Below are 50,533 nucleotides of genomic sequence, written 5' to 3'. Positions count from 1 at the left end.
TGTTATTGGATGATTTTGAAAAATCCCAATAAATAAGGCTTTCAGGAATGTTGGAGTTTGATACATTGAGAGTTTTGGTTGTAATACTGAAGTTTTCTGCACAAGGATAGTTTTGTCCAAATGCATTATAAAAAAACATCATAAGTAATACTACGGAGAGTAATTTTTTAATCATGAGCTACTATTTGAGGTTTGTTAAATACAAATTGTATTTTCACCAAATCAAATAGGTGTTGTGCGGTAGGTTTTGGGGTTATTAGTCATGTAATCATCGTTTAAATGTTAAAAAACTGATAATTCATTATAATATTGTGAAATATACTAAAAAAAGTAAACTACAAAACTATAAAGCATAAATATTTATTAAAATTTATATAATGTTCGAGATTTCTGGAAATTTAAATGTTCGTATTGATAATCAGCTTTTTGTAAAACCGGACTATTTGGTGGATCCATTTATATCAGGGAACAAGTATCGAAAGTTAAAATACAATATTATTGAAGCTAAAAAGCAAGATGTGCAAACACTTTTAACTTTTGGAGGTGCTTATTCAAACCATATTGCAGCCGTTGCTGCGGCCGGAAATCGCTTTAATTTTCAAACTATAGGTGTAATTCGAGGGGAAGAATTATCTAAAGAAATTCAGAAGAATCCAACCTTAAAGTTTGCAAAATCGCAAGGCATGCAATTTTATTTTGTTTCACGGGACACATATCGGGAAAAAGAAACAGAAACATTTATTGAGAATTTAAGGAATAAATTTGGCGAATTTTATTTCATACCTGAAGGTGGTACAAATGAATTAGCTATAAAAGGTTGTGAAGAAATATTAACGGAACAGGATACGGAATTCGATTTCATTACGTCTGCAGTGGGAACGGGTGGTACTATTTCTGGATTAATAAATTCAGCAAAAGCACATCAAAAAATTCTTGGTTTTCCTGCCCTTAAAGGTGATTTTTTACGGAAAGATATTAGTAAATTTGCAAAGCGGGAAAATTGGGATTTAATTTCGGATTACCATTTTGGAGGTTATGCTAAAATAAATTTGGAATTAATTAGTTTTATTAATGATTTTAAGCAACAATTTAATATACCATTAGACCCCATTTATACAGGAAAAATGGCTTTTGGAGTATGCGATTTGATAAAAAAAGGATATTTTCCTAAAGATGCTAAAATACTAATGATTCATACGGGAGGCCTACAAGGAATTAAGGGTATGAATCGTATTTTAGAAAAGAAGAATATGATAAAAATTCAATGAAAATGAAGCGAGTACTAGTAGTAGTTTGTATGGCATTAATTGTTTTTAGTTGTGGTTCTAAAAAACGAGCAGCTTCTAAATCCAAGAATAAAACCAAAACGGAGCGGGTTGTAAAAACGCCAGAGGTGAAAAAACCAACGGTGGAAACGCCATCAGAATATCCTGTTAAAAAAAAGGTGGTAATAAGCAATAGTCCTATTGATGATTATATTGCATTGTATAGTGATATTGCTCAAGAAGAAATGCGCTTATACCAAATTCCAGCTAGTATTACTTTAGCTCAAGGGATTTTAGAATCCAGTTCGGGTCGCGGTCGTTTGGCAGTTGAAGCTAACAATCATTTTGGAATAAAATGTCATGAATGGACAGGTGCTAGAATTTATCATGATGATGATGCCGATCAAGAATGTTTCCGAAAGTATAATGATGCCAAATATTCCTATCGTGATCATTCACTATTCTTGAAGGAACGTAAACGTTATTACAAGTTATTTGAATTGGAAATTGACGACTATGAAGGCTGGGCTAAAGGTTTGAAAGCTGCAGGATATGCAACGGATAGAAAGTACCCTGATAAATTAATTAGTCTTATTGAGCGTTATGAATTGTACAAATATGATGAAATAGTTACTGGAAAAAAAACACGAGTTGCTGAAGTTAGTTCATCTATGGAATCTTCTCATCGAGTGGTTAAAGGAGACACCCTTTATTCACTTTCAAAACGCTACAATACAACCGTTGAAAATTTAAAACGCCTCAATAATTTATCATCTAATAATTTAAATATTGGAGATTTAATAGTGGTAAAATCTAATTAAAGTATAAATTTTATGCAATACAAAAGAAGTAGTGCGCTTTTTGCACAAGCTGAAAAAGTAATCCCAGGTGGTGTAAACTCTCCCGTAAGAGCATTTGGAGCTGTTGGAGGAACGCCTATTTTTATAAAAAAAGCGCATGGACCTTATTTAATAGATGAAGATGATAATCAATATATCGATTACATTAATTCTTGGGGCCCCATGATTTTAGGTCATGCTTTTCCACCCGTAGTTGATGCGGTCGTTGAAAAAACAAAGCTTGGAACATCCTTCGGAACACCGACGGAAATTGAAACTAAAATTGCTGAATTGGCGGTTTCCATGGTTCCTAATATTGATAAAATTAGATTTGTAAATTCGGGAACCGAAGCTTGTATGAGTGCTGTTCGTTTAGCACGTGGTTTTACAGGAAAAGATAAAATTATAAAGTTTGCCGGTTGTTATCATGGTCATAGTGATAGTTTTTTAATTCAGGCAGGAAGTGGTGCTGTAACCTTCGGATCACCAAATAGTCCAGGTGTAACACAAGGTACAGCTAAAGATACTTTATTAGCTAATTTTAACGATTTAGAAAACGTTAAAGAATTAATTCAAGCAAATATTAATGAGATAGCCTGTATTATTTTAGAGCCTGTGGCAGGGAATATGGGATGTATTCCTCCTAAACAAAATTTTCTACAAGGCTTAAGAGATTTATGTACAGAACATAATATTCTTTTAATTTTTGATGAGGTTATGACGGGTTTCCGCTTATCAAAAGGAGGCGTTCAGCAATTATATGGTATTAAAGCGGATATCGTTTGTTTTGGAAAAGTAATAGGAGGCGGTTTACCAGTTGGTGCGTTTGCAGCTCGTGAAGAAATAATGAATCATTTAGCGCCGCTAGGGCCTGTTTATCAGGCAGGAACATTAAGTGGTAATCCGTTAGCTATGGCGGCTGGTTTGGCAATGCTACAGGCATTGAATACGGATGATGAAATTTATAGACGCCTAGAAGAAAAAACAGCCTATTTGCATAATGGGATGTCTAAAGTTTTAACTGAAAACAATATCGTTCATACCATTAATAGAGTTGGTTCCATGATATCTGTTCATTTTTCAGATACCCCTGTTGTTGATTTTCAATCGGCTGCCAATGGAAATAATGAAACCTTTAAAAAGTTTTTTCATGGTTTGCTAGATGGTGGTATTTATATAGCGCCAAGTGCATTTGAAACATGGTTTATTACAGATGCTTTAAGTTATGATGATCTGGATAAAACAATTGAAGTAGTTGGCAAAGTAGCTAAAACTTTATAAATTAAAAAGCGATCTGAATTTCAGATCGCTTTTTTGTAACACTCATAAATTAAAGCTCCTACTTATATAGGAAGCATTTTACTGAATTCTTCTTTCTGATCGTCATCTAAAACCTTTTTCATGTCATTTTGAAATTTCGGTTCATCTAATAATGCTCTTGAAATATCATCCAAATTATCACTGGACCCCGATCCTAAAAGTTTACTAGCAGAATCTCCAATTAATTTTTGAAACTTCGGTGATTTCAACTGACTTACTACTAAATCTGAAGCCATTTTTTGTTGCGATTCATTTAAATTTAATTTTTTGGCAAATTTTCTAACTTGATCTCCAGCTATTTGATCAATCATAGAGCTGGATTCGCTAGATGCCGTAGTGCTTAAACTGTTTAAATCTTGTGCAGAAAGCTGCATACCTATTAAAGCCAATACAATAACTAGTAATTTTTTCATAATAGAGTTTTTTTAGTGATTGTAATTTAGCGATATTTTTTTTAATATAAAAAAAGGCAGATATTTTAATTCATATCTGCCTTTTAGTAAACTAATTAACCAACTCAAATTTTATTTTCCATGTTTTTTCTGCTTTCTTGAATTGCGTCCTTTTTCCATGCGTTTCTTTTGAAGCTTCTCCCATTTAGCGTATTGCTCATCATTTAAAATCTCTTTCATTTTAGCTTTCATAGCAATTTGCTTATCCAACCTGTCATTTTTCATTTTAAGCTTGTCGTCTTTCGAAACTGACTTCGCTTCTTTTTCTTTCTGAAATTCTTGACGCTTTTCCATCATGGCTTTGCGTTCTTTTGCGGCTTCCAGGTTCAATGTCATAACTTGTTTTTGTTGTTCTTTCGTTAAATCTAAATCCAACGTTAATTTTTTAGTTTGCAATTCCGCCATCTCTTCTGGAGTGTACGCTTGCATCTTTTCAGCTCGTTCACCTTTTTTATGCATTTGTTTTTTGTCTTGAGCAGATAATTGAAAAGTTACTAATGCTAAAGCAATTAAAAATATTTTTTTCATGATTTATAAGTATTAAAGTTTGTACATATAAGACATGGAAATATTAAAAAGGTTTAATGTTATAATTTTAAGTGTTAGATTTTGGTTGGTAATTACAGTGTAAAAACAAGGTGTCACTCTATTTCAAACTATATAAATAAGCAGAGATAAGAGCTATTATCTAAATTGAAATTGCCTTTGGAAGTTTTTTTGTTCTGAACTGCTAAGTATTCTTAAATTCAGATGTTTAGTGTTAAATATTTCTAAATAAATGAAACCTTTTAAGGTCTTTTAAGTCTAATAGATAAATATTAATATATAAACAGAAAATGAGACATTTATTAGTCATAAGCGGATTATTACTTGCAACAAGTACAACCGTGGCTAGCAATTTAGTAACTGATAATTTTACAACCAATCCACACAAGCACAAACATAATCATGTTTCAAATAATTCTGTAATTAGCATTCAGGATGTACATGTAATTGAAATGGATGAGCCTATTGATTTAGGTTTTGATGTCAAGCAATATTTGCCTAATAATTTTAATCCTTTAGAGGGTAAGAATGATATTAATTGGAAGGAAACTGTTCTGATAGATTTACCAGAAGATATAAATTTAGGTTTTGATACGCATGCCTACTTGCCAAAAGACTTTAACCCATTAAAAGGCAAAGACGATATTAATTGGGAAAAAGTTTCTTTAATAGAAATAGAAGAAGATGTTCAGTTTAATTTCAATATCCAGGATTATTTACCTAAAGGGTTTAATCCTAATAAATAAATTTAGTTTTTCATATTAGTTTTAGTTGGTTAGTTAAAAACCCAATGATAGCGATATCATTGGGTTTTTGTTTCTCTACTTTATAACCTACTATAAGGAGTTTAAATATTGGCGAATTAAATCATAACCTTCACTATGAACAATACTAGTGCCAATTAATGGCATACTAATACCAGGATTATAATTACGCATACGATTATCAATACTGCCTTTGCGTTCAAGAATCATGGATTCAGCAAAAGGAGTTTCGTATGTTAAACGTAATTCAGACTGGAATTCGCAATAGCCACCATCGGAATGACAATGTGCACAATTAACATCAAAATAGGCGCGAGAACGCTCTTCAATTGTATAGCTAGTGTCTTCCCAATTTGGCAATGTCGTAACGCTTGAAGGGTCTGAAAGGTTTGATAAATGTCCAGCATTAATAAAATCTTGAAGCTGATTATTAAAATTCATAGTCCTCATTTTTGGTCCAATAGGCGTAATTATATTACTACTATTATGGCAGTTAATACAGTCTTGCATGGACGGAACACCATAGTTGATAGTGTTAGTGGTTCCGCTATCGTCAATAAAGGATACAGGAACGGTATGTGCCATATCATCCAAAACGGCATCCGTTTGGTTGGCATTCCACTTATAATTTCCTAATTCCCAAACACCATTAATTTTAATTAAAATTCGCGTTTCAATAATTGTTTTTCCTAATGATTCGTCACGCTCATCATTATTGTAATAAAAAGTTTTTGATATAACCGTATTATCTGGAAAATCTGGAAATCCGTTATCCACAAAATCCATAGTTGTTCCTGGAGGCAAGGCTATTAAACGCTGTTTGTGCGCGTAGTCTGTAAATAATGGCGTATTTAAGTTGTATTCAAAAGCACGAGAGCTTGGTGTTAAATCGTTTAGGTTTCCTGCAAATAAATTCAAATCCGAAAGATTTGGAAGGAGTTCTGGAATCACTAAAGGAGCAGAGGTGGTAAAGTTGAAAACATCCGAGTACATACTGGAATTATCAATGCTGCAAATTGTTGTAATATAAACATCATAACTCGTATTGGCGGCAAGATTCGTTAGCATAACAGAAGTTTCAGCCCGATTAATAGTGGTGCCTGAACCTAGCATAAAGCCAGATAAACCGTATTCAACGGTAAAAGAAGTTGCGCTGTTGGCGTCGGTCCAAATTATTTCAGCACTTTCAAATGTTATGGTATTAGCAATAACACCTGTTGGTTTGGCACATTGTTGAACCGTTACTGGGTCATCATCATCGGAACATGAAACAATAAGTAGGAAGGCAAAAAGGAGTAGTAAATTGTTTTTCATTATTGATTAATTTTTTAACGGTTGTTAAAATAGTATTTTTCAACTTCAGATTATATATAAAATCGATAAAATTCTGATAATTCCTGTCTAATCCGCAATAATGGCGTTTTTTTCTAGATAAATTCGCGATACTGCATTACCCGAAAATCGAAGGTATTAAAGTCAGGATTGCTTGCCTTTAAATGCTTGTAAAGTGGCAACCTACTTATAGAAATATTGGCTGCACCAGACCCAGAAGTCAAGGAAACTGTTTTGATAATGCGTTCTGTGGATTCTGTGTTCATATTGAATTGATGAATTCTTGGAACCTCATTAGAAAGCACTTCCAATTTCAAATTATAAGTTTTTAAATGCTTTCGGAAGAAGTATTCTGGACCGTTTTTACTGTTTCCTCCTGTAAATAACAAGGTGTCAATATTTGGGTATTTCTTTAAATAACCCAAGATATCCCGCAATATGATGTTTGTCATGCCTAAATCCGATGCGTCTATTTTTTCACGTTCCGCACTTTCTACAATGTCACAAACACCAATTTTATGCTGAATTAAAAACTGTTGGCGTTCTATAATGGCTTCTTCAGAATTGTCATAACGAAAATTTAAATTATGAATTTTATCAATAAACAACCACAGACTATTATAATAACTCCCATAGCAGAAATCGACGTCCTTTTCAAGCAAATCACCAGTAGAAAAACGTGGTGGTGGTAAGGTGCCCACAATTAATTTGGTGGTATCCTCTTGAATAAAAGGTTGGTATGGATGCTTATGAAAGAATGTCATTTTTGTTTTTAAAGATGATAAATTTATTGTAATTTATAGCTTAAGTTTTAAATACAAAAATGACATGGGAAAAGGTGATAAAAAAACAAAACGCGGTAAAATTAATCGCGGTTCGTATGGTGTAAGACGTCCACGAATTAAGAAGCAAGTACGTCCTGAAGAAAAAATAAGTGTTGATAAAAAAGCAAAGGCTTAAACCCTTCTTGCCAATGCAATTATCTGGTGAAAACTAATTTGTTTGAGCTGGATAGTTCATAGCTCAAACCATAACCCTCTAAATTGAATGCTTTAACATCATCTAAAGTTTCAGCGTTTTCATCAATAATAAACCGTGCCATTAGTCCTCTTGCTGCTTTAGCAAAAATACCAATGGTTTTATATTTGTCGTCCTTAAATTCTTTAAAGTCCACATCTATAACAGGAACTTTTAAAGCTTTTGTATCAATGGCTTTAAAATACTCATTACTAGCTAAATTCAAAAACAGCTCATCATCCTCTAATTCGTCATTCAAGGATTTAGTGACTTTCTTCTTCCAAAACTCATATAAGTTTTTGTTTTTGCCAACTGCTAATTTGGTGCCCATTTCCAATCGGTAAGGCATAATTAAATCCAAAGGTTTTAAAACGCCATACAATCCTGACAAAATCCGAACTGTATTTTGAAGGGAATCAATTTTTTCTATTGGAATCGTATACGCATCCAAACCACGATAAACATCGCCATTAAAGGCGTAAATAGCTTGTCTGGCAGAACCTTCCTTAAATGGTAGTTCCCATTCTTGGTTCCGGTCGTAATTCAACTGGCTTAAATTATCGGAAATACTCATAAGCTTCGACAAGCTTTTAGGAGATTTCTTTTTCAATAGTCCATTTAAACGTTCCGATTCTTTCAAGAATACGGATTCCGTAGATTTAGATGTTGGTAATTTGCTATCGTAGTCTAAAGATTTGGCTGGAGATATTACAAGTTTCATAAGTATGTAAAAGTCCTATAATTAGGAATTGATTTTAAAGGTTCGTAACTTTTTTGTGTTTACCAAAGTTACAACTCACATGGCATAAAATCAATTTCTAATTTTATTCTTTCCCAATAAACCTATAGAAGAAATTTATTCTGAATCTTGATGCTTGGAATAATTACGCCACTTTTCAATACAGTCTTGCATATCTTGTGGAATTTCAGAATCAAATCTCATCATTTCGCCTGTTTTAGGGTGTACAAAACCTAACGATTTAGCGTGTAAGGCCTGTCTTGGTAAAATTTTAAAACAATTATCTACAAACTGGCGGTATTTTGTAAAGGTGGTTCCTTTTAAAATGCGTTCGCCACCATAGCGTTCGTCATTAAATAAGGTGTGACCAATATGTTTCATATGCACGCGAATTTGGTGTGTACGGCCTGTTTCTAATTTGCAAGAAACCAGGGTTACGTAGCCTAAGCGTTCCAAAACTTTATAATGCGTTACTGCTGGTTTTCCTTTGTCGCTCTCATCACCAAAATACACGGTATTTTGTAATCTGTTTTTTGGATGTCTACCAATATTGCCTTCTATGGTGCCCTCTTCCTCTTCTATATTTCCCCAAGCAATAGCTATATATTCGCGCTCGCTAGTTTTATCAAAAAACTGCTTGGATAAATGGGCCATAGACTCTTCATTCTTGGCAATTACTAGCAAACCGCTGGTATCTTTATCGATTCTATGAACCAATCCTGGACGGTTACTGGAGTTGTTTGGTAAGTTTTCAAAATGATAAATTAAGGCATTTATCAAGGTTCCAGAATAATTTCCATGCCCTGGATGTACTACCATACCAGGTTCTTTATTGACAACCAATAAATCGTCGTCCTCATAAACAATGTTTAAGGGAATGTTTTCGGGTGTCAGCAAATACTCATAAGGTGGATGCTCAAAAAGCACCCGAATTTTATCAAATGGTTTTACTTTGTAGTTAGATTTTACTTGCTCGTCATTTACATAAATATTGCCGCTTTTTGCAGCAGCCTGAATTTTATTACGCGTGGCGTTTTCAATAAAATTCATTAAATATTTATCAATCCGAAGCGGTGTTTGCCCTTTTTCGGCAGTAAAAGCGTAGTGTTCGTATAAATCGTCTTCTTCGCTTTGATTTTCTGGAGTATAGTCTGCCATAATTAGTTTGAACCTGGTCTGTTTCCGTTACCTAAAACCAAATCGATTTTAGATGTTTTAGGCAATTCATCGCCTTCTTTTATTTCTTTACCGCTGTACATTAATTTTACCACTTCATTTTCACCTAAATAATCGGTAAAGGTTATCGTGCCAATAGCAAAGCCAAGCGCTTCCAATGTTGGTTTGGCTTGTCTAAATGTTTTTTCTTTTAAATTGGGAATTTTCACCTTTCGGAATCCTGATGGATTTAAGGTTACATAAATTTTTCGGCCATCTTTAACCTTCTCGCCAGCAATAGGGTCTTGCTCAATCACTGAAAATTTTGGATAATCAGGATTAAAATTTGAAGAATCTAAAATTTCTAATTTTAAATTGTTTTCGTTTAACTCCAAATTGGCCACACCAATAGATTTTCCTTTTAAATCGGGAACGGTTTCAAACTCACCATGATTGGTGGTAACATTTAGCCATTTTAATAAAATGAAACAAATAACTACTAAACCAACAATGGCTAGAATAATTTGAATTAGGAATGTTTTACTCGTCAGAAATTTTAAAAGACTCATGGAAACGGATTTGTTGGGCAAATATATAAAAACAGAACTGTTTTTAGTTTTGATTTATTAGTGATATTTTAGCTTAACTAATAATAGATACGTTTTATTGTTAGTTTTAGACTTAAATTGATTCGTAAACTTTAAATATGACGCCTTTAATTGCCGAAATATAGCCAATGAAAAAGAATATTGCCATTATTATGGGTGGTTACTCTAGTGAGTACGAAATTTCCCTAAAAAGCGGAAACGTGGTTTATAACGCTTTAAATACTTTAGATAACTATCATGTTTTTCGCATTCATATTTTTGAAAATAAATGGGTTTTTGTTTCGGATACGGAAAAGGAGTTTCCAATTGATAAAAATGATTTCTCGGTTATCGTTGATGACGAAAAAATTACTTTCGATTGTGTTTTTAATGCCATTCACGGATCGCCTGGCGAAGATGGTATTATGCAGGCTTATTTAGAGTTGCTGAACATTCCGCATACCAGCTGTGGTATGTATCAGGCGGCTTTAACCTTTAATAAACGCGATTGCTTAAGCGTTTTAAGGCCTTATGGAATTAAAACGGCCGAAAGTTATTATATTAATCTAGGTGATGTTATTGATGAAGATGCCATTATTAAAAAAGTAGGTTTGCCTTGCTTTGTTAAAGCGAATCGTGCTGGGAGTAGTTTTGGAATTTCAAAAGTTTATAAAAAAGAGGAATTCAAAAAAGCGTTAGAAGTTGCTTACAAAGAAGATGATGAAATTATTATTGAATCCTATTTAGATGGGGTTGAAGTGTCTGTTGGTGTTATTTCCTACCAAGGCGAAATTATAGTATTGCCAATTACTGAAATTGTTAGCGAAAATGATTTTTTCGATTATCAAGCTAAGTATTTAGGGCAATCTAAAGAAATTACTCCTGCACGAATTTCAGAATCCGATGCCGAGAAAGTGCGTGCTTTAGCAAAAAGGGTTTATGAAATATTAAAAATGACGGGCTTTTCCCGAAGTGAATATATTTTTAAAGATGGCGAACCACATTTATTGGAAGTCAACACTGTTCCAGGATTAACAAAAGCTAGTATTTTGCCACAACAAGCGGCAGCTGCTGGAATTTCGTTAGAACAATTATTTCAGAATGCCATCGAAGAAGCGTTGAAATAGTGTTTAATTTGGCTTAAAATAATTATTAAGTATCTTTAATGTTTAGGAGTAAATTATGAAAAAAGCTGTATTTCCCGGATCTTTTGATCCATTAACTTTAGGTCATTACGATATTATTAAACGCGCTATCAAACTGTTTGATGAGGTTATTGTTGCCATTGGTGTGAATGCGGATAAAAAATACATGTTTTCATTAGAAGAACGCATGCGGTTTATTGAAGAATCATTTGCTGGCGAACCGAAAGTAAAAGTGGTTTCCTATGAAGGTTTAACAGTCGATTTTTGCCTGAAAAATAACGTCCAATTTATACTTCGTGGTTTGCGTAATCCCGGAGATTTCGAATTTGAAAAAGCCATAGCGCATACCAATCGCGATTTAGCACCTATAGAAACCGTGTTTTTGTTAACGGCTGCGAATACGTCCTATATTTCATCATCCATTGTGCGCGATGTGATTCGTAATCAAGGCGATTATACCAAATTAGTACCCATTAGTGTTCGGGTAAAATAGTTATTTAAACTTGTATTCTGAAAGTGGTTTTGGAAACTCTTCAGGGTTCGCTGCTAAATGGTATCTCGGGTCATCAACCGCTTCAACAATAACTTCCCTGAATTTCGGACTAGCCTTATACATGAGTAATTTGCAATCTTCGCTTAAGTGTTTCAATTTAATCGATTTTCCTTCGGCTTCATATTTTTCAACTAAATTAAAAATAGCTTCTAAAGCAGAATGATCACTAATTCGCGATTCAACAAAGTCAATTTCAACATATTGTGGGTCATTTTTAGGATCAAATTTTTGATTAAAAGCTGTTATACTTCCGAAAAATAATGGACCCCAAATTTCGTAAACTTTGGTGCCATCCTCACGCATGCGTTTTCTGGCGCGAATACGTTTGGCATTCTCCCAAGCAAAAGCTAATGCCGAAATAATAACACCAACAAAAACGGCAATGGCTAAATCGAATATAACTGTAACGGCTGAAACGATTATGAGTACAAAAGCATCGGATTTTGGAATTTTTTTAATAATGCGAAAACTAGACCATGCAAATGTTTCAATAACCATCATAAACATAACACCAACTAGTGCTGCAATTGGTACTTGCTCAATTAATTTATCTGTAAAAAGTATAAAAGTTAACAGCGTTAGAGCCATTACGATACCTGAAAGACGACCACGACCACCAGCGTTAATATTAATTACCGTTTGTCCAATCATACCACAACCTCCAGTTCCACCAAAAAGACCTGACATAATACTTCCAGCTCCTTGAGCAATACATTCTTGGTCGCCATTACCTCTGGTGTCCGTTAATTCGTCTACCAAATTCATGGTCATTAATGATTCTATTAAACCAACAGAAGCGGCTAAAAATGCATAGGGAAGAATAAAATTTAGCGTGTCCCAATTAATTGGAAGATTTTGCCAAAGCTCTAAATTAGGTGTAGGAAATTCACCTTTTAAGCCTGTTCCACCACCTTCAATAATGTATGAACCAACCGTTGAAACATCTAAATTGAATCCGATTGCAATAAATGTGGTAACTAATATAGCCGTTAAAGCCGCAGGAATTTTTTTAGTTATTTTTGGTAAAATGGTCATGATGGTCATGGTTAAAAATACCAAGCCTAACATTAAATAGAGTTCAGCGCCTTCCATATAGGTGCTTACGTATTCCTTAACGCCATCGGTAGAAACTACTAATGATTTATGTGTAAACATTTTTACTTGAGCCCAAAAAATAACAATAGCTAAACCGTTTACAAAACCCAGCATTACGGAGTGCGGAATTAAACGCACAAAACGTCCCAACTTAAATACACCGGCTAAAATTTGAATAATTCCCATTAAAATAACGCAAGCCATTAAGTAGAAAAAACCCATATTATCTACAGGCTGATCAAAAAGAAGCCCTTTTGTATGTCCATCAGCAATCATGGTGACAAAAATTACAGCAACAGCACCAGCAGCGCCAGAAATTAAACCTGGCCTTCCTCCAAAAATTGCAGCAATTAATCCAATAATAAACGCACCAGAAAGTGCCATAAGTGGGTCTATTTGCGCCACAAAAGCAAATGCTACCACTTCTGGAATCATTGCTAATGAAACGGTTATCCCGCTTAAAATATCATTTTTAGGATTTGTTGTAAATTTTCGAAAAAATTGAGTCATCATTCTTTTTTTTGAGGGTGCAAAAATACAGTTAATATAAACACCTACAAGATTATATTGTGATAAATTGTTTAAGTTTACTTATTAAAATTTCAAATATGATTCGTATTAGTCAACTGTTAGTCATTTGTTTGACTTTCAGTTTTTTACAGGCGCAAAGCAAAAAAGATGATTTTATAACGGTTTTTGAGGCAAGCAACGGAACGGAAACGGCTACATATTATCAAACCATTCAATATTATTCGGATTTGGCAAATGCCTTTCCTCAAATTCAACTGCAAGCTATTGGAAAAACAGATTCTGGTGAGCCTTTGCATATTGTGACTTTTAATGTCGATGCTAAATTTAGTTTCGAAACCATTCGTGAAAATAAACGTGTATTATTAATCAATAATGGCATTCATCCTGGTGAAAGCGATGGTATAGACGCGACGATGATGTTATTTCGTGATTTGGCTCAAGGAAAAATTCCAGCACCAAAGAATACCGTTGTAGTTACCATTCCTATTTATAATGTTGGCGGAAGTTTAAATAGAAATTCAGGAACGCGTGCCAATCAAAATGGTCCTAAAGCATACGGCTTTCGTGGCAATGCACAGAATTTTGATTTGAACCGTGATTTTATAAAAAACGATACCGAGAATGCTAAAACCTTCGCTCAAATTTTTCATTTGGTAAAGCCGGATGTTTTTATAGATAATCATGTAAGTAATGGCGCGGATTATCAATATGTGCTAACTCATTTGTTTACCCAACATAATAAGTTAGGCGGTGAATTGGGGAGTTATTTACAAAACACCATCATGCCCGCACTGGAAGCGGATTTACAAAAGAAAGATTGGGATATTACACCTTATGTGAATGTTTTTAATCAAGTTCCGGAAATTGGATTTAGTCAGTTTATGGATTACCCACGCTATTCAACGGGATACACCGCACTGTGGAATGTTATTGGAATGATGGTTGAAACACATATGTTAAAACCATACAAACCACGTGTGGAAGGAACCTATGAACTGATGCGAAGTATGATTGCTATTATTGAAAAAGAAGGCGATCATATATCGAAATTGCGCCAAGCTGCATTTGAAGCTTTTAAGAATCAGAAAATGTATCCGTTAGATTGGGAAGTAGATACCACAAAATCTACCACCTTAAACTTTAAAGGTTTTGAAGGAAATACTATAACAAGTGAGGTAACAGGAAAGGAGCGCTTAAAATACGATAGAAACAAACCTTTTGAAAAACCGGTTGCTTATCAGAATTATTTTAAACCAACGGTTGACGTTGCCGTTCCAAAAGCCTACATCATTCCACAAGGTTGGCACAGAGTAATTGATTTATTAAAACTGAATGGTGTTCAAATGAATCGTTTTGAAAAAGATACCACACTAGCTGTAGAATCCTACAAAATAGCCGATTTTGAAACACGTAAAAGTCCGTATGAAGGCCATTTTCAGCATTATAAGACATCTGTTACAGCATCTGAAAATAACCTCTTATTCAGAAAAGGTGATTATTGGATTTCTACCAATCAAAACGCCGTACGTTATCTCGTAGAAACATTAGAACCTCAAGCACCAGATTCCTTTTTTAATTGGAATTTCTTCGATACCATTTTACAGAAGAAGGAAGGTTTTTCGCCTTATGTATTTGAAGATACGGCTTCAGAATTATTGGCGTCTAATTCAGAATTAAAAGCAGAATTTGAAGCTAAAAAACAAGCTGAACCAGAATTTTCTAATAATTGGTATGCGCAATTAAATTGGTTATATGAACGCTCCAACAATTATGAGCCAGCGTATTTGCAATATCCTGTTTATCGCGTGAAATAAATATGTTTTAGCATTTTGATACTGTGTTGCTTAAACGTTATATTTCATGTGTAAAAAATTTTTAACGCCATGTAAAAGCTATTGAAAAATAATCTAATTTTGTGTAAAATTTATATCGCGCTTATGCGTTTTTAATGAACAAATACATTGTTGTTAATCAACCAGAAAAATGGAATTTTTCGATTGAGAACATTACCGTGATTTCATCACAAGATTACCTGACCAACCCGCAGTTTTCACTTTTAAAAAATGCACGAATCTTTAACTTGTGTAAAGATTATTCGTACCAATCTAAAGGATATTATGTGTCGCTTTTAGCAGAAGCTAGAGGGCATTTAGCCATTCCTACGGTTAAGAATATTGTGGATTTAAAAGCACTAAAACTCGTCCGAATCATTTCCGATGAGTTTGATGATGTGATTCAGCAGAGTCTTAAAAACATCAAATCTCAAGACTTTACCTTAAGTATTTATTTTGGGCAAAATGTGGCTCAAAAATATAAGGAATTAAGCACCTTATTTTACAAGCATTTTCAAGTGCCTTTTTTACGGGTGAAATTTAATCACACCACCAAATGGCATGTGCAAAGTATTCGTGCTATCGCCGAATCGGAAATTCCGGAAGAACACATGTCAAGTGTGCATGCATTTGCAAATCAGTATTTTGCCAAAAAACGCTATGATACACCCAAGTTAATTAAGTCGGATTTCGATTTAGCTATTTTGGTGAACCCAAATGATCCAGCGCCTCCTAGTAATGCTAAAGCACTTAAGAAATTTATTGATGTAGCCGAAAAGATGAATATTTATGCCGAAATAATCGAGCCTAAAGATTTATCGCGCTTATCATCTTTTGATGCCTTGCTAATTCGCCAAAGCACCGAAGTGAATAATGAAGCTTACGCATTTGCTAGAAAGGCCCAACAAGACGGGATTGCTATTGTAGATTATCCCGACGCTATTTTAAAATGTTGTAATAAAGTTTACATGGCAGAAGCTTTAAATAATGCGAATATTGCCACACCAAAAACCATTATTGTTCATAAGGATAATAAAAACGATGTTATTGCGCAAGTCGGTTTGCCTTGTGTGTTAAAAGCACCAGATTCTACTTTTTCGTTTGGTGTTAAAAAAGCTAAAACCGAAGACGAGTATCATGTGCTTGTTAACAGCATGTTGAAAGAATCGGATTTAATTATAGCGCAGGAATTTTGCCCATCGGATTACGATTGGCGCATTGGAATTATTGATGACAAACCCTTTTTTGCTTGTAAATATTATATGGCAAAAGGCCATTGGCAAATTTACAATTGGGATGCCAAAAAGAAAGATGATCAAGATGGTAATGCTGATTGTTTACCAATAGAAGACGTACCAAAAATAGTATTAGATATGGCTTTGAAATCTGCCAAGTTAATGGGGAAAGGGCTTTATGGTATTGATATTAAGGTGGTAAATGAAAAACCGATGGTTATTGAAATTAATGACAATCCAAATATAGATTTTGGTGTAGAAGATCGTTATTATGGCGATACCATTTATGTAAAAATTTTAACAGCTTTAAAAAATAGATTGGATTAAGAATGAGAGCTAAAAGATATCATTTATTTGAAGTTTACGGTATTGAACTGGAGTATATGCTCGTTTCAAATACGTTTAAACCGGCAGCTATTGTTGATAAGTTACTTGCCAAAAAAGCGGGTGAAATAACATCCGATGTGGAAAATGGAGCCATAGCTTGGAGTAATGAATTGGTGGCTCATGTGGTAGAATTAAAAACCAATGGACCAACAGCCGATTTAAATGGATTGTCCGAATCGTTTCATAAAAATATTATTGAAATTAATCAGATTTTAAAAGAATTTGATTCAAAATTACTGCCAACTGCTGCACATCCATTATTGAATCCGTTGATAGATACCGAACTTTGGAAACACAGTTACAGTGAGGTTTACGAATTATACAATCGGATTTTTAATTGTAAAGGACACGGTTGGAGCAATGTGCAAAGCACACATATTAACTTGCCTTTTTTTGATGACACTGAATTTGAAAAATTACATGCCGCCATTCGTGTTATTTTGCCACTTATTCCTGGTTTGTGTGCAAGTTCGCCAATTTTAGAAGGAAAAAACACTGGCTTTAAAGATGCCAGATTGGAATACTACAAAACCAACCAGAAAGAGATCCCAGAATTGACAGGTTTGGTTATTCCAGAACGTGCTTTTACCAAGTTAGATTATTATGAAACGGTTTTCGAGCCTATAAAACGCGCCATAAAACCTCACGATACCAATAATATTTTAGATCATCACTTTTTAAATTCTCGTGGTGCCATTGCACGTTTTGATAGAAATGCTATTGAAATTCGTTTGGTTGATATTCAAGAATGCCCGAAGGCCGATATGGCTATTTGCGCCCTTATTATTGCTGTTTTGAAGTTTTTAGTAGACGAAAAATTCACCACTTTACAAGAGCAGAAAAAATGGACGAAGGAAGATTTATACGCTCTATTAAATCCGATAATAAAAGAAGGTGAATACTATGAAGTTTCAAACCTTGACTACTTGAAGTTATTTCAAGTGGAAAAAGGTATGACGGTTCAAGCGTTATGGCAACACCTTTTTCAGCTGACAAAAGATTCTATATGTGAAGTTCATTATGAAGCTTTGGATTGTATTTTAAGTGAAGGCACCTTGGCAACGCGTATTTTAAAAGCCATAAATGATGATTATTCCGAAACACATATTAAAAATGTCTATTGGGAATTAACAAATTGTCTGCATAAAAATGCCATGTTTAAACCGTGAAATTGGTTTTAACTTGTGAGCATGGCGGTAATCATATTCCTAAAGAATATAAAGGGTTATTTATAAATCAAGAAGCTATATTAAACACGCATCGTGGTTTTGATTTGGGCGCCTTGGATGTCTTTCAAAGCTTAAAACCAATAGCTGATTTTTCTAAATTTAGTACTACAAGTCGCTTACTAATTGAATTAAACAGGTCATTGCACCATAAAAATTTGTTTTCTGAATTTACAAGCGAACTTTCACAAGCAGAAAAGCAGAAAATAATAGCGCAATATTATAAGCCGTATCGAGATGCTGTAGAAGGTGTCATTTTACAATATATACAAGAAGGCGAAACCGTTATTCATATTTCTATTCACAGTTTTACACCCATTTGGAAAAAGGTAGAAAGGCGGGTTGATATTGGTTGGCTATATGATTCTCGAATTCCAAAAGAAAAAGATTTTTGTAAAGTGTTTAAAGCAGAAATATTGAGAATCAGCAATAATTATGACATTCGCTTCAACCAACCGTATTTAGGGAGGTCAGATGGATTTACAACTTATTTAAGAAAGCAGTTTTCAGCAAATTATATAGGTATTGAGATTGAAATTAATCAGAAGTATTCTCGTAATAATCAAATGGCTAGCGAGTTGAAAGTAGCACTTTTAACAGCATTAGATGTTTGTAAGAAAAAAGGCTTCCAAAATTTTGGAAGCCTTTAATGACATTTTTCTTTTTCAATTTTTTATTTATTTATTCACCATTATTTTCTTGATGATTGTTCGATAATCCGATTCAAACGATATGATATACATGCCGTTTGCTAGATTTGTTGCATCAATTTGACCAGATCCATTATTCAAACTGTTGTTTAAACCAGTTGCAACTTGTCTACCGCTCATGTCACGCATCTTATAAGTCATAACTTCATCATCAAAGGTTTGAATACTTACGTTTAAAGTTGACTTAACAGGATTAGGATATAGACTTATTTCAGCGTTATTTGCAATGAAATCGTCTTCAAACGTTTTATAACTGCTGTAGTCTTTAATGTAATTAGTCACATCAGCAGATTGCAATCCGGCATCTTTATGGTAGTAATTATTAAAGAAACTACAGAACCAGTTGTAGCCTAATACCAAATTTACAGCGCCATGAACATCTAAAGATGCACAAATATCATTATTGTTAATCAAGTTGACCACATCAAACCCTGTAGTTTCACCCGGAACAACAATACTTAAATCTAATGTTTCCGGATTATATACCAAACTGTGTATTCTGTAGAAACCTCTATCGGTAACATCAAAATTTGGTGTTACTGATACATTTAATATGGTTAATGAGAATGCTTCAGTTAACACGAATAATTGCTCATAACCGTCAGGAGTTTCAGCAGGTCTATTTTGCATGGCTTCAATACTGGCCATACCAGACATGAGGCAGGTAATTGGACTGCTAGAATACATGGTTCCAGCTTCTGCTGTACAGGATTCTTCCATTACTGTAACAGGTGCACCAGCAACATCAAGAGATGCACAAATATCGCCACCACCTTGAGAGATTAATCCAAGTACGTCTACACCAGTTGTAACACCAAGTTCTACAATACCTAAATCTAAAGTATTAGGATTGTAAACTAACGTGTGAATGGTGTAGTTTCCTGCTTCGGTTACTTCAAAATTAGGTTCAGCACCAGCGTTTACGATAACTAAATCATCACCTTGCGTTAAAACATAAATTGAAGAATAGCCATCCGGAATATTGATATCACCGTTAGGTGTTGCAGAAATTGTAGTAGCACCATCAACTAAAGTTGCCATATCCATATCAGCTGTTAAGGTTCCAGCCATTGGGTTTTCAACAGAAACAGGAGCGCCAGCTACATCAAGAGCAGCGCAAATAGTTCCACCGCCCGGAATAATAAGTCTGAAGACATCAAAACCGGTTGTAACACCGAATTCTAGGATACCTAAATCTAACGTGTCCGGATTATACACTAACGTATGTATGGTATAATTACCACCTTCTGTAATCTCAAAACTTGGTTCTGCACCAGCATTAACAATTACTAAACCTTCGCCTTGTGTTAATACATAAATAGACGAGTAATCATCAGGAATAACAGCATCGTTATTAGATGTGGCAGAAATAGTCGCCATACCATCAACTAAACAAGCCGTGTCCATGTTTGCCATAAGTGTTCTGGCGTCAGCTTCACAGCTTTCAACTGTAACAGGTGCACCAGTCACATCAAGCGATGCACAAATATTGCCACCACCTTGAGAGATTAATCCAAGTACATCGACGCCAGTTGTTACGCCAAATTCTACGATACCAACATCCAACGTATTTGGGTTGTAAACAAATGGGTGGATAGTATAGTTTCCAGGTTCTGTAACTGGGAAAGATGAAATATCATCACCATCCACAATAACCAGTTCGTCACCAAGAGTTAAAACAAATCCAAGAGTAAAGCCATCTGGAATTACTGCGTCACCGTTCGGTGTCGCTGAAATAGTAGCCATACCATCAACTAAAGACACGTTAGGCATGGTTGCTGTTGCAGTTCCAGAAAAAGCATTACAAGTTTCTGTTACTGTGAAGGTTATCATTTCTCTGTCACAGCGCTGACCGTAGCCATTGTTATATCTGTGAAGATCCGCACGAATAGTAAAAGTACCAGTTCCTAGATTCCAAGCACGATTACCTGCCGGATACGTGTAAGGCTCCACATTTTCCGTAATGTAATCGTATTCATTGGTATTATCATTTCGAACGGCATACCGGACACTCTGTGAGTAGCCATCAACTAATAGATTGATAAAAGCATTTGAGGGTATGTCTGTAATGTTATAGACCCCTCCATTTTCAATGGCCATGCTTTCGGAGCCATTTGAAAATTCAAATCCATTAATTTCCCCACAATTGTTACTTGCATAAGACTGAATGGAGAAAATAAATAAGAACAAAAGTAGGATGGTAGATTTGGGAAATCTGAATGTAGTTTCTAATTTCATCGTATTTTTGTTTAAGGATTATTTAATAAAGTTAAACAAAAAAGAAATAGCAAACAATGTTTTTTAAAAAATAGACATAAAAAAAGCATTGTAAAAAATTGTATATGAGTAATTTAAGATGTGGTATGCCTAGTGGATTAAGCTTTTAAGGAGGTTTTACTTTATTAAAAAAAAAAAATTAAAAAAGTAATTTAATATTGGCATAACTATTTTTCAAAGCTTCTTGCGCTTCTGCTTCATTCAGCCAAGCAACTTTGGTAATGCCTTCATTTTCTTGAGGTTCTAATGCGCCAGAGTAGGAGGTGGACATCTCAAACCAATAGGTAATTTTGATTTTGTATTTACCATTGCGCTTAAATATATGATACGTTGTTTCAAGTGGTTTGGTTATTTTTAAACCTTCAACACCTGTTTCTTCTTCAACTTCTCGAGTGGCAGTCGTTTCAATAGATTCTTTCTTTTCAGTTTTTCCCTTTGGTAAATCCCATTTATCATTTCTGAAAATAAATAGAATTTCTCCTTTTTCATTATATACTTTACCGCCACCAGCAATAACATTCGGCAATTTTTTAAGGAATTTTTTAAGAAGCTTTTCTTCCTTGGAATGTATGAGATGAACTTCCTTAACGGATTTTTTGTTCAAATCTTTAATGACTTTGGAGATAGCAACAGATTTTAACAAGTAGTTTTTGAAAGATGATTCCTTTTCAACCTCTGTTGTTAAGATAATAGGTTTATCATTAACAAAAACTTTGTACATAGCGTTTATTGTTGCAATTAGGTTTTGTAAAAATATTAAAAATAATAGGATAGCAATAGATTTAAAAAATTAATTTTAAATCATATTTTAAAAATGCAGATTACGTAAAAAAGTGTAATTTTGCAGCTATGATTTTTAATAAAGACACTGCCAGAAAAACTGCCGAAGTTCTACTTCAGGTAAATGCCATAAAATTACAGCCTACAGAACCCTTTACATGGGCTTCGGGATGGAAATCGCCTATTTATTGTGATAATAGAATTATACTTTCTTATCCACCAATCCGAAATTACATTCGTGAAACCATGGCCAAGCAAATTGAAAAACAATATGGCAAACCAGATGTTATTGCCGGTGTAGCAACTGGAGCTATAGGTATTGGTATGTTGGTTGCGGAATATTTGGGGTTGCCATTTGTATATGTTCGACCTGAAGCTAAAAGTCATGGTCGCCAAAACCAAATTGAAGGACATTTGGAGCCTGGACAAAACGTGGTTGTTGTTGAGGATTTAATTAGTACGGGACAAAGTAGCTTAAATGCTGTTCGCGCTTTAAAAGAAAATCATGCGAATGTTAAAGGCATGATGGCCATTTTTACTTATGGTTTTAATATTTCAAAAGAAAATTTTGAGAAAGAGAATGTGCATTTAACAACCTTAAGTGATTACAATTCACTTTTAGATGAAGCCTACCATACTAATTATATATCCACTAAAGAACAAGCTATTTTAGCTTCTTGGAATGCCAATCCAGCAGAATGGAACGCTAATTGATAGTATTAAAACAAATATTACAAACTTATATTATATACTTATTATGAATTTAGAATCTCCAAAAACAACTATCAATAAATCACCTGAAACGGTGTTTAACTTCTTGTCAGATATTAAAAACTTTGAAAAATTAATGCCTGATAACATTAGTAAATTTGAAGTGTTAGGCGAGGATAAATTTTTATTTGCATTAAAGGGAATGCCCGAAATTATTCTTAAGAAAAAGGAAATGATACCACCAAATAAAATTGTTCTTGGAGCTGCTGGTGGAAAATTGGACTTTTCTTTAATCGGGAATATAACAGAAATTGATGCAAATACAAGTGAAGTACAACTTCAATTTAGCGGCGAATTCAATGCTATGATGGCCATGATGATAAAAGGGCCTATTTCAAAATTTATTGAAACATTAGCTAGCAATATGCCAAAAGCTGTATAATTAATATAGCAGCGTAACTTCTTTTAACTCATACTCGGCAATTATTTCATCTTCTAATAAAACGCGAAGATTTCCTAAACTTGTCACACCCTGAATGTATCCTGTGAATAAATTACCTTCATGATCTTTAAAGGTTGAAGGCTTGTTTTTTCTAAACAGGTAACTTTCGTATGTTTCTTTTAAAAGTTTGTGTTGATTGGTTTTTAACTGATTGAAATAAAATTTTAAATTGGTTACAATGCTTAACAGTAATTCATCAGTGTTTAAAGGCGTGCCTACAATTAGCTGTAAGGAAGTTGCATTAGGAAGATCTTTAAATTGCGTTTGGTTAACATTGAGTCCAATACCTATTATAGTACCTCCAAAAGCATTTTGTTTAACGGTGTTTTCTATAAGAATGCCACAGATTTTTTTGTCCTCTGACAAAATGTCGTTAGGCCATTTTATGCTTAGTTTGGGTATTAAAAACTGTTGCAAGGTTTTAATTAGGGCTAACGAAGTAACCATACTTATAAAGAAATTGTCTTGAAAACCCAAGAATGAAACGTTCTTGAACACGCTAAACATCAGGTTCTTACCGGTTTCAGACTGCCAGTTTGTGCCACGTTGCCCGCGTCCATGAGTTTGGTGCTTGGCGCTAACAATAGTATAATCTGCCAAGGTGCTGTTTGTACTTAATGCTCTTAAATACGAGTTGGTAGAATCGGTGGCATCAAGTTTGATTATATGCATTCGGTGAATTATTGACTATACAGGTAAAATCTTATGATTTTTTTACGGTATAAAGAACTAAAAAATAATAACTTTGCACAAATTAAATTAAGTGAATGGCAAAAAAACAAATCAATGCAGACCAATTGATAGCTACTATTTTAAGCGGAATTGAGGACGTAAAAGGAAAAGACATAAATATATTAGATTTACGCGAGATTGAAAACACGGTTTGCGACTACTTCATTATATGCGAAGGTGCTTCGAACACACAAGTAAATGCCATTGTAAATTCCATCCAGAAAAAAGTAAGTAAAGAATTGAAAGATAAGCCTTGGCATATTGAAGGTTCGGATAATGCTGAATGGGTTTTAATGGATTATGTGAACGTAGTAGTTCATGTTTTTCAGAAGCACATACGCGAGTATTATGATATTGAAAGCCTTTGGGGTGACGCAAAAACAACGGTAATTGAAACAAACTATTAAGGGATATTAATGAACAAGGATACCAAGAAAGATAAAAACAAGAAACCTAAATTCAATATGTATTGGATTTATGGTGGCGTAATCGTGCTATTTATAGCCATGCAAGTGTTGGGAGGAAGCGGATTTGATGAAACAAATCCAACAACACCATCACAATTCATGACATTTTTAAAAGATGGCGATGTTGATAAAGTAGAAATTGTAAACAGGCGCGAAGCCAAAGTATATTTAACATCTGAAGCAGAAGCAAAAGATGTACATAAAAAATCCAAACCTACATCGTTATTGCCAACGGCAACCAAACTACCAAATTATCGATTTGAATTTGGTGATCTTCAAAATTTTGAAGATGATATAGCCAAAGTTATACAAGCGGAAGATTTAGACCCAAAACCAAAAATTGAGTACAAAACAGAACAGAATGTTTGGGGCGATTTCCTAATAGGATTACTACCGTTTATTTTATTAATAGGCGTTTGGATTTTTATAATGAGACGTATGTCTGGTGGTTCTGGTGGTGGAGCTGGTGGTCAAATATTTAATATTGGTAAATCACGTGCTAAGCTATTTGATGAGAATACAGATGTTAAAACATCCTTTAAAGATGTTGCCGGTTTAGAAGGTGCTAAAGAAGAAGTTCAAGAAATTGTTGACTTCCTTAAAAACCCAGAAAAATACACCAATTTAGGTGGTAAAATTCCTAAAGGAGCCTTATTAGTAGGACCTCCAGGAACGGGTAAAACATTATTAGCTAAAGCCGTTGCTGGTGAAGCAAAAGTGCCGTTCTTTTCATTGTCTGGTTCAGATTTCGTGGAAATGTTTGTAGGTGTTGGTGCCTCTAGAGTGCGAGATTTATTTAAACAAGCCAAAGAGAAATCGCCAGCTATTATTTTCATTGATGAAATTGATGCTATTGGTCGTGCTCGTGGTAAAAATAATATGTCAGGTTCTAATGATGAACGTGAAAACACCTTAAACCAATTACTAACAGAAATGGATGGTTTTGGTACTAATACAAACGTCATAGTATTGGCAGCAACCAACCGAGCAGATGTTTTAGATAAAGCATTAATGCGTGCAGGACGTTTTGATAGACAAATTTTTGTGGACCTGCCAGATGTTCGTGAGCGTAAGGAAATTTTTGAAGTGCATTTAAGGCCTTTAAAAAAGGCAGAAGATTTAGATATTGACTTCTTGTCTAAGCAAACACCAGGTTTCTCTGGAGCTGATATTGCTAATGTTTGTAACGAAGCCGCGTTAATTGCCGCTAGAAATGGTAAGAAAGCCGTAGATAAACAAGATTTCTTGGATGCCGTAGATAGAATTGTAGGAGGACTTGAAAAGAAAAATAAAATTATAACGTCAGGTGAGAAGAAAGCTGTAGCCTATCATGAAGCTGGTCACGCAACCGTAAGTTGGATGTTAGAACATGCAGCACCTTTAGTAAAAGTTACTATTGTGCCTCGTGGACGTTCATTAGGAGCAGCATGGTATTTACCAGAAGAACGCTTAATTGTTAGACCCGAACAAATGCTAGATGAAATGTGCGCTGCTTTAGGCGGTCGTGCGGCTGAAAAAGTAATTTTCAATCAAATTTCAACGGGTGCATTAAGCGATTTAGAAAAAGTGACCAAACAAGCACGTGCTATGGTAACGGTTTATGGCTTAAGTGACAAAGTTGGGAATTTAACCTATTATGATTCTTCAGGACAAAACGAATACGGTTTTACAAAACCTTATAGTGAGAAAACCTCGGAATTAATTGATGACGAAATTTCTAGAATCATAGAAGAACAGTACCAACGTGCTATTAAACTTCTTGAAGAAAATAAAGATAAATTAACCGAATTAGCTAACGTGCTATTGGAAAAAGAAGTTATCTTTAAAGATAATTTAGAAAAAATATTTGGAAAACGACCATTTGATAAACATGTGATCGATACCGAAGAAGAAGAATAAATCAAAATTTTTCTGTTAACATTTATTAAAAATCTTAAATTAGCCTTACGGTTCGTTTAAGATTTTTTATATTTGAAAAACACCTTAAATTACTCGTATTTAATAGCAAAAACATAAATGAGTCTATTTAGAAAAATTTTTGGTTCCAAATCTGTTGATTCAGACAAGGAATTAAAATCTAATGAGCGTGGCAAGTATATGCCAGAAATTAAATTACCTATAGATGAGCGGTTTACAATAAACTTCAAGGCTAATGGTGGTAAGTTTCTGTATTGCGAAAATTTAGATGAAATTTTTGATAGCTTAAACAATATCATTATTGAAAATGATTGGGAAGAGAAAAGTGTGTTAATCTATGATGAGCAATTAAACCAAAAATTCAAAAATTCTGATTTAAATGTAACACGTGTCAGTACTGACGCCGAATATTTTTTAACCACCTGCGAAAACTTAATTGCGGATGATGGTTCGTTATTGATTTCCTCCAACCAAATAGCAGAAAAGAAATTAATTGAATTTCCTGAAAATTTTATTGTTTTTGCCACAACTAGCCAAATTACAGCTAATATTGGAGAAGGTTTACGAGGAATAAAAAACAACAATTCAAAAAGAATACCCACAAATATCACCACCATAAAACATTTTAAAACTTCAGAAAATAAAGAGAAAGAAAATGATTTTATGAGTTATGGTAGCAATTCTAAAAATTTATACTTACTTCTGTTAGAAGACCTATAGCATGAAAGAAATCCTTATAAGATCCTTTACGGGTTTGTTATATGTTTCATTGTTAATGGTGTCTCTATTAAACGAACACGCTTTAATAATCCTGTTTTTTATTTTCGGATTGATATGTATGGGAGAATTTAAAAAACTTATTGGCTATAAATCTTTTTGGCCTTATGTGATTTTTACACTCATGTATTTAATATTTGGTTATTGGCAGTTTTTCATGAAAACAGATGCGGGTTTAAGTGCAGCCACGCGTATTCTACAAGTAATTACGATTTTTGTGCAACTACTTTTAATTAAAGACTTATTTGCAGAAAAACGAATTCCATTATTTATTTCCAAACGATTTTTACTCTCAACCTTTTATTTATCTAGTGCTTTTGTATTTCTTATATTGATTGCAAATTATAATAGTGAGTACAATCCGTTTATTCTATTAGGCGCTTTTATTTTGGTTTGGGTAAATGATACCTTTGCCTTTTTGGTGGGTAAGAATTTTGGGAAACAGAAGCTTTTCGAAAAAATTTCACCAAAGAAAACGGTGGAAGGCTTTATAGGTGGATTATTTTTTTCATCGGTAGCTAGCTATTTTATTGCTACCTTTACCGAAACATTAAGTTTTAATAATTGGCTAATATTAGCAATTATAATTAGTGTTTTTGGAACTTTGGGAGACTTAATAGAATCCAAATTTAAACGCCAAGCTGGTGTTAAAGATAGTGGTGTTATAATGCCGGGTCATGGCGGGTTGTTAGACCGGTTAGATAGTATTATCTTTGCAGCACCTTTTATTCATTTGTTTTTAGAAATTATATAGTATGTTTCATAAAGAAGGACATAAAATTATTTTAATTACGCTAATCGTTGTTGTAGCGTTATTTTTGATATCAGATACTTACGTGGTATTACCATGGCTTAACATGATTATCATGATAGGGTTGCTATTGTTTTTATTATTGATTTTACAATTCTTTAGAAACCCAAAAAGGCAAACTTCATATAATGATAACCATATTGTTTCACCAGTGGATGGCAAGGTTGTAGTTATTGAAGAGGTTTTTGAAAAAGAATATTTCAATGAAAAACGTTTACAGGTTAGTATCTTTATGTCGCCTATAAATGTACATGTTACAAGATATCCTATTGGTGGGCAAGTTGTGTATAGTAAATACCATCCAGGTAAATATTTAGTAGCATGGCACCCAAAAGCAAGCGAAGAGAACGAACGTACGACGGTGGTTGTAGAAAATGAAATTTTCGGACCTATACTATATAGACAAATTGCTGGAGCCCTAGCAAAACGAATTGTTAACTATGCTAAAGAAGGACAACAAATAAATCAAGGAAGCGACTCTGGATTTATAAAATTTGGTTCACGTGTAGATTTATTTTTACCTTTAGATGCAAAAATTAACGTATCACTTAACCAAAAAGTTCGTGGTGCTGAAAGTATTATAGCTGAAAAATAATGACTTCTGAAGAATTAGATATCGCCTTTAAAGAAGCTGTTGATAGAATTAACGATCATCATGAGCCTTTTCCTGCTGACTTTTTATTAAGATTATATGCTTATTTCAAAAAAGCAACTAATGATTATAGTAGACCGAGTAGTAGCAAGCCCCTAATTTCCGCTTTTAAAACAAATGCATTGTTTCAAATTCAAAACATCACGGAAGACGAGGCTAAAGAAACTTATATTGAGTTGGTCAATAATTATTTCCTTTATAGAAAATAAGTAAGCTATTCTACTTTTTTAGTTGTTCCCTACCTTTTTTATTGATTATCCAATACAAACTCTAGTGGTTTTCCGGTTGCCCCATTTGGGAAGCTAATTCCTAACATTGCCGATATAGTGGGTGCAATATCTGGAATTACTGTTTTTTCCAATGTACTACCCTTTGCTATACCTTTTCCGAAGAATAATAAAGGTACATGCGTATCATAATTAAAACCACTACCATGAGTTGAACCTGTTTTACTATATGAAATGTAGGCCGCATCTGGTACTATTAAAACATCTCCAGAGCGCTTTTGGTTATAGCCATTCTGTAACAAGGATTCAATTCCTGTTGTAAATGATGTATTGTGCATGGTTGTTGCGGTGTAAATTTTTGCAACACGCTCATACTTTATTAATTCGTTTACAATAGTTTCTTGTACATCAGCTAAATTTAATTTTAGTTCTGAAATTTTATCTCTATTCAAAAATATCTGATTATTACTCACATTTTCTATTAAATCTTCCACGCCAAATCTTTCCGTGATAAAAGCGCTAAATTTTTGTTTGGTTTCTTTATTATTTAAATAACCAGAAGGGATTTTAATTGAGGTTAAATAGGAAGGTACATCAACAGCTCCATGATCGGCAGTTAAAAATATAGTATATTCATCTTCCCCAACGGTTTTGTCTAAATAATTGAAAAAGCGTTCAAGATCTAAATCCAGTCGTAAATACGTGTCCTGAATTTCCTTGCTGTTAACTCCAAAATTATGACCCACATAATCTGTGCTTGAGTAGCTTAAAGTTAAGATATCTGTTATATTATCTTGGCCTAATTGTTCGCCAGCAATGGCAGCTATGGCAAAATCAGTTGTTAAATTATTTCCGTATGCCGTAGCTTTTAAAATGTCAAATCCTTTGTTATCCGTTTTTAGTTGCTCCAAATCATAAGGGAAAGTTGCTGTTTCTTGACCTTTAAAACCACCTTCAAAATCATTTAAATCGGGTCCGCTTTCAGTATATGTTTCAATAGGATAAAGCGTATTCCAAACTTTTAAATATGATTCAGCTGTATCTGCTGAATTAAATTGTTTAACCCATTCTGGTAACTCATTCATGTAAAACGAACTACTAATCCATTGCCCTTCATCTTTTCCATGGAACCAATACGCAGCGTTGGCAGCATGTCCTGCGGGTAAAATAGCACCTCTATCTTTCATAGAAATACCAATAGTTTTTCCTTTCATTTGTGTAAACAAACGATTTTCATCGGCAAATGATGTGGTTTGCATACGGTGCGGCGACATTTTTCCTGCATCATCTAGTGTGCCAATAGGTTGAACATTATCGTCACCAGCGCAATACACAGATTCTTTTATTTCTTTATCATACCAATTATTGGCTATAATACCGTGATATTTTGGTGTGGTTCCCGTGAAAACCGATGCGTGTCCGGGTCCTGTGTAGGTTGGAATGTAATTAAAATGATTGTTTTTACAGTTAAAACCGTCATTCATCATGCGTTTAAATCCACCTTCAGCGTATTTGTTGTAAAAACGAGTTAAATAATCATATCTCATTTGGTCTACAACAATCCCAACCACTAATTTTGGATTGCTGTTAGATATGCTTTTTTCTGAAGTACTTGTAGCCTTTAAAGGTGTTTTTTGAGCTTGGCAAGCACTGAATGTAAAGAGGATAATTACAATTAAAATACTATTTTTCATTTTGAAAGGGAATTTATAATTCAAAAGTAAGGATTTTTAAATATCCCTAATTAAAATTACCGTTAAATACATATTTGTTTTTTATTTTAGCAAGAAGAAAAAGCAGAATGACATACCTACACAATATTGGTACTTATTTTTTAATGATTAAGGCTATGTTTCATAAACCCACAAAATGGTCGGTTATGAAACGTTTAATTTTTAATGATATTGATGATTTAATTATAGGATCATTAGGTATCGTGGCTTTTATTTCATTTTTCGTGGGTGGTGTTGTTACTATTCAGACAGCCCTAAACATGACAAGTCCAATAATTCCGAAAACGCTTATTGGGTTTGCAACTAGACAGTCGGTTATTTTAGAGTTTGCGCCTACTTTTATTTCGGTAATTATGGCGGGTAAAGTAGGGTCGTTTATAACTTCTAGTATTGGAACTATGCGTGTTACAGAACAAATTGATGCCCTAGAAGTTATGGGTATTAACGCGGTTAATTATTTGGTGTTTCCAAAATTTGTAGCCCTTATGTTGTACCCATTTGTTATTTCTATTGCCATGTTTTTAGGTATCGTTGGTGGTTTAGCGGCTTGTTATTATGGTGGCTATAGTACTGTTGAAGATTATATAATAGGTGTTCAAGAAGATTTTATACCCTTTCATATTACCTATGCCTTTATTAAAACAGTTATTTTTGCCTTCCTATTAGCTACCATTCCGTCCTATTATGGATTTTATATGCGTGGTGGTGCATTGGAAGTTGGTAAAGCAAGTACTACTTCGTTTGTATGGACTAGTGTTGTAATTATACTTTGTAACTATATTTTAACTCAATTACTATTATCATGATAGAAGTAAAAAATTTACATAAGTCCTTTGGAGATGCCCATATTTTAAAAGGTATTTCTACTACTTTTGAAAAGGGTAAAACAAGTTTAGTAATTGGACAAAGTGGATCTGGTAAAACCGTCTTTTTAAAATGTTTGTTGGGTTTGTTTACGCCAGAGGATGGCGCTATTGAGTATGATGGTAAAGTATATTCGAAATTATCGGATGACCAAAAAAGCGACTTGCGTGCGGAAATGGGCATGGTTTTTCAGGGTAGTGCCTTGTTTGATTCCATGACGATTTTAGAAAATGTAATGTTTCCTCTACGGATGTTTACCAAGCAAAGTAAAAGTGAAATGAAAGAACGCGCTGAATTTGTTTTGGAGCGTGTTAATTTAGAGGATGATCACAATAAATTTCCAAGTGAAGCTTCTGGAGGTATGCAAAAACGGGTTGCTATTGCGCGTGCTATTGTAAATAAACCGAAGTATCTATTTTGCGATGAACCGAACTCGGGTTTAGATCCTAAAACGGCTATGGTAATTGATAATTTGATTCAAGAAATTACGGAAGAATATGATATGACTACGGTTATCAACTCTCACGATATGAATTCCGTTATGGAAATTGGTCAGAAAATTGTGTTCTTAAAAAATGGTTTAAAAGAGTGGGAAGGCTCTAAGAATAATATTTTTAAAACCGATAATGAAGCCGTTACAAACTTTGTTTACTCTTCAGATCTTTTTAAAAAAGTGCGCCAAATGTATATAGAAGAGCGCGCTTAATTTATTTGTCTTACAACCAGCGTGTCCAATTTTAATTTTACTTTCAACCACCGTTCTAATTTATCTTGCTCTTTAGCAATTCCTGCCGAATTCATTTTGTCTTTATTCCATTTTACTGAAAACACCGAAACAGTATCTATCTTTTTAAAATCTGATGCAATTTCACTAGAATAGCTAAATCGGTCTAAATTTTCGTAGTTAATTTTAACTTCTTTAATTACATCGTCAAATGGAATGGTATTTTTCTCATAAGCAGATAGCATTTTAACACGATCTTCCAATAAACTAATTTTTTGTGTTTGGTAAATTAAATCAACCGAGTCACGAAACCTAATTTGTTCCATGTACTTCATATTATCATACTGTTCTGTACGACTTTGATTAAAAATAATTCGCGTGTTGGCTAGGGCTGGATAATCTGATGTTTTACTTTTTATCAATCCAATTGTAGATTCAGGAATTTCACCTAAACCATAGGTGTTAAATTCAATATAGGAGTCACCATCGTTAAATTTAGGAATGGTATTCTTTTTAATGTACTCATATTGGGGCAAACCTTTTAGCTCATTATCTACAAAACGTTTAGCTTCTGTATCAAAATTACTTTCCTGTAGTACTTTCCAAAACGTGAAACCGGCAGGTACCATAACTATAATTGCCAAAAAAGAGGCAATTTGGGCAGTGCGCTTACGCCTTTTAGAATTGGCGTATCTCAACATTGGGAATCGTAATGCTTTTACTACAATAAATGTGGCCAATGCAATAAAAATGGTGTTGATTATAAACAAGTACATAGCCCCAAAAAAGTATGGCCAATTACCTTTAGCTAATCCGTAACCAGCCGTACATAACGGTGGCATTAAAGCGGTTGCAATGGCTACACCAAAAATGGCAGAAGCAATAGTACCACGTTTTGTTTTGGCTATAATTAAGGCTGCTCCACCAAAAAAGGCAATTAATACATCACGAATATCTGGCTGTACACGTCCTAATAATTCCGACGTGTCTTCGCTCAATGGAAATAACCAAAAGAAAAGATACGCGGTTAATAAACTCAACACAATCATGGTGGCTAAATTTATTAACGACCGTTTCATGGTGTCTATATCATTAACAGCTACAGATAAACCAATACCTAAAATTGGACCCATAAGTGGGGATATTAACATGGCACCAATAACAACTGCTGTGGAATTGGCATTTAATCCAATAGATGCAACAAAAATAGAACATACTAAAATCCAAGCAGTTGCCCCTTTAAACGATATGTCTCTTTTAATAGCTTCGGTCGTTTCATCACGATCTGTATCTTCACGAAAATCTAATAACTCAATTAAGAATTTTTTAATGTTTTCAAAAAGACCTCTTGCATCTTTTTTTACTGCTTTTTTAGATTCTTCAACAGCCGCTTCGCTTTTTGCGTCTTCAGCAGCAGTTTCTTTTTTTGTTTCTTCTTCTTCAGAAAAGTTAAACTTATTTTCTTCCATGTTTAAATGAATTGGTCTCCAAAATTATCTTTAACGCGTTGCAATGTTTCTTTAATATCTTGTTCTTTAGACTTTGGAAAGATAAGTAAAACTTCCGCTTTGTCCACTACGATATAATCGGTTAAACCATCAATTACAACGAGTTTTTTCCCGTCGGTCCTGATCATGTTTCCTGATGCATCCTCGGTTAAGGTTTGCGCATTTACAACCGCATTTTTGTTGGTGTCTTTATCTAATTTATCATACAAACTACCCCAAGTTCCTAAATCATTCCAATCAAAAGTAGCAGGAAGGACATACACGTTGTTTGAGGATTCCATAATAGCATAATCCACTGAAATATTTTCAGCCTTACCATAATTCTCGGCTATAAAGGAGGCTTCCTTTTCGGTGTTGTAAGCCGATATTCCACTTTCAAAAAGTGTAAATAATTCCGATTGGTTGTTTTTAAAAGCATCAATAACGCTCGAAACACTCCACATAAAAATTCCTGCATTCCACAGAAAATTGCCCTGTTCTATAAATGCTTTAGCCGTTTTATAATTGGGTTTTTCTCTAAATTGTTTTACAGGTTTAATATCGGTTTCGGTCGTTTTATCGTATTCAATATAACCATAGCCTGTGTTTGGAAATGTTGGCTTAATACCTAAAGTCATGAGTGCATCATAAGATTTACAAAACTCAAAAGCCTGCTTTACATTGGTAGTAAAGGCAGCTTCATCTTCAATCCAATGGTCACTTGGAGCTACAATCATTAAGGCATCTGGATTTTCTTTCTGAATTTTTAAAGATGCATATAGAATACAAGGTGCTGTATTTCGCATGGCTGGTTCCAGTACAACCTGACGTTTGGTTATTTCAGGAAGTTGTTCAAAAACCAAATCGTTATAACGTTCATTGGTGAGAATGAAAATATTTTCTTTAGGAATAAGCTTACTTAATCGGCTGAAGGTTTTCTGAATGAGGGTATCACCAGTTCCTAACATATCATGAAATTGTTTTGGGAAATCTTGAGTGCTTACTGGCCAGAAACGCGAGCCAACACCTCCTGCCATTAATATGGCGTAATAATTTTTATTCATTTAGTTTCATTTAATCTTACCAAAAACACCTGTTTAAAGGACCTTGTTTGGATAGATATTCATTAATCATTTATAACGTCTACTTCTGCATTTGGGTTGAAAAGATACAATTTTCCTGTTTTAATTTCAATACATTCAATTCGTTTTACACGTTTGTTGCCCTTTTTAAAAACTTTACCATTATATAGTTTAAAGTGTTGCCCAAATGGGATTTCAAACACATAGGTTTTGTCATTTTGTGGATCAAATTGTTTTAAAGCGAATGCTAATTTTATATCTGTATCACTACTAGCTTTTGGGTTTTTAAAGTGATTGGCCAAAAGTGGTAATAAATCCATTGGAAAAATAGCTGGATTTAAAAATGGTAACATCAATTTTTGAAACGTGTGTTTCCAAGCTTTTCCATGCGGCTTAATATGTTTTCCAAAGGCTTTATAAGCTTCAAAGTGCGCAATTTCATGAATCAACGTGATTAAAAAACGATAGGAATTTAAGTTGGAATTTATAGTAATTTCATGCTTTCCGTTGGCCAACCGTCTATAATCACCATGACGCGTTTTACGTTCCGTCTTAATTTTCACAGTTAAATCATCATGGTCCAATAGTGCCATTATCTGTGGAATAGCAGCACTAGGAATATAAGATTTTAAGGTGTTTTCCATATTGCAAAATAACGTAATTCCCGTATAATTATTTAGGATAGAAGCGAGTTATTTTTAATAACTATTTTTAGTAAAAATAAACATAAAAAAAAGCCAAATTCATGGTAATGAAATTGGCTTTTCTATCAAAAAAAAAGAAATAATTATTCTTTGTTTTTTTGATTTTTAATAGTCTTTTTATCAATATCAAAATCGTTGGTTTTAATATTGGTATTTCCGGTTGGATTTGTTGGATTTTTCTGTTCTTTGGTTGGTTTAAATTTTCTTTTGTCGGTTATAGTTCCCATAATTTATATCTTTTTAAGTTTACTTTAATATAATGAAAAATGCCTAATGTTTTATTAAAACTATCTTAAAATCAGGTTATTAAATGTTAAACTGTTCTCGGCATTGAATTGTGATAAAAACTGCCAGATACCAAGATTTGGAATTAAATAAGTTTACCTTTGCGGCTAACAAAAGGAGTGACATCTGTATTTATTAGGTTATCACTTCACAAATACTTTATATGTCATTTAAAACATTAGGTTTGTCTGACGCCCTTTTAAAAGCGGTCAGTAAGCAAGGTTATGAAACACCTTCGCCAATTCAGCAAAAAGCAATTCCAGCAGTTCTTGAAGGACGGGATGTATTAGCATCCGCGCAAACGGGAACAGGAAAAACGGCAGGTTTTACACTTCCGTTATTACAAATACTATCACAAACACAAGCTTCTAATCGAAGACCTATTCGTGCCTTAATTTTAACACCAACACGGGAATTAGCAGCACAAGTCTATGAAAATGTTAAGTCATATAGTGAATTTACAGATTTACGTGCTTTAGTTATTTTTGGAGGTGTCAACCAAAAACCGCAAGTAGCCTCTCTTAATCGTGGCGTTGATATTTTGGTAGCAACACCAGGACGCCTATTAGATTTACAAAATCAAGGTGTTATTTCATTAAAGCAGGTTGAAATTCTTGTACTTGATGAGGCTGACAGAATGTTAGATATGGGTTTTTTACGTGATATTGAACGTATTATGGCCTTAATGCCAGCTAAAAGACAAAATTTATTGTTTTCGGCCACGTTTTCAAAAGACATTAAAAAACTGGCAAATGGTATTTTACGGAAGCCTGTAATGGTTGAAGCAACTCCAGAAAACTCGACCGTGGATGCTATTACTCAAAAGGTTTATCGCGTTGCTAAAGCCAAAAAAACAGATTTAATTATTAAACTGATTTTAGATGGTAATTGGAATCAAGTTCTTGTATTTACACGTACAAAACATGGTGCCAATAAACTATGTAAAAAAATGATAAGCAGCGGTATTACGGCTGCCGCTATTCATGGAAATAAAAGTCAAGGTGCAAGAACCAAGGCATTAGCTGGTTTTAAATCTAGCAAAATAAGTGTTTTGGTAGCAACCGATATTGCAGCACGTGGTTTGGATATTCCACTATTACCACATGTTATTAATTTTGAATTACCGAATATTTCAGAAGATTATGTTCACCGTATTGGTAGAACAGGTAGAGCAGGAGCAAGTGGTGAGGCTATTTCATTAGTAAGTGCTGATGAAACAACATTTTTACGCGATATTGAAAAATTGGTCGGTGAGCGAATTCCCGTAACTATTTTAGAAGGTTTTGAACCAGATCCTAATGCATCTACACAACCTATAAAACAAGGCCAAGGTAGAAGTAAACAGCGAAGCCCTAAAAAAAATCAATCTAGTTCTAGAAAACCTTCAGATAATTCGTCTAGAAAATCAAATAGATCTAATGAGAGTCGTACGTCCAATAGACGGCCAAAAAGTAGAAGAGATTAGATTATGAGTCCAGAATTAAGGTCGAAAATAATTCACGTTTGCAATACTAAAATAGCACAGAAAGGCGAAAATGTTGGCTTGTCTTTCTATGCTTTTTTTGAAAATAAAAATAATAACCCAAAATTGTTAATGGAAGCTGCAACTTGGTGGATTGAAACACACCAATTGGATCATTTTGAAAAAGCGGTGAAAATTAAAGATCTAGTTAGTTTGTAATATGGAGCAACAACCAAATAATCCATTACATGGTATAACGCTTGAGAAAATTATTTTAGACCTAGAAGCGCATTATGGTTGGGAGTATATGGGTTATACTATAAAAATAAAATGTTTTACAGATAACCCTTCGGTTAAATCCAGTTTAAAGTTTTTAAGACGCACACCTTGGGCTCGGAAAAAGGTTGAGGACATGTACCTAAATATGTTGGATAATAAATAAAGATGCTTGTATAGCGTGGCGTTTCAGTTTTCTAAAAACTACTTTTAATTAAATTCCCAGCCAAAAGTGGATTGAAATACGTAATCTGAATCCGATGCACCTTCAACTGGTTTGCTGTCGTAGTTATAGGTTAGGCCTAGTTTTACAAAAAAGTCTAATGGTAAATCATATTTTAAATTTAAATTATAATCCACACGATATCGGCCGCCTTCAGTTAAACTAGGATAAAAAGTAAGGTCTGTATTTAAACTAAAATCGCTAAAATCGAACATATTTAATGTTAGGTTTCCATAAGCTTCCATGGAGTTACGGTTGGTGTTAAATTCATCACTAAAACTTTCATTGTTCCAAGCCACACCAAAGCCACCACCGAAGAACAATTTATTGGAATGCACGAAATATTTACCTAAACCACCTTTAATAGTTGATCGTAATTTTAATTTTTGCTCATCATTAGAGAGAAAATTTGCTTCCGTGGCATAGAACCAGTCATTCTTCATAAAATAGTTAAAACCAACACTTGCATCGGTACGTTTTGTTTCTGCAACATCGTCTTGATTGCTTCTTACAGAATTATAACTACCTGTTAAAAGCCATTTGTAGGCAGTATAGCTTAAATTACTGCTTACGGAAAACTGCCTTAAATTATTACTTTTTGTAATGTTATACCCAACGGAAACCGATGCGACAATTCGTGAGAGAAAATCATTTTTTACGGGTTTAATATATACAATATCTTTAATGGGTATAACAAGTTCAGTGCCATCATCCATTATGGTTACTTTGGTATCATCACCAGGCTTTGTGTTTATGGAACTGTTTATTCTTTTGCCATTGGAGAGTGTTAATAAGTAGGTTTGATTACTCCTTACACTTTTTATATCTATCCAAGTAATTTTAAAATCTGAATCACTGTAGGTCGTTTTAACTGTAACCACACCTCTGTCCATCGATTTTATTTCACCAATAATTTTATCATTGTTTTTTAATACAATCGTATCGTTTTGCGACCAGGAAATTTGAGAAAGCAAAATGAATAGTAAAAGAATGAGAGAACTTGAAAAGGATTTATTTTTCATGTAATTTTTTCGCATAATTAATCGGTCTAGGTTGGAATTCTAAAGATAATAATAAAAATTTTCAGTCAAAATGTGAATTTGACTATATTTTTTTTAAAACAATTTTGAGAACTAAATATCTTAATAGTAAAAGGAATGGAAAACCATGAAATAACAGATCAAGCCAATCCATGGGTTGCATACCAACAGCGCCTCCTGCTATCCATTTTAATTTTCCCCAAACGTGTGGTTCAGGAAAAAAGGGAGCAAGTCCCAATGTGAGGCATAATAGAAGCAATAACTTCCCGTCGTTAAGAATTTTAATCATCCCTGAATATTTATGGTTGTATGAATTTTATAAAATTATGAATTTTTTCAATACCTGTATTTTCAAGATGCTTGATAAAAGCACTTCCAATAATGGCGCCTTTTGCATATTCGGTTGCTTGGTTGAAGGTTTCATTCGTGGAAATCCCAAAACCAATTATTTGTGGATTTTTGAGGTTCATGGTGGCAATTCGTTTAAAATAATCAAGTTCTGCCTTACCAAATCCGGACTGACTTCCTGTTACGCTGGAGCTGCTAACCATATAAATAAATCCATTGGAAACACTATCAATAAAACGAATTCGCTCGTCTGATGTTTGAGGCGTAATTAAAAACACGTTTATGAGGTTGTATTTTTCAAAAAGCGCTTTATAATTATCATGATAAACATCTACAGGTAAATCTGGAATAATGAAGCCATCAATACCAATTTCTTGACATTTCTTACAGAATGCTTCTACGCCATATTGTAGAATGGGATTGAAATACCCCATAATAATTAATGGAATTGAAACGGTTTTCCGAATATCCTTTAGCTGATTGAAAAGCACCTCTGTAGTCATGCCATTTTTTAACGCTTTTGTAGAACTTGCCTGAATAGTTGGGCCATCAGCAAGAGGGTCACTAAAAGGCAATCCAATTTCAATCATATCCACATCGTTTTCTGCCAGTTTTTGAATAATGGGAACGGTATCTTTTAAATTGGGGTAACCGGCTGAAAAATAGATGGATAATAGCTTTTTGTTTTCCTGTAATTTTTGATTGATTCTATTCATGAATTTCATTTATAAATTAAAATAATCGCTATACGTGCTTAAATCTTTATCACCACGACCGGAAAGGCTTAATACAACTATATCATCGGGTTGGAATGACTTCGTTTTAAATACAGCCAAGGCATGAGCCGTTTCAATAGCCGGAATAATACCTTCTAACTGACATAATTCTAAACCTGCTTCCATAGCTTCGTTGTCTGTTATGGCTAGAAATTCTGCACGACCAGATTGATATAAATGCGCATGCATGGGGCCAACACCTGGGTAATCCAATCCTGCGGAAATAGAATAAGGCTCTGTTATTTGGCCATCAGTAGTTTGCATTAATAAAGTTTTGCTGCCGTGAATAATTCCTATTTTCCCTAAAGCCGATGTTGCAGCACTTTCACCAGTATGAACACCTTTTCCAGCAGCTTCAACAGCAATTAGTTTTACGTTGGTGTCCTCCAAAAAATGATAATAAGCACCGGCTGCATTGCTACCACCACCAACACAGGCAATCACATAATTAGGATTCGGACTACCTTCATGTTCTTGCAATTGCCATTTTATTTCTTCTGAAACAATAGCTTGAAATCGTGATACCATATCTGGATAGGGATGTGGACCAACCACACTACCTATAATATAGTGTGTATCTACCGGATTATTAATCCAATCTCGTATGGCTTCATTAGTCGCATCTTTTAGTGTTTTGCTCCCCGAAGTTGCAGGCACTACTTTAGCGCCAAGCATATTCATTCTTGCTACGTTTGGTGCTTGTCTAGCCATATCAATCTCGCCCATATAAACAATGCATTCCAATCCCATTAAAGCGCAAACGGTTGCCGTTGCCACACCATGTTGTCCAGCACCAGTTTCGGCAATAATGCGTTTTTTGCCTAAACGTTGCGCCATAAGAATTTGTCCAATAGTATTATTGATTTTGTGCGCACCTGTATGATTTAAATCTTCCCGTTTTAAATAGATTTTGGTTTTGTATTTTTTGGAAAGTCGCTTGGCAAAATACAATGGAGACGGTCTGCCTACATAATCCTTTAGTAAAGCTTTAAATTCTTTTTGAAAGTCAGGCTCCGCCAAAACTTTTAAATATTTTTGACGTAACTCTTCCACGTTTGGATAAAGCATTTCTGGAATGAAAGCGCCTCCAAATTCTCCGTAATAACCTTTCTCGTTGATATTGTAAGTCATATTATTTTGTTGTTGTTAAATCCGTAATATTCAATTAATTGAATCCAACCGTTTTACTTCTCGATACTATGTTTTAGTTCCTTAAAAATCACTTGAGGTGATGCAATCTGTTTTTAAATTCTTTTATAGTCTCCATGTTTTTAAGGCCAGGCTCTGTTTCAAATTGGCTATTCACATCCAATGCATAACACTTTTTTGAAACATCTTGCTTTAAAAATTCTTTAATGTGTTCCACTTCATCTAAACCAATGCCACCGCTTAATATAAAAGGTTTTGCTGAAGGGTATTCTTTTAAGAGATCCCAATTAAAGATGAATCCATTTCCGCCTTGAAGTTCGCCTTTGGTATCAAAAAGATATTTACTCACTTTATTTTCAAAAGGCTGTAAATCTTTAAAATCGAAATGTTGGCCAACACTAAACACTTTCCAAACTTCAAAATCTTTGGCAGCATAAAGCGTGGCGAGTCCGTTGAGCATTAAAACAAATTCTTTGGTTTGGTTCCCATGTAATTGCACAACATCCAAATTATAATTATTTGCAATAGTTATTATTTCTTTTGGTGAAGCATCTACAAATACACCTACCTTTTTAATGGTATTAGGTAATGTTGGGATAACACCATCAAAAAAGCGAGCTGATTTCTTATAAAATATGAAACCCAAATAATCGGGTCCCAACTTGGCAACCGCTTCCATATTATCTGGAAATTTCATGCCACAAACTTTTAATTTCATAGCTAAAATTGGTTTATAAAATGATTAGCGCTTTCACCTGGATTATCCGTCTTCATAAAATTTTCTCCAATTAAAAACCCTTGGAAACCAAAGGGCTTTAATTCTTTTATAGCTTCTACATTACTGATGCCACTTTCAGAAATCTTTATAAATTCGTTTGGAATGTGATTACTTAATATTTTACTCGTGTCTAATGAGACTTCAAAGGTTTTTAGATTCCGATTATTTACACCAATCATATCTAAACTCGGCATAATGGATTTCTGCAGTTCTGCTTCGTTATGGACTTCCAATAACACTTCTAATTGTAAGCTTTTAGCAAATTCTGAAAAGCTTTTAATTTCTTCTTGTGTTAGTATGGCAGCTATCAATAAAATGACATCTGCGCCATAGGCTTTAGCTTCTAAAATTTGGTAGCTATCAATAATGAATTCTTTACGTAAAAGCGGCAAATTGCAACTTGATCGTGCTAACAATAAATCGTCTAATGATCCACCAAAATATTTGCCATCCGTTAAAACGGACATCCCAGAAACACCCGCTTTTTCATAGCCTTGGGCTACCTCAAATACATTTAAATTGTGATTGATAACCTGTTTGGAAGGTGAGCGTCGTTTATGTTCCGCAATAATACCGAAAGGACTATGTTGTAAATTTTTAACGAGCGAAATGGTTTCGCGTTCAAATAAAACAGATTGCTCCAATTGCAATGAAGGAATAAGTTGTTTTTTTAATGCAACTTCCAAGCGTTTATCTGCAACTATTTTTTCTAATATATCCATGACCAATTTCGTATTTATAGATGTTTTTATTTTTTACTTAAAGCCACTAATTTTTTAAATCGTTTTTTAGCTTGACCGCTATGCAAGGATTCTTTGGCTAATGCAAAGCTTTCTGAAATGGGTATGTTTTTAACTGTAGAAATAGCTAAAGCGGCATTGGCACAAACCACATTGTTTTGGGCAATGGTACCTTGTCCATCTAATATATGCGTGAATATTTTTGCAGAGGAAGCAACCGAATCACCACCATGAATAGCTTGTTGTGAGAGTGTTTCCACACCAAAATCACTAGGGTTAATCATTTTTTCTGATGCATTATTAATCACTTTTGCGGAACCTGTTAATGATATTTCATCATAGCCATCTAAAGCATGGACAATGCTATATTTTTTATCTGAATTTTGATAGAGATAACTATAGAGGCGCAATAATTCTAAACTAAAAACACCTACAAGTTGATTTTCTGGAAAGGACGGATTAACCATAGGGCCTAACATATTAAAAAATGTTTTCACGCCTAATTCCCGACGAATTGGTGCTACATTTTTCATGGCTGGATGAAACAAAGGCGCATGCAGTACACATATGCCTGCATCGTCCAAACAGGTTTTTAAAAAACCTATATCGCTACTAAATTTAATCCCCAAATGCTCCATGACATTGGATGATCCGCAAGCAGAAGATACGCCGTAATTACCATGTTTTGAAACATGTACACCAGCTCCAGCTGTAACAAATGAAGCCAAAGTTGAAATGTTAAAGGTGTCTTTACCATCGCCTCCAGTACCGCATAAATCTATGGCGTTATAACCATTTAAATCTACAGGAATACACAACTCTAGTAAAGCATCACGAAAGCCCTGAAGTTCTTCAAGCGTAATATTTCGCATCATATAAACCGTTAAAAATGATGTAATCTGGCTTTGATTGTAGTTGCCTTTTGAAATATTAACCAATACACCTTTAGCTTCATCGCTGGAAATATGCTCTTGATTAATAAGTCTGTTAAGTATGTTTTTCATCTTTTTGATATTATGTTCTTGTTTAAGACGGAACCCTTCTTTTTTTAGGAGCTATTTTTATTTTTTGAGTATTCGGTTAATGAATTAATGACATATGCGTTATTTTGGTGTCATGACTTGATAACTGAATAACCAAATAACACATTAACAAATCACAACCTCATATTTTTTTAACTAAAAACCTCCAATATTTTACGCTATATTTTGAATCATTTCTCTTATCTATTTAACTCTTCAGCCAATTGGCTAACATCTGTTTCCCATTTGGTGTTAAAACAGATTCTGGATGAAACTGAACACCACGAACATCAAATACTTTATGACGAAGTGACATTATTTGCCCATTGTCATCAAAGGATGTTGCTTCTAAAACATCAGGTAAATTTTCTTGAACAACCCATGAATGGTAACGACCAACTTCCATGCTTTTCCCTAATCCATTAAAAAGTGCTTCATCATCAACTGATACTGTAATTTGTGTAGCAACACCATGAAACACCGTTTCTAAATTGGTTAAGGTTCCGCCAAACACTTCGCCAATAGCTTGTTGGCCTAGGCAAACTCCTAAAATGCTTTTTGTGGATGCATATTTTTGGATGATGGCTTTTAGTAAACCTGCTTCATCTGGAATACCTGGTCCTGGAGATAACACAATTTTATCAAACGCATCAACTTCCTCTAAAGTGAGTTGGTCATTTCGTTTTACAGTCACTTCGCAATCCAAATCTTCTAAATAATGTACCAGATTATAGGTGAAACTATCGTAGTTATCAATAACTAATATGTGTGTTTTGTTTTCCATTTTTAAATATCGGTTGCCAATTCTATCGCCTTTGTTAAAGCGCCTAATTTATTATATACTTCTTGTAATTCACTTTCAGGATCTGATTTGGACACTAATCCTGCGCCAGCTTGCCAATGTAATTCGTGATTTTTACTTAAAAAAGTCCGAATCATAATGGCATGATTAAAATTACCATGAAAATCCATAAAACCGATAGCACCTCCATAAAAATCACGACTCGTTGTTTCGTATTTTTCAATGAGTTGCATGGCTTTATGTTTAGGAGCACCACTTAATGTTCCTGCAGGAAATGTATCTGCAACCATTTGCATAGTAGTTGTTTCTGCATGCTTTTTGCCAATAACTTTACTTACCAAATGAATAACATGTGAAAAGAACTGGACTTCTCGGTAGGTTTCAACTTTTACCTGACTGCCATGGCGACTTAAATCATTTCGTGCTAAATCTACCAACATAACGTGTTCGGCATTTTCCTTATCATCTTCAGAAAGCTGTTTGGCAAGAATAGCGTCTTTTTCATCATTACCCGTTCGTTTAAACGTTCCCGCTATGGGGTGGATTTCTGCTTGATCTCCTTTTACTACTAATTGTGCTTCTGGCGAACTTCCAAAGATTTTAAAATCGCCATAATCAAAGTAAAATAGGTAAGGAGAAGGATTAATACTTCGTAAGGCACGATATACATTAAACTCATCACCTTTAAATTTTTGGGAGAATTTTTTAGATAATACCAACTGAAAAACATCTCCTCGCGCGCAATGTTGTTTAGCGAGTTCTACTTGTTCTTTATAGGCATTATCAGTTAAATTGGACGTGGTTTCTCCTGATGTTGAAAAGTTAAATGCAGCAAAGTTTCGGGAGGTAATGAGTTGTAAAACCTCATTAATATTTGTTTCCGTGTTAAAACAATGTGCAAAAATATAGGCTTCGTTTTTATGGTGGTTAATGGCAATGATATTTTGATAAACCGCATAATAAACGTCTGGAATATCTTGATGACCTTCTTTTTTAGCGATAGAAATATCTTCAAAATAGCGAACCGCATCATAAGCCATATACCCAAAAACACCATTGTTTATAAATTTAAAATCGGTGTCCGAATGTATTTTAAAACGCTTGGTAAATTTATGAATACTATCCACCACATCATTCTTTTTTGAAATTTTATGAATCAATTGGCTGCCATCAGGAAAGTCTTGGGTGATTTCTTCATTTTTCACGGATATAGACGCAATAGGATTGCAACAGATATAAGAGAATGAATTATCGTTAGCATGATAATCGCTACTTTCCAATAAAATACTATTCGGGAATTTATCGCGAATTTTCAGATACACACCCACAGGTGTAATGGTATCGGCAAGTATTTTTTTATAATGTGTGTAAAGACTAAATGTTTTCATAAATATGATTTCAAAAAAAAAAGGCTTGTCGTGAATGACAAGCCTTTTTAAGTATGTTTAATTTAAATATACGGATAGGATTAGTTCACGAATTTTGAATTTCGATTGTTCCACCACCACGTATGATTTAAAATTGTGTTCATGAGTATTTTAATATAGGTCAAATATAAAATGAAAATTTAACTAACCAAAAATTATTGAATAAAAATGATTTAAAAGGGATTCTGTTCGTTTAAATGTTTGTTAAACAGCAAATCAATTAAAAACAAATATGTATTTTTATCAGATGAAATATATGTTATGTTTTTTGGTGCTTATCGTTTGGAGTTGTCAAGATATTTCTAAAAAAGAACAAACTCAAAATGCCAATACACATATTGAAGAGGTTAAAGATAGTCTCGCTATTTATGACTTTGAAGGACTAAAGCCTTTTTTAAATAAAACGGATGATACCGTTTATGTGGTTAATTTTTGGGCAACTTGGTGTGCGCCTTGTATTAAAGAACTACCAGCTTTTGAAAAGTTAGGAAACGATTATCATTCTGAAAATGTGAAGGTTTTATTGGTGAGTTTAGATTTTCCACATCAATATGAAAGCAAACTTAAACCCTTTATAAGTAAGCATAATTTGCAGTCTGATATTTTAGTTTTAAATGATGTGGATGCAAATAGTTGGATTCCACAAGTGAGTGCGGAGTGGAGTGGTGCTATTCCCGCAACACTTATTTACAATAAGGATAAAAGAGCTTTTTATGAGCAAACTTTCACCTATCAAGAATTACAAATAGAACTTAATAAATTTTTAAAATAATAATAATGAAAACACTTAAAACAACATTTGTGCTGTTAGCAGTAATCTCCTTTTTTGCTTTTACCGTAAAAACAGAAGATGCGGGTTACAAAGTAGGTGATATAGCAACGGATTTTAGCTTAGAGAATATAGATGGCAATATGGTTTCTTTAAAAGACTACACAGACGCCAAGGGTTTTATCGTGATTTTCACATGTAATACGTGTCCATATTCAGTGGCTTATGAAGACCGTATTACTGCATTGGATAAAAAATATGCATCAAAAGGATATCCAGTTATTGCTATTATGCCCAATAACCCTGATGTTCAAAAAGGGGATAGCATGGAAGCAATGAGAGCTAGAGCCAAAGCCAAAGGTTTTACATTTCCATATTTAATGGATAAAGGACAGAAAATTTATCCACAATATGGGGCTACGAAAACGCCTCATGTCTATATTTTGGAAAAAACAGCCAATGGCAATCAGGTAAAATATATTGGTGCTATTGATGATAATTATCAAGATGCCAATGCAGTGAATCAGAAATATGTTGAAAATGCTGTGGATGCTTTGTTGGCAGGAAAAACCATTAAAGAAACACATACACGTGCCATTGGTTGTACGATAAAGGTGTAATGAAATTAAATTGTTTTCTGTGAATTATAGCATTTGGCAGAACCATTGGAAAAGATTAAGAAATCCGGAACGTAACATTTCGGATTTTTTTTCGTCTATTAATGAATAAGTAGTAATTTTGAAGAAATTAAAATTAATATGTCAGATTTAACACAAGCCGCTTGGCGTGAGCAATTAGAAAAAGATCCTGAAGCCGTTATTATAGATGTTCGTACAGATGAAGAAGTAGCGGAAGGCATGATTCCTAATGCTGAACAATTGGATATTTTTCAGAGTCAGGTATTTATGGAGAAAATCCAAACTTTAGACGCTTCAAAAAATTATTATATCTATTGTAGATCGGGAGGACGTAGTGCGCAAGCTTGTGCAATTATGAATCAATTAGGAATTGAAAACGCTTATAATTTAATGGGTGGTTTTACGGAATGGACAGGTGAAGTCATTGAACCATAGAATAAAAAATTATGAAAAATATATTTGGAATAGCTTTGTTAATACTGGTTTTAAGTATTGCTAGTTGCCAGCAATCGTCTAAAAACGATGCCATTCAGGTAGTTACAACAGAAGAAATGCAGATGCTTTTAGATCTTGATGATGTGCAACTAATTGATGTTCGTACACCGGAAGAATATGCTGAAGGTTATATTGCTAATTTTCAAAATATTGATTTCTTATCCGAAACCTTCGATGAAGATATTTTAAAGCTAGATAAAGATAAACCGGTTATTCTATATTGTAAATCCGGCGGTAGAAGTGCGGAATGTGCCGAAAAAATGCTGGATGCTGGCTTTACCAAAATTTATGATTTTAAAGGCGGTATTACCAAATGGGAGCATGAAGGACATGCGGTTGTTGTGCCCAATTAAACTCGTAGCATATAGAAAAAAACGCTAACCAATTTAAAATGGTTGTTTGCAAGAGGATTATATTTTAAATAATGTTATAATAGTTTCAGTAAAAGCTTCCTGCCATTTATTATAGTCATGACCATCATTAAATTCTTTAATTTCGGCATGTAGGTTAAGTTCGGCGTATGTTGACTTCAAAAAATCGGCTTCTTCTTTCAAAAACCATGGTTCGTCACTTCCGTATTGTAAATATAAATCAGGATAAGCAACGTTAGATTTCCAAAGATTATTTTGAATGTTTCCGCCAAAAGTAGATAAACAAATATAGGTTCCTATTTTATCTGGATACGCATGTAGTAAACTTAACCCAAAACCAGCGCCATTTGATACACCATAAAAGTAGCGGTCCGTTTTATCAATTTTTTGATTAAATTCATTTTCAACATGGGATATTAATTCATCTTTAAAATAGATTATGTGGTTTCTAAATCTATTTACGAGTAAGGAATCTTCAGGTCTAGTTGGTTGTCTATTCACATATTCAAAATTCCGGTATTGCAGATATACCTTTTTTCCATCGCCAGTTGCACTACTTGTGCTATCCGCAATTTTACTATTAGAATGGCTTGCAATTAATATAACAGGTTTCATAATTTGATTGTCTATGAGCGAATCTAATAACAATTTATAAAAGCTATTCTCAATAGTATTGCTGCCATCTGTAGCATAAATAATAGGATATTTTGTTTCCCTATTAAAACCCGTTGGTAAGTATACATTATGTTTTCTGTTTTCAGCTAATTGTGAACTGAAAATGGAATCGGTATAAAATTTAGATGCTGTTTCCGGACTTGAAGTTTCTTTTTTTGAATTGCACGAGAGCATTGAAACAGCAATTAATACTATTATGTAAATATTGAATATTCCTTTCATCGCTTTAGCTAATTTTTTAGTGCTAATTCCACATAAATAGGAAAATGGTCTGAACCTATTTTAGATAAGCGTTCTAGTTTTTTTAGACGAAATTCTTCTGTAACAAAAACATGGTCTAGTGGCCAACGCATAAACATGTTTTCCGCGCTAAAACTATTAAAAAACCCTCTGCCAACCCTAAGGTCAAAAAGTATGTTTTTGGTGTTCGTTAATTCATCAACATAGGACCAAACCACATCATTTAAATCGCCAGCCACTATAGTTGGGTGTTTTCGATCTTGAATATGCTTCCCTAATTTTTTCATAGCATTTTCATCTTGATTGGCATTGTCTGGTAAGTCTTTATAGTGTGTTGGTGGAACTGGATGAAGACAATGTAAACTAATTTCTTGATTGTTTTTCAGGGTAATGGTACTTTCAAATGAAGGCACTTTTTTATTGTTTAAATACGTTACGTCTATCATATTTAAAGGTAGTTTACTGTATAAAACCATACCATACGCAACTTTATTTGTGCTTTGTTGGAAGTAGGGATAATTAGCAGTCAGAACATTTAATTTATTACTCCACCATTGGTCTGTTTCCATGGCGAGTATTAAATCAGGGTTCTTTTCAGAAATTAAATCCATTAACGGTTGCACATTTTTATTGGACATTTTAACATTTGCTATTATCATGCTTAATTCGTTGCTTGGATTAAATGGTGCTTCCGCGGATGGGACCTCTACAGGTACTAAATGCGTGTAGTTTATTAAAAAATAACCATTAATTAGTATACCAATTAATAATCCCGAAAACAATATGTTTTTAAACCAGCTTCTTTTCCGAATGAAAATTAAAAGAATTAAGATTGTTGCTAAAGAAATTATAAAAAGTTGGATCCGTGGAAAGTCAAGCATTTTTAAATAGCGAATTTCCGAATTCCTAAATATGGAAAGCATAGAGCATAGCATAATAAAAATTGCAAGAATGTATAGAACTATTCTGAATGCTTTTTTTAATTTTTCCATATCACTAAAGATACTTTAAAATTGAAACTATAAATTATTATTTTAAATTAAATCTACAGGTTTTGGAGTATAGTTGTTGTATTTAAAATATTGTGGGTTTCATTGCTCATTATAATTTCCATTGGCCCACATCATCGTGGGTTTCATCCAAGCGTTGAGCGGTTTAAATAAAAAGCCATGTCCCATTTTGGTATTGAGTTCAATTTCTTTAAAATTTTTGATTTTGCAAGTTGAGCTTTCCTTCCGTGCTATTGCCGAAACACCATAGGGATCCGATTTTTCATAAATAGTTAGAATATTTCCACAGTAGTTTATTTCGGGAATATTTTGAATATCAGTATCCCTAAAACTCGCTATAAACACAAAATTCAAATCGGGATTATTTGCCAAGGTAGAAACATACTGTGCAATATATCCACCTTTGGATGTGCCAACAACTGTTATTTTATGAGGTTCAATGCCCGTTTTAATTAGGCTATCAATTTGAGATACCATTCTCATAGCATACGCTCTAGCATTCACATTGCCTTGTCGCTTTTCACTTATGACTTGAAATCCGTTTTCTTTAAATACCGAAATAATTTCGGTGTATTCTGTCCGTCCGTATTCAGGATGTTCGTCTTGTAATTCGTGATCTTCTAAAAAGCGATTGTGTAAGAAAAAAATATACTTATCATCTGAATCTTTTTCGCAAACAAAAAGAACCGCGAAAAATAATATATATATCATACTGATTGTTTTCATCGCTTGCGGATTATATGAAAATAATGCTGTTTGTTAATTTCATTTATAAGACATTTAAAAGTTTGCGTGTAAAAAGGTAGTTCTTTTTTATGAGATGAAAAGGC

General features: G+C 33.9%; 55 protein-coding genes. 28 read left to right on the top strand and 27 right to left on the bottom strand.

The window, feature by feature from the left end; all coding sequences use genetic code 11:
* The first annotated feature begins 377 nt into the window (after positions 1-377).
* From ACN0QX_RS06795 to hemL, 3 genes are read left to right on the top strand one after another with little or no spacing between them, the layout of a single operon-like run.
* Entirely contained in the window at positions 378-1,268 is an 891-nt protein-coding gene (locus ACN0QX_RS06795) for a 1-aminocyclopropane-1-carboxylate deaminase/D-cysteine desulfhydrase (protein ID WP_417195976.1), read from the top strand.
* Positions 1,269-1,270: 2 nt separating this feature from the next.
* A complete protein-coding gene (locus ACN0QX_RS06790) occupies positions 1,271-2,086 on the top strand; it encodes a glucosaminidase domain-containing protein (RefSeq protein ID WP_417195975.1) in 816 nt (271 codons plus the stop codon).
* A gap of 12 nt (positions 2,087-2,098) precedes the next feature.
* Positions 2,099-3,385 carry a glutamate-1-semialdehyde 2,1-aminomutase gene (gene hemL / locus ACN0QX_RS06785; protein WP_417195974.1) on the top strand — a complete coding sequence of 429 codons (1,287 nt, stop codon included), beginning with the start codon at positions 2,099-2,101 and terminating at the stop codon, positions 3,383-3,385.
* Between the two features lie 62 nt (positions 3,386-3,447).
* On the opposite strand, the gene ACN0QX_RS06780 is transcribed toward hemL, so the two are convergent.
* Together ACN0QX_RS06780 and ACN0QX_RS06775 are read right to left on the bottom strand one after the other, a co-directional pair.
* Positions 3,448-3,837: a hypothetical protein gene (locus ACN0QX_RS06780; protein ID WP_248395367.1), complete on the bottom strand. Its 390-nt coding sequence runs from the start codon at positions 3,835-3,837 to the stop codon at positions 3,448-3,450.
* A 111-nt stretch (positions 3,838-3,948) separates the two neighbouring features.
* On the bottom strand, positions 3,949-4,404 hold the full coding sequence (locus ACN0QX_RS06775) for a hypothetical protein (RefSeq protein WP_248395366.1): 456 nt from the start codon (positions 4,402-4,404) through the stop codon (positions 3,949-3,951).
* Positions 4,405-4,712: 308 nt separating this feature from the next.
* On the opposite strand from ACN0QX_RS06775, the gene ACN0QX_RS06770 reads away from it, so the two are divergent.
* Complete coding sequence (locus ACN0QX_RS06770; RefSeq protein WP_417195973.1) at positions 4,713-5,168, top strand: hypothetical protein; 456 nt, start codon at positions 4,713-4,715, stop codon at positions 5,166-5,168.
* 90 nt (positions 5,169-5,258) lie between these two features.
* Here ACN0QX_RS06770 and ACN0QX_RS06765 read toward each other — a convergent pair whose 3' ends face one another.
* Both ACN0QX_RS06765 and ACN0QX_RS06760 read right to left on the bottom strand, forming a co-directional pair.
* A complete protein-coding gene (locus ACN0QX_RS06765) occupies positions 5,259-6,500 on the bottom strand; it encodes a fibronectin type III domain-containing protein (RefSeq protein WP_248395363.1) in 1,242 nt (413 codons plus the stop codon).
* 113 nt (positions 6,501-6,613) lie between these two features.
* On the bottom strand, positions 6,614-7,282 hold the full coding sequence (locus ACN0QX_RS06760) for a uracil-DNA glycosylase family protein (RefSeq protein WP_417195972.1): 669 nt from the start codon (positions 7,280-7,282) through the stop codon (positions 6,614-6,616).
* 64 nt (positions 7,283-7,346) lie between these two features.
* Here ACN0QX_RS06760 and ACN0QX_RS06755 point away from each other — a divergent pair, with 64 nt between their 5' ends.
* A complete protein-coding gene (locus tag ACN0QX_RS06755) occupies positions 7,347-7,478 on the top strand; it encodes a 30S ribosomal protein THX (protein WP_066254547.1) in 132 nt (43 codons plus the stop codon).
* 19 nt (positions 7,479-7,497) lie between these two features.
* Here ACN0QX_RS06755 and yaaA read toward each other — a convergent pair whose 3' ends face one another.
* The 3 genes from yaaA to ACN0QX_RS06740 form a co-directional block, all read right to left on the bottom strand.
* Positions 7,498-8,256 (bottom strand): peroxide stress protein YaaA, encoded by a 759-nt coding sequence (yaaA, locus tag ACN0QX_RS06750; protein WP_417195971.1) that lies wholly within the window; start codon positions 8,254-8,256, stop codon positions 7,498-7,500.
* A gap of 135 nt (positions 8,257-8,391) precedes the next feature.
* Positions 8,392-9,432 (bottom strand): RluA family pseudouridine synthase, encoded by a 1,041-nt coding sequence (locus ACN0QX_RS06745; RefSeq protein ID WP_417195970.1) that lies wholly within the window; start codon positions 9,430-9,432, stop codon positions 8,392-8,394.
* Positions 9,433-9,434: 2 nt separating this feature from the next.
* Positions 9,435-9,998 carry a PASTA domain-containing protein gene (locus ACN0QX_RS06740; protein ID WP_417195969.1) on the bottom strand — a complete coding sequence of 188 codons (564 nt, stop codon included), beginning with the start codon at positions 9,996-9,998 and terminating at the stop codon, positions 9,435-9,437.
* Between the two features lie 167 nt (positions 9,999-10,165).
* Here ACN0QX_RS06740 and ACN0QX_RS06735 point away from each other — a divergent pair, with 167 nt between their 5' ends.
* Entirely contained in the window at positions 10,166-11,143 is a 978-nt protein-coding gene (locus ACN0QX_RS06735) for a D-alanine--D-alanine ligase (protein ID WP_417195968.1), read from the top strand.
* A gap of 55 nt (positions 11,144-11,198) precedes the next feature.
* Positions 11,199-11,654, top strand: a complete 456-nt coding sequence (gene coaD, locus ACN0QX_RS06730; RefSeq protein WP_248395357.1) for a pantetheine-phosphate adenylyltransferase — start codon at positions 11,199-11,201, stop codon at positions 11,652-11,654.
* On the opposite strand, the gene ACN0QX_RS06725 is transcribed toward coaD, so the two are convergent.
* Positions 11,655-13,319, bottom strand: coding sequence for a SulP family inorganic anion transporter (locus tag ACN0QX_RS06725; RefSeq protein ID WP_417195979.1), 1,665 nt, complete (start codon positions 13,317-13,319; stop codon positions 11,655-11,657). It lies immediately after the preceding gene.
* Between the two features lie 98 nt (positions 13,320-13,417).
* Here ACN0QX_RS06725 and ACN0QX_RS06720 point away from each other — a divergent pair, with 98 nt between their 5' ends.
* The 4 genes from ACN0QX_RS06720 to ACN0QX_RS06705 all read left to right on the top strand — a co-directional run bounded on the left by ACN0QX_RS06720 (position 13,418) and on the right by ACN0QX_RS06705 (position 18,670).
* Positions 13,418-15,154: a M14 family metallopeptidase gene (locus tag ACN0QX_RS06720; RefSeq protein ID WP_417195967.1), complete on the top strand. Its 1,737-nt coding sequence runs from the start codon at positions 13,418-13,420 to the stop codon at positions 15,152-15,154.
* Positions 15,155-15,288: 134 nt separating this feature from the next.
* On the top strand, positions 15,289-16,734 hold the full coding sequence (locus ACN0QX_RS06715; RefSeq protein WP_376861649.1) for a RimK family protein: 1,446 nt from the start codon (positions 15,289-15,291) through the stop codon (positions 16,732-16,734).
* Between the two features lie 2 nt (positions 16,735-16,736).
* Entirely contained in the window at positions 16,737-17,963 is a 1,227-nt protein-coding gene (locus ACN0QX_RS06710; protein WP_417195966.1) for a glutamate-cysteine ligase family protein, read from the top strand.
* Positions 17,960-18,670: an N-formylglutamate amidohydrolase gene (locus ACN0QX_RS06705; protein WP_417195965.1), complete on the top strand. Its 711-nt coding sequence runs from the start codon at positions 17,960-17,962 to the stop codon at positions 18,668-18,670. The genes ACN0QX_RS06710 and ACN0QX_RS06705 overlap by 4 nt, the downstream gene beginning before the upstream one ends.
* 27 nt (positions 18,671-18,697) lie before the next feature.
* On the opposite strand, the gene ACN0QX_RS06700 is transcribed toward ACN0QX_RS06705, so the two are convergent.
* Together ACN0QX_RS06700 and ACN0QX_RS06695 are read right to left on the bottom strand one after the other, a co-directional pair.
* Positions 18,698-20,968, bottom strand: coding sequence for a T9SS type A sorting domain-containing protein (locus tag ACN0QX_RS06700; RefSeq protein WP_417195964.1), 2,271 nt, complete (start codon positions 20,966-20,968; stop codon positions 18,698-18,700).
* A 178-nt stretch (positions 20,969-21,146) separates the two neighbouring features.
* Positions 21,147-21,728 (bottom strand): NUDIX hydrolase, encoded by a 582-nt coding sequence (locus ACN0QX_RS06695; RefSeq protein ID WP_417195963.1) that lies wholly within the window; start codon positions 21,726-21,728, stop codon positions 21,147-21,149.
* 128 nt (positions 21,729-21,856) lie between these two features.
* Between ACN0QX_RS06695 and pyrE the strand changes: the two genes are divergently transcribed.
* Both pyrE and ACN0QX_RS06685 read left to right on the top strand, forming a co-directional pair.
* The gene (gene pyrE / locus ACN0QX_RS06690) at positions 21,857-22,501 is read left to right on the top strand and encodes an orotate phosphoribosyltransferase (protein ID WP_376861641.1); all 645 of its coding nucleotides are present in this window, start codon (positions 21,857-21,859) and stop codon (positions 22,499-22,501) included.
* Between the two features lie 43 nt (positions 22,502-22,544).
* Positions 22,545-22,940 (top strand): SRPBCC family protein, encoded by a 396-nt coding sequence (locus ACN0QX_RS06685; protein ID WP_417195962.1) that lies wholly within the window; start codon positions 22,545-22,547, stop codon positions 22,938-22,940.
* Here ACN0QX_RS06685 and ACN0QX_RS06680 read toward each other — a convergent pair whose 3' ends face one another.
* Positions 22,941-23,672 (bottom strand): biotin--[acetyl-CoA-carboxylase] ligase, encoded by a 732-nt coding sequence (locus ACN0QX_RS06680; RefSeq protein WP_417195961.1) that lies wholly within the window; start codon positions 23,670-23,672, stop codon positions 22,941-22,943.
* 95 nt (positions 23,673-23,767) lie between these two features.
* Here ACN0QX_RS06680 and rsfS point away from each other — a divergent pair, with 95 nt between their 5' ends.
* From rsfS to ACN0QX_RS06650, 6 genes are all read left to right on the top strand, one after another.
* Positions 23,768-24,139 (top strand): ribosome silencing factor, encoded by a 372-nt coding sequence (gene rsfS, locus ACN0QX_RS06675; protein ID WP_248395341.1) that lies wholly within the window; start codon positions 23,768-23,770, stop codon positions 24,137-24,139.
* A gap of 9 nt (positions 24,140-24,148) precedes the next feature.
* Positions 24,149-26,098, top strand: coding sequence for an ATP-dependent zinc metalloprotease FtsH (gene ftsH, locus ACN0QX_RS06670; protein WP_248395339.1), 1,950 nt, complete (start codon positions 24,149-24,151; stop codon positions 26,096-26,098).
* A 117-nt stretch (positions 26,099-26,215) separates the two neighbouring features.
* Positions 26,216-26,836 carry an LUD domain-containing protein gene (locus ACN0QX_RS06665; RefSeq protein ID WP_248395337.1) on the top strand — a complete coding sequence of 207 codons (621 nt, stop codon included), beginning with the start codon at positions 26,216-26,218 and terminating at the stop codon, positions 26,834-26,836.
* A 1-nt stretch (position 26,837) separates the two neighbouring features.
* Positions 26,838-27,647: a phosphatidate cytidylyltransferase gene (locus tag ACN0QX_RS06660; protein ID WP_417195960.1), complete on the top strand. Its 810-nt coding sequence runs from the start codon at positions 26,838-26,840 to the stop codon at positions 27,645-27,647.
* A gap of 1 nt (position 27,648) precedes the next feature.
* On the top strand, positions 27,649-28,299 hold the full coding sequence (locus tag ACN0QX_RS06655; RefSeq protein WP_248395333.1) for a phosphatidylserine decarboxylase family protein: 651 nt from the start codon (positions 27,649-27,651) through the stop codon (positions 28,297-28,299).
* Positions 28,299-28,565 (top strand): acyl-CoA-binding protein, encoded by a 267-nt coding sequence (locus ACN0QX_RS06650; protein ID WP_066254621.1) that lies wholly within the window; start codon positions 28,299-28,301, stop codon positions 28,563-28,565. The genes ACN0QX_RS06655 and ACN0QX_RS06650 overlap by 1 nt, the downstream gene beginning before the upstream one ends.
* Before the next feature lie 38 nt (positions 28,566-28,603).
* Here the strand turns inward: ACN0QX_RS06650 and pafA are convergent, their stop codons facing one another.
* On the bottom strand, positions 28,604-30,277 hold the full coding sequence (pafA, locus tag ACN0QX_RS06645; protein WP_417195959.1) for an alkaline phosphatase PafA: 1,674 nt from the start codon (positions 30,275-30,277) through the stop codon (positions 28,604-28,606).
* Positions 30,278-30,384: 107 nt separating this feature from the next.
* Between pafA and ACN0QX_RS06640 the strand changes: the two genes are divergently transcribed.
* Entirely contained in the window at positions 30,385-31,122 is a 738-nt protein-coding gene (locus ACN0QX_RS06640) for an MlaE family ABC transporter permease (RefSeq protein WP_248395329.1), read from the top strand.
* Positions 31,119-31,886: an ABC transporter ATP-binding protein gene (locus ACN0QX_RS06635; protein ID WP_248395327.1), complete on the top strand. Its 768-nt coding sequence runs from the start codon at positions 31,119-31,121 to the stop codon at positions 31,884-31,886. Before ACN0QX_RS06640 ends, ACN0QX_RS06635 begins: the two co-directional genes overlap by 4 nt.
* Here the strand turns inward: ACN0QX_RS06635 and ACN0QX_RS06630 are convergent.
* The 4 genes from ACN0QX_RS06630 to ACN0QX_RS06615 all read right to left on the bottom strand — a co-directional run bounded on the left by ACN0QX_RS06630 (position 31,883) and on the right by ACN0QX_RS06615 (position 35,404).
* Positions 31,883-33,373, bottom strand: a complete 1,491-nt coding sequence (locus ACN0QX_RS06630; RefSeq protein WP_248395324.1) for a TIGR00341 family protein — start codon at positions 33,371-33,373, stop codon at positions 31,883-31,885. The two genes, ACN0QX_RS06635 and ACN0QX_RS06630, sit on opposite strands and share 4 nt — an antisense overlap.
* Before the next feature lie 2 nt (positions 33,374-33,375).
* A complete protein-coding gene (locus tag ACN0QX_RS06625; protein ID WP_417195958.1) occupies positions 33,376-34,455 on the bottom strand; it encodes a mannose-1-phosphate guanylyltransferase in 1,080 nt (359 codons plus the stop codon).
* 62 nt (positions 34,456-34,517) lie between these two features.
* Positions 34,518-35,117, bottom strand: coding sequence for a SprT-like domain-containing protein (locus tag ACN0QX_RS06620; protein ID WP_417195957.1), 600 nt, complete (start codon positions 35,115-35,117; stop codon positions 34,518-34,520).
* Positions 35,118-35,260: 143 nt separating this feature from the next.
* Complete coding sequence (locus ACN0QX_RS06615) at positions 35,261-35,404, bottom strand: hypothetical protein (RefSeq protein ID WP_248395318.1); 144 nt, start codon at positions 35,402-35,404, stop codon at positions 35,261-35,263.
* Positions 35,405-35,625: 221 nt separating this feature from the next.
* Here ACN0QX_RS06615 and ACN0QX_RS06610 point away from each other — a divergent pair, with 221 nt between their 5' ends.
* From ACN0QX_RS06610 to ACN0QX_RS06600, 3 genes are read left to right on the top strand one after another with little or no spacing between them, the layout of a single operon-like run.
* Positions 35,626-36,927 (top strand): DEAD/DEAH box helicase, encoded by a 1,302-nt coding sequence (locus ACN0QX_RS06610; protein WP_417195956.1) that lies wholly within the window; start codon positions 35,626-35,628, stop codon positions 36,925-36,927.
* Positions 36,928-36,930: 3 nt separating this feature from the next.
* The gene (locus ACN0QX_RS06605) at positions 36,931-37,143 is read left to right on the top strand and encodes a DUF6500 family protein (protein ID WP_248395315.1); all 213 of its coding nucleotides are present in this window, start codon (positions 36,931-36,933) and stop codon (positions 37,141-37,143) included.
* A gap of 1 nt (position 37,144) precedes the next feature.
* Entirely contained in the window at positions 37,145-37,366 is a 222-nt protein-coding gene (locus tag ACN0QX_RS06600; RefSeq protein ID WP_248395313.1) for a VF530 family DNA-binding protein, read from the top strand.
* Between the two features lie 44 nt (positions 37,367-37,410).
* On the opposite strand, the gene ACN0QX_RS06595 is transcribed toward ACN0QX_RS06600, so the two are convergent.
* The 8 genes from ACN0QX_RS06595 to ACN0QX_RS06560 form a co-directional block, all read right to left on the bottom strand.
* Complete coding sequence (locus ACN0QX_RS06595; RefSeq protein WP_248395311.1) at positions 37,411-38,445, bottom strand: DUF481 domain-containing protein; 1,035 nt, start codon at positions 38,443-38,445, stop codon at positions 37,411-37,413.
* 317 nt (positions 38,446-38,762) lie between these two features.
* Complete coding sequence (gene trpA / locus ACN0QX_RS06590; RefSeq protein ID WP_417195955.1) at positions 38,763-39,527, bottom strand: tryptophan synthase subunit alpha; 765 nt, start codon at positions 39,525-39,527, stop codon at positions 38,763-38,765.
* 9 nt (positions 39,528-39,536) lie between these two features.
* Complete coding sequence (gene trpB, locus ACN0QX_RS06585; protein WP_248395305.1) at positions 39,537-40,718, bottom strand: tryptophan synthase subunit beta; 1,182 nt, start codon at positions 40,716-40,718, stop codon at positions 39,537-39,539.
* 88 nt (positions 40,719-40,806) lie between these two features.
* Complete coding sequence (locus ACN0QX_RS06580) at positions 40,807-41,454, bottom strand: phosphoribosylanthranilate isomerase (protein WP_417195954.1); 648 nt, start codon at positions 41,452-41,454, stop codon at positions 40,807-40,809.
* A 2-nt stretch (positions 41,455-41,456) separates the two neighbouring features.
* Complete coding sequence (gene trpC / locus ACN0QX_RS06575; protein ID WP_417195953.1) at positions 41,457-42,236, bottom strand: indole-3-glycerol phosphate synthase TrpC; 780 nt, start codon at positions 42,234-42,236, stop codon at positions 41,457-41,459.
* A 26-nt stretch (positions 42,237-42,262) separates the two neighbouring features.
* Positions 42,263-43,258, bottom strand: a complete 996-nt coding sequence (trpD, locus tag ACN0QX_RS06570) for an anthranilate phosphoribosyltransferase (RefSeq protein WP_417195952.1) — start codon at positions 43,256-43,258, stop codon at positions 42,263-42,265.
* A gap of 226 nt (positions 43,259-43,484) precedes the next feature.
* On the bottom strand, positions 43,485-44,060 hold the full coding sequence (locus ACN0QX_RS06565) for an anthranilate synthase component II (RefSeq protein ID WP_376861603.1): 576 nt from the start codon (positions 44,058-44,060) through the stop codon (positions 43,485-43,487).
* A gap of 2 nt (positions 44,061-44,062) precedes the next feature.
* Entirely contained in the window at positions 44,063-45,466 is a 1,404-nt protein-coding gene (locus tag ACN0QX_RS06560) for an anthranilate synthase component I family protein (protein WP_417195951.1), read from the bottom strand.
* Positions 45,467-45,737: 271 nt separating this feature from the next.
* Between ACN0QX_RS06560 and ACN0QX_RS06555 the strand changes: the two genes are divergently transcribed.
* The 4 genes from ACN0QX_RS06555 to ACN0QX_RS06540 all read left to right on the top strand — a co-directional run bounded on the left by ACN0QX_RS06555 (position 45,738) and on the right by ACN0QX_RS06540 (position 47,760).
* The gene (locus ACN0QX_RS06555) at positions 45,738-46,277 is read left to right on the top strand and encodes a TlpA disulfide reductase family protein (RefSeq protein WP_417195950.1); all 540 of its coding nucleotides are present in this window, start codon (positions 45,738-45,740) and stop codon (positions 46,275-46,277) included.
* A 5-nt stretch (positions 46,278-46,282) separates the two neighbouring features.
* Positions 46,283-46,894, top strand: a complete 612-nt coding sequence (locus ACN0QX_RS06550; RefSeq protein WP_248395292.1) for a thioredoxin family protein — start codon at positions 46,283-46,285, stop codon at positions 46,892-46,894.
* Between the two features lie 138 nt (positions 46,895-47,032).
* Positions 47,033-47,347 (top strand): rhodanese-like domain-containing protein, encoded by a 315-nt coding sequence (locus tag ACN0QX_RS06545; protein ID WP_248395291.1) that lies wholly within the window; start codon positions 47,033-47,035, stop codon positions 47,345-47,347.
* A gap of 11 nt (positions 47,348-47,358) precedes the next feature.
* Positions 47,359-47,760: a rhodanese-like domain-containing protein gene (locus tag ACN0QX_RS06540; RefSeq protein ID WP_417195949.1), complete on the top strand. Its 402-nt coding sequence runs from the start codon at positions 47,359-47,361 to the stop codon at positions 47,758-47,760.
* A 57-nt stretch (positions 47,761-47,817) separates the two neighbouring features.
* Here ACN0QX_RS06540 and ACN0QX_RS06535 read toward each other — a convergent pair whose 3' ends face one another.
* The 3 genes from ACN0QX_RS06535 to ACN0QX_RS06525 all read right to left on the bottom strand — a co-directional run bounded on the left by ACN0QX_RS06535 (position 47,818) and on the right by ACN0QX_RS06525 (position 50,414).
* On the bottom strand, positions 47,818-48,675 hold the full coding sequence (locus tag ACN0QX_RS06535; protein WP_417195948.1) for an alpha/beta hydrolase: 858 nt from the start codon (positions 48,673-48,675) through the stop codon (positions 47,818-47,820).
* Between the two features lie 8 nt (positions 48,676-48,683).
* Positions 48,684-49,574 carry an endonuclease/exonuclease/phosphatase family protein gene (locus tag ACN0QX_RS06530; RefSeq protein WP_417195947.1) on the bottom strand — a complete coding sequence of 297 codons (891 nt, stop codon included), beginning with the start codon at positions 49,572-49,574 and terminating at the stop codon, positions 48,684-48,686.
* Positions 49,575-49,784: 210 nt separating this feature from the next.
* Positions 49,785-50,414 (bottom strand): alpha/beta hydrolase, encoded by a 630-nt coding sequence (locus ACN0QX_RS06525; RefSeq protein ID WP_417195946.1) that lies wholly within the window; start codon positions 50,412-50,414, stop codon positions 49,785-49,787.
* Positions 50,415-50,533: the final 119 nt, after the last annotated feature.

This window comes from Bizionia sp., from assembly GCF_048259285.1.
GTDB lineage: Bacteria > Bacteroidota > Bacteroidia > Flavobacteriales > Flavobacteriaceae > Algorimicrobium > Algorimicrobium hallyeonense.
This window is presented reverse-complemented; position numbering and strand designations above follow the sequence as displayed.

Bases quoted from the DNA above. Each gene is read 5' to 3' on its own strand.
- ACN0QX_RS06795 (WP_417195976.1), top strand. From the start codon at position 378: ATGTTCGAGATTTCTGGAAATTTAAATGTTCGTATTGATAATCAGCTT.
- ACN0QX_RS06790 (WP_417195975.1), top strand. From the start codon at position 1,271: ATGAAGCGAGTACTAGTAGTAGTTTGTATGGCATTAATTGTTTTTAGT.
- hemL (WP_417195974.1), top strand. From the start codon at position 2,099: ATGCAATACAAAAGAAGTAGTGCGCTTTTTGCACAAGCTGAAAAAGTA.
- ACN0QX_RS06780 (WP_248395367.1), bottom strand. From the start codon at position 3,837: ATGAAAAAATTACTAGTTATTGTATTGGCTTTAATAGGTATGCAGCTT.
- ACN0QX_RS06775 (WP_248395366.1), bottom strand. From the start codon at position 4,404: ATGAAAAAAATATTTTTAATTGCTTTAGCATTAGTAACTTTTCAATTA.
- ACN0QX_RS06770 (WP_417195973.1), top strand. From the start codon at position 4,713: ATGAGACATTTATTAGTCATAAGCGGATTATTACTTGCAACAAGTACA.
- ACN0QX_RS06765 (WP_248395363.1), bottom strand. From the start codon at position 6,500: ATGAAAAACAATTTACTACTCCTTTTTGCCTTCCTACTTATTGTTTCA.
- ACN0QX_RS06760 (WP_417195972.1), bottom strand. From the start codon at position 7,282: ATGACATTCTTTCATAAGCATCCATACCAACCTTTTATTCAAGAGGAT.
- ACN0QX_RS06755 (WP_066254547.1), top strand. From the start codon at position 7,347: ATGGGAAAAGGTGATAAAAAAACAAAACGCGGTAAAATTAATCGCGGT.
- yaaA (WP_417195971.1), bottom strand. From the start codon at position 8,256: ATGAAACTTGTAATATCTCCAGCCAAATCTTTAGACTACGATAGCAAA.
- ACN0QX_RS06745 (WP_417195970.1), bottom strand. From the start codon at position 9,432: ATGGCAGACTATACTCCAGAAAATCAAAGCGAAGAAGACGATTTATAC.
- ACN0QX_RS06740 (WP_417195969.1), bottom strand. From the start codon at position 9,998: ATGAGTCTTTTAAAATTTCTGACGAGTAAAACATTCCTAATTCAAATT.
- ACN0QX_RS06735 (WP_417195968.1), top strand. From the start codon at position 10,166: ATGAAAAAGAATATTGCCATTATTATGGGTGGTTACTCTAGTGAGTAC.
- coaD (WP_248395357.1), top strand. From the start codon at position 11,199: ATGAAAAAAGCTGTATTTCCCGGATCTTTTGATCCATTAACTTTAGGT.
- ACN0QX_RS06725 (WP_417195979.1), bottom strand. From the start codon at position 13,319: ATGACTCAATTTTTTCGAAAATTTACAACAAATCCTAAAAATGATATT.
- ACN0QX_RS06720 (WP_417195967.1), top strand. From the start codon at position 13,418: ATGATTCGTATTAGTCAACTGTTAGTCATTTGTTTGACTTTCAGTTTT.
- ACN0QX_RS06715 (WP_376861649.1), top strand. From the start codon at position 15,289: ATGAACAAATACATTGTTGTTAATCAACCAGAAAAATGGAATTTTTCG.
- ACN0QX_RS06710 (WP_417195966.1), top strand. From the start codon at position 16,737: ATGAGAGCTAAAAGATATCATTTATTTGAAGTTTACGGTATTGAACTG.
- ACN0QX_RS06700 (WP_417195964.1), bottom strand. From the start codon at position 20,968: ATGAAATTAGAAACTACATTCAGATTTCCCAAATCTACCATCCTACTT.
- ACN0QX_RS06695 (WP_417195963.1), bottom strand. From the start codon at position 21,728: ATGTACAAAGTTTTTGTTAATGATAAACCTATTATCTTAACAACAGAG.
- pyrE (WP_376861641.1), top strand. From the start codon at position 21,857: ATGATTTTTAATAAAGACACTGCCAGAAAAACTGCCGAAGTTCTACTT.
- ACN0QX_RS06685 (WP_417195962.1), top strand. From the start codon at position 22,545: ATGAATTTAGAATCTCCAAAAACAACTATCAATAAATCACCTGAAACG.
- ACN0QX_RS06680 (WP_417195961.1), bottom strand. From the start codon at position 23,672: ATGCATATAATCAAACTTGATGCCACCGATTCTACCAACTCGTATTTA.
- rsfS (WP_248395341.1), top strand. From the start codon at position 23,768: ATGGCAAAAAAACAAATCAATGCAGACCAATTGATAGCTACTATTTTA.
- ftsH (WP_248395339.1), top strand. From the start codon at position 24,149: ATGAACAAGGATACCAAGAAAGATAAAAACAAGAAACCTAAATTCAAT.
- ACN0QX_RS06665 (WP_248395337.1), top strand. From the start codon at position 26,216: ATGAGTCTATTTAGAAAAATTTTTGGTTCCAAATCTGTTGATTCAGAC.
- ACN0QX_RS06660 (WP_417195960.1), top strand. From the start codon at position 26,838: ATGAAAGAAATCCTTATAAGATCCTTTACGGGTTTGTTATATGTTTCA.
- ACN0QX_RS06655 (WP_248395333.1), top strand. From the start codon at position 27,649: ATGTTTCATAAAGAAGGACATAAAATTATTTTAATTACGCTAATCGTT.
- ACN0QX_RS06650 (WP_066254621.1), top strand. From the start codon at position 28,299: ATGACTTCTGAAGAATTAGATATCGCCTTTAAAGAAGCTGTTGATAGA.
- pafA (WP_417195959.1), bottom strand. From the start codon at position 30,277: ATGAAAAATAGTATTTTAATTGTAATTATCCTCTTTACATTCAGTGCT.
- ACN0QX_RS06640 (WP_248395329.1), top strand. From the start codon at position 30,385: ATGACATACCTACACAATATTGGTACTTATTTTTTAATGATTAAGGCT.
- ACN0QX_RS06635 (WP_248395327.1), top strand. From the start codon at position 31,119: ATGATAGAAGTAAAAAATTTACATAAGTCCTTTGGAGATGCCCATATT.
- ACN0QX_RS06630 (WP_248395324.1), bottom strand. From the start codon at position 33,373: ATGGAAGAAAATAAGTTTAACTTTTCTGAAGAAGAAGAAACAAAAAAA.
- ACN0QX_RS06625 (WP_417195958.1), bottom strand. From the start codon at position 34,455: ATGAATAAAAATTATTACGCCATATTAATGGCAGGAGGTGTTGGCTCG.
- ACN0QX_RS06620 (WP_417195957.1), bottom strand. From the start codon at position 35,117: ATGGAAAACACCTTAAAATCTTATATTCCTAGTGCTGCTATTCCACAG.
- ACN0QX_RS06615 (WP_248395318.1), bottom strand. From the start codon at position 35,404: ATGGGAACTATAACCGACAAAAGAAAATTTAAACCAACCAAAGAACAG.
- ACN0QX_RS06610 (WP_417195956.1), top strand. From the start codon at position 35,626: ATGTCATTTAAAACATTAGGTTTGTCTGACGCCCTTTTAAAAGCGGTC.
- ACN0QX_RS06605 (WP_248395315.1), top strand. From the start codon at position 36,931: ATGAGTCCAGAATTAAGGTCGAAAATAATTCACGTTTGCAATACTAAA.
- ACN0QX_RS06600 (WP_248395313.1), top strand. From the start codon at position 37,145: ATGGAGCAACAACCAAATAATCCATTACATGGTATAACGCTTGAGAAA.
- ACN0QX_RS06595 (WP_248395311.1), bottom strand. From the start codon at position 38,445: ATGAAAAATAAATCCTTTTCAAGTTCTCTCATTCTTTTACTATTCATT.
- trpA (WP_417195955.1), bottom strand. From the start codon at position 39,527: ATGAATAGAATCAATCAAAAATTACAGGAAAACAAAAAGCTATTATCC.
- trpB (WP_248395305.1), bottom strand. From the start codon at position 40,718: ATGACTTACAATATCAACGAGAAAGGTTATTACGGAGAATTTGGAGGC.
- ACN0QX_RS06580 (WP_417195954.1), bottom strand. From the start codon at position 41,454: ATGAAATTAAAAGTTTGTGGCATGAAATTTCCAGATAATATGGAAGCG.
- trpC (WP_417195953.1), bottom strand. From the start codon at position 42,236: ATGGATATATTAGAAAAAATAGTTGCAGATAAACGCTTGGAAGTTGCA.
- trpD (WP_417195952.1), bottom strand. From the start codon at position 43,258: ATGAAAAACATACTTAACAGACTTATTAATCAAGAGCATATTTCCAGC.
- ACN0QX_RS06565 (WP_376861603.1), bottom strand. From the start codon at position 44,060: ATGGAAAACAAAACACACATATTAGTTATTGATAACTACGATAGTTTC.
- ACN0QX_RS06560 (WP_417195951.1), bottom strand. From the start codon at position 45,466: ATGAAAACATTTAGTCTTTACACACATTATAAAAAAATACTTGCCGAT.
- ACN0QX_RS06555 (WP_417195950.1), top strand. From the start codon at position 45,738: ATGTATTTTTATCAGATGAAATATATGTTATGTTTTTTGGTGCTTATC.
- ACN0QX_RS06550 (WP_248395292.1), top strand. From the start codon at position 46,283: ATGAAAACACTTAAAACAACATTTGTGCTGTTAGCAGTAATCTCCTTT.
- ACN0QX_RS06545 (WP_248395291.1), top strand. From the start codon at position 47,033: ATGTCAGATTTAACACAAGCCGCTTGGCGTGAGCAATTAGAAAAAGAT.
- ACN0QX_RS06540 (WP_417195949.1), top strand. From the start codon at position 47,359: ATGAAAAATATATTTGGAATAGCTTTGTTAATACTGGTTTTAAGTATT.
- ACN0QX_RS06535 (WP_417195948.1), bottom strand. From the start codon at position 48,675: ATGAAAGGAATATTCAATATTTACATAATAGTATTAATTGCTGTTTCA.
- ACN0QX_RS06530 (WP_417195947.1), bottom strand. From the start codon at position 49,574: ATGCTTGACTTTCCACGGATCCAACTTTTTATAATTTCTTTAGCAACA.
- ACN0QX_RS06525 (WP_417195946.1), bottom strand. From the start codon at position 50,414: ATGATATATATATTATTTTTCGCGGTTCTTTTTGTTTGCGAAAAAGAT.